At 40.3% G+C, this 57671-nt stretch carries 54 protein-coding genes, 1 tRNA gene and 2 pseudogenes (1 of these 57 running past the window's edge); 21 read left to right on the forward strand and 36 right to left on the reverse strand.

The window, feature by feature from the left end; all coding sequences use genetic code 11:
- Nucleotides 1-326 precede the first annotated feature (326 nt).
- Nucleotides 327-764 carry a YhbP family protein gene (locus ACTH6U_RS03480; protein WP_294104131.1) on the forward strand — a complete coding sequence of 146 codons (438 nt, stop codon included), beginning with the start codon at nt 327-329 and terminating at the stop codon, nt 762-764.
- A 15-nt stretch (nt 765-779) separates the two neighbouring features.
- Here the strand turns inward: ACTH6U_RS03480 and nrdG are convergent, their stop codons facing one another.
- The 5 genes from nrdG to pyrB form a co-directional block, all read right to left on the reverse strand.
- Nucleotides 780-1244 carry an anaerobic ribonucleoside-triphosphate reductase-activating protein gene (nrdG, locus tag ACTH6U_RS03485; protein ID WP_294104130.1) on the reverse strand — a complete coding sequence of 155 codons (465 nt, stop codon included), beginning with the start codon at nt 1242-1244 and terminating at the stop codon, nt 780-782.
- A gap of 16 nt (nt 1245-1260) precedes the next feature.
- Nucleotides 1261-3399, reverse strand: a complete 2139-nt coding sequence (gene nrdD / locus ACTH6U_RS03490) for an anaerobic ribonucleoside-triphosphate reductase (RefSeq protein ID WP_441831584.1) — start codon at nt 3397-3399, stop codon at nt 1261-1263.
- A gap of 405 nt (nt 3400-3804) precedes the next feature.
- Nucleotides 3805-4191 (reverse strand): 2-iminobutanoate/2-iminopropanoate deaminase, encoded by a 387-nt coding sequence (gene ridA, locus ACTH6U_RS03495; protein WP_294104128.1) that lies wholly within the window; start codon nt 4189-4191, stop codon nt 3805-3807.
- Between the two features lie 100 nt (nt 4192-4291).
- A complete protein-coding gene (gene pyrI, locus ACTH6U_RS03500; protein WP_294104124.1) occupies nt 4292-4756 on the reverse strand; it encodes an aspartate carbamoyltransferase regulatory subunit in 465 nt (154 codons plus the stop codon).
- A 13-nt stretch (nt 4757-4769) separates the two neighbouring features.
- Entirely contained in the window at nt 4770-5705 is a 936-nt protein-coding gene (gene pyrB, locus ACTH6U_RS03505; RefSeq protein WP_336429316.1) for an aspartate carbamoyltransferase, read from the reverse strand.
- 430 nt (nt 5706-6135) lie between these two features.
- Here pyrB and vapB point away from each other — a divergent pair, with 430 nt between their 5' ends.
- Together vapB and ACTH6U_RS03515 are read left to right on the forward strand one after the other, a co-directional pair.
- Nucleotides 6136-6369, forward strand: coding sequence for a type II toxin-antitoxin system VapB family antitoxin (gene vapB / locus ACTH6U_RS03510; RefSeq protein ID WP_336429314.1), 234 nt, complete (start codon nt 6136-6138; stop codon nt 6367-6369).
- On the forward strand, nt 6366-6797 hold the full coding sequence (locus tag ACTH6U_RS03515) for a type II toxin-antitoxin system VapC family toxin (RefSeq protein ID WP_441831585.1): 432 nt from the start codon (nt 6366-6368) through the stop codon (nt 6795-6797). Before vapB ends, ACTH6U_RS03515 begins: the two co-directional genes overlap by 4 nt.
- 58 nt (nt 6798-6855) lie before the next feature.
- Here ACTH6U_RS03515 and phnV read toward each other — a convergent pair whose 3' ends face one another.
- The 5 genes from phnV to phnR form a co-directional block, all read right to left on the reverse strand.
- Complete coding sequence (gene phnV / locus ACTH6U_RS03520; protein WP_441831586.1) at nt 6856-7653, reverse strand: 2-aminoethylphosphonate ABC transport system, membrane component PhnV; 798 nt, start codon at nt 7651-7653, stop codon at nt 6856-6858.
- A gap of 2 nt (nt 7654-7655) precedes the next feature.
- Nucleotides 7656-8516 carry a 2-aminoethylphosphonate ABC transporter permease subunit gene (phnU, locus tag ACTH6U_RS03525; protein ID WP_294104118.1) on the reverse strand — a complete coding sequence of 287 codons (861 nt, stop codon included), beginning with the start codon at nt 8514-8516 and terminating at the stop codon, nt 7656-7658.
- Between the two features lies 1 nt (nt 8517).
- Entirely contained in the window at nt 8518-9627 is a 1110-nt protein-coding gene (phnT, locus tag ACTH6U_RS03530) for a 2-aminoethylphosphonate ABC transport system ATP-binding subunit PhnT (protein WP_441831587.1), read from the reverse strand.
- A 6-nt stretch (nt 9628-9633) separates the two neighbouring features.
- Nucleotides 9634-10647 (reverse strand): 2-aminoethylphosphonate ABC transporter substrate-binding protein, encoded by a 1014-nt coding sequence (phnS, locus tag ACTH6U_RS03535; protein WP_441831588.1) that lies wholly within the window; start codon nt 10645-10647, stop codon nt 9634-9636.
- A 131-nt stretch (nt 10648-10778) separates the two neighbouring features.
- Nucleotides 10779-11498 (reverse strand): phosphonate utilization transcriptional regulator PhnR, encoded by a 720-nt coding sequence (phnR, locus tag ACTH6U_RS03540; RefSeq protein WP_294104114.1) that lies wholly within the window; start codon nt 11496-11498, stop codon nt 10779-10781.
- A gap of 141 nt (nt 11499-11639) precedes the next feature.
- Between phnR and phnW the strand changes: the two genes are divergently transcribed.
- Nucleotides 11640-12755: a 2-aminoethylphosphonate--pyruvate transaminase gene (gene phnW / locus ACTH6U_RS03545; protein ID WP_441831589.1), complete on the forward strand. Its 1116-nt coding sequence runs from the start codon at nt 11640-11642 to the stop codon at nt 12753-12755.
- Nucleotides 12752-13561 (forward strand): phosphonoacetaldehyde hydrolase, encoded by an 810-nt coding sequence (gene phnX, locus ACTH6U_RS03550; protein ID WP_294104112.1) that lies wholly within the window; start codon nt 12752-12754, stop codon nt 13559-13561. The genes phnW and phnX overlap by 4 nt, the downstream gene beginning before the upstream one ends.
- 117 nt (nt 13562-13678) lie before the next feature.
- Here the strand turns inward: phnX and argF are convergent, their stop codons facing one another.
- Nucleotides 13679-14704, reverse strand: a complete 1026-nt coding sequence (gene argF / locus ACTH6U_RS03555) for an ornithine carbamoyltransferase (protein ID WP_441828929.1) — start codon at nt 14702-14704, stop codon at nt 13679-13681.
- A 161-nt stretch (nt 14705-14865) separates the two neighbouring features.
- Here argF and rraB point away from each other — a divergent pair, with 161 nt between their 5' ends.
- Nucleotides 14866-15285: a ribonuclease E inhibitor RraB gene (gene rraB / locus ACTH6U_RS03560; protein WP_294104108.1), complete on the forward strand. Its 420-nt coding sequence runs from the start codon at nt 14866-14868 to the stop codon at nt 15283-15285.
- A gap of 73 nt (nt 15286-15358) precedes the next feature.
- Here rraB and ACTH6U_RS03565 read toward each other — a convergent pair whose 3' ends face one another.
- The 4 genes from ACTH6U_RS03565 to pepA form a co-directional block, all read right to left on the reverse strand.
- Nucleotides 15359-15871, reverse strand: coding sequence for a GNAT family N-acetyltransferase (locus ACTH6U_RS03565; RefSeq protein ID WP_434719726.1), 513 nt, complete (start codon nt 15869-15871; stop codon nt 15359-15361).
- Between the two features lie 168 nt (nt 15872-16039).
- Nucleotides 16040-18934 carry a valine--tRNA ligase gene (locus tag ACTH6U_RS03570; protein WP_441831650.1) on the reverse strand — a complete coding sequence of 965 codons (2895 nt, stop codon included), beginning with the start codon at nt 18932-18934 and terminating at the stop codon, nt 16040-16042.
- Between the two features lie 10 nt (nt 18935-18944).
- Nucleotides 18945-19394 carry a DNA polymerase III subunit chi gene (locus ACTH6U_RS03575; protein ID WP_336429301.1) on the reverse strand — a complete coding sequence of 150 codons (450 nt, stop codon included), beginning with the start codon at nt 19392-19394 and terminating at the stop codon, nt 18945-18947.
- A gap of 319 nt (nt 19395-19713) precedes the next feature.
- A complete protein-coding gene (gene pepA, locus ACTH6U_RS03580; protein WP_294104102.1) occupies nt 19714-21225 on the reverse strand; it encodes a leucyl aminopeptidase in 1512 nt (503 codons plus the stop codon).
- Nucleotides 21226-21503: 278 nt separating this feature from the next.
- On the opposite strand from pepA, the gene lptF reads away from it, so the two are divergent.
- Nucleotides 21504-22601 carry an LPS export ABC transporter permease LptF gene (gene lptF / locus ACTH6U_RS03585; protein WP_336429297.1) on the forward strand — a complete coding sequence of 366 codons (1098 nt, stop codon included), beginning with the start codon at nt 21504-21506 and terminating at the stop codon, nt 22599-22601.
- The gene (gene lptG / locus ACTH6U_RS03590) at nt 22601-23677 is read left to right on the forward strand and encodes an LPS export ABC transporter permease LptG (protein WP_441831590.1); all 1077 of its coding nucleotides are present in this window, start codon (nt 22601-22603) and stop codon (nt 23675-23677) included. The genes lptF and lptG overlap by 1 nt, the downstream gene beginning before the upstream one ends.
- Before the next feature lie 71 nt (nt 23678-23748).
- On the opposite strand, the gene ACTH6U_RS03595 is transcribed toward lptG, so the two are convergent.
- A complete protein-coding gene (locus ACTH6U_RS03595; RefSeq protein ID WP_441831591.1) occupies nt 23749-24132 on the reverse strand; it encodes a hypothetical protein in 384 nt (127 codons plus the stop codon).
- Nucleotides 24133-24452: 320 nt separating this feature from the next.
- Nucleotides 24453-25676, reverse strand: coding sequence for a D-alanyl-D-alanine-carboxypeptidase/endopeptidase AmpH (gene ampH / locus ACTH6U_RS03600; protein ID WP_336429296.1), 1224 nt, complete (start codon nt 25674-25676; stop codon nt 24453-24455).
- A gap of 570 nt (nt 25677-26246) precedes the next feature.
- Between ampH and ACTH6U_RS03605 the strand changes: the two genes are divergently transcribed.
- The 3 genes and pseudogenes from ACTH6U_RS03605 to ACTH6U_RS03615 all read left to right on the forward strand — a co-directional run.
- Nucleotides 26247-26331: transfer RNA gene (locus tag ACTH6U_RS03605), tRNA-Leu, on the forward strand.
- A gap of 197 nt (nt 26332-26528) precedes the next feature.
- Nucleotides 26529-27800, forward strand: coding sequence for a tyrosine-type recombinase/integrase (locus tag ACTH6U_RS03610; protein WP_441831592.1), 1272 nt, complete (start codon nt 26529-26531; stop codon nt 27798-27800).
- 20 nt (nt 27801-27820) lie between these two features.
- Nucleotides 27821-28030, forward strand: a pseudogene (locus ACTH6U_RS03615) (integrase); the annotation flags it as partial.
- Between the two features lie 272 nt (nt 28031-28302).
- Here the strand turns inward: ACTH6U_RS03615 and ACTH6U_RS03620 are convergent.
- Nucleotides 28303-30846, reverse strand: coding sequence for a DEAD/DEAH box helicase (locus tag ACTH6U_RS03620; RefSeq protein ID WP_441831593.1), 2544 nt, complete (start codon nt 30844-30846; stop codon nt 28303-28305).
- Between the two features lie 109 nt (nt 30847-30955).
- Entirely contained in the window at nt 30956-32803 is a 1848-nt protein-coding gene (locus ACTH6U_RS03625) for a site-specific DNA-methyltransferase (protein ID WP_441831594.1), read from the reverse strand.
- A gap of 811 nt (nt 32804-33614) precedes the next feature.
- Between ACTH6U_RS03625 and ACTH6U_RS03630 the strand changes: the two genes are divergently transcribed.
- On the forward strand, nt 33615-35228 hold the full coding sequence (locus tag ACTH6U_RS03630; protein ID WP_441831595.1) for a YfjI family protein: 1614 nt from the start codon (nt 33615-33617) through the stop codon (nt 35226-35228).
- Between the two features lie 240 nt (nt 35229-35468).
- On the opposite strand, the gene ACTH6U_RS03635 is transcribed toward ACTH6U_RS03630, so the two are convergent.
- Nucleotides 35469-35687: a helix-turn-helix transcriptional regulator gene (locus tag ACTH6U_RS03635; protein WP_160229911.1), complete on the reverse strand. Its 219-nt coding sequence runs from the start codon at nt 35685-35687 to the stop codon at nt 35469-35471.
- Between the two features lie 100 nt (nt 35688-35787).
- Complete coding sequence (locus tag ACTH6U_RS03640; protein ID WP_441831596.1) at nt 35788-36390, reverse strand: inovirus Gp2 family protein; 603 nt, start codon at nt 36388-36390, stop codon at nt 35788-35790.
- A 655-nt stretch (nt 36391-37045) separates the two neighbouring features.
- Between ACTH6U_RS03640 and ACTH6U_RS03645 the strand changes: the two genes are divergently transcribed.
- The 7 genes from ACTH6U_RS03645 to ACTH6U_RS03675 all read left to right on the forward strand — a co-directional run bounded on the left by ACTH6U_RS03645 (nt 37046) and on the right by ACTH6U_RS03675 (nt 41253).
- Entirely contained in the window at nt 37046-37771 is a 726-nt protein-coding gene (locus tag ACTH6U_RS03645) for a hypothetical protein (RefSeq protein WP_441831597.1), read from the forward strand.
- 44 nt (nt 37772-37815) lie between these two features.
- Nucleotides 37816-38505: a transcriptional regulator gene (locus tag ACTH6U_RS03650; protein WP_067405974.1), complete on the forward strand. Its 690-nt coding sequence runs from the start codon at nt 37816-37818 to the stop codon at nt 38503-38505.
- 9 nt (nt 38506-38514) lie between these two features.
- On the forward strand, nt 38515-39000 hold the full coding sequence (locus tag ACTH6U_RS03655; protein ID WP_441831598.1) for a hypothetical protein: 486 nt from the start codon (nt 38515-38517) through the stop codon (nt 38998-39000).
- A 39-nt stretch (nt 39001-39039) separates the two neighbouring features.
- Nucleotides 39040-39501: a hypothetical protein gene (locus tag ACTH6U_RS03660; RefSeq protein WP_441831599.1), complete on the forward strand. Its 462-nt coding sequence runs from the start codon at nt 39040-39042 to the stop codon at nt 39499-39501.
- Between the two features lie 68 nt (nt 39502-39569).
- Nucleotides 39570-39788 (forward strand): hypothetical protein, encoded by a 219-nt coding sequence (locus ACTH6U_RS03665; RefSeq protein ID WP_067405984.1) that lies wholly within the window; start codon nt 39570-39572, stop codon nt 39786-39788.
- Between the two features lie 163 nt (nt 39789-39951).
- Nucleotides 39952-40353: an antirestriction protein gene (locus ACTH6U_RS03670; RefSeq protein WP_441831651.1), complete on the forward strand. Its 402-nt coding sequence runs from the start codon at nt 39952-39954 to the stop codon at nt 40351-40353.
- Nucleotides 40354-40416: 63 nt separating this feature from the next.
- The gene (locus ACTH6U_RS03675) at nt 40417-41253 is read left to right on the forward strand and encodes a DUF932 domain-containing protein (protein WP_160229917.1); all 837 of its coding nucleotides are present in this window, start codon (nt 40417-40419) and stop codon (nt 41251-41253) included.
- Nucleotides 41254-41321: 68 nt separating this feature from the next.
- Here ACTH6U_RS03675 and ACTH6U_RS03680 read toward each other — a convergent pair whose 3' ends face one another.
- The 3 genes from ACTH6U_RS03680 to ACTH6U_RS03690 are packed head-to-tail and all read right to left on the reverse strand — an operon-like array spanning nt 41322 to nt 45664.
- Nucleotides 41322-43673 carry an AAA family ATPase gene (locus ACTH6U_RS03680; protein ID WP_441831600.1) on the reverse strand — a complete coding sequence of 784 codons (2352 nt, stop codon included), beginning with the start codon at nt 43671-43673 and terminating at the stop codon, nt 41322-41324.
- Entirely contained in the window at nt 43657-44361 is a 705-nt protein-coding gene (locus tag ACTH6U_RS03685; protein WP_160229919.1) for an ABC-three component system middle component 1, read from the reverse strand. The genes ACTH6U_RS03680 and ACTH6U_RS03685 overlap by 17 nt, the downstream gene beginning before the upstream one ends.
- On the reverse strand, nt 44345-45664 hold the full coding sequence (locus tag ACTH6U_RS03690) for an ABC-three component system protein (RefSeq protein ID WP_160229920.1): 1320 nt from the start codon (nt 45662-45664) through the stop codon (nt 44345-44347). The genes ACTH6U_RS03685 and ACTH6U_RS03690 overlap by 17 nt, the downstream gene beginning before the upstream one ends.
- Nucleotides 45665-45936: 272 nt before the next feature.
- On the opposite strand from ACTH6U_RS03690, the gene ACTH6U_RS03695 reads away from it, so the two are divergent.
- Entirely contained in the window at nt 45937-46383 is a 447-nt protein-coding gene (locus ACTH6U_RS03695) for a hypothetical protein (protein ID WP_160229921.1), read from the forward strand.
- 72 nt (nt 46384-46455) lie between these two features.
- On the opposite strand, the pseudogene ACTH6U_RS03700 reads toward ACTH6U_RS03695, so the two are convergent.
- The 9 genes and pseudogenes from ACTH6U_RS03700 to ACTH6U_RS03740 all read right to left on the reverse strand — a co-directional run.
- Nucleotides 46456-47137, reverse strand: a pseudogene (locus tag ACTH6U_RS03700) (IS5 family transposase); the annotation flags it as partial.
- A gap of 846 nt (nt 47138-47983) precedes the next feature.
- Complete coding sequence (locus tag ACTH6U_RS03705; protein ID WP_441831601.1) at nt 47984-48757, reverse strand: DeoR/GlpR family DNA-binding transcription regulator; 774 nt, start codon at nt 48755-48757, stop codon at nt 47984-47986.
- A gap of 19 nt (nt 48758-48776) precedes the next feature.
- The gene (locus ACTH6U_RS03710) at nt 48777-49406 is read right to left on the reverse strand and encodes an epimerase (protein ID WP_441831602.1); all 630 of its coding nucleotides are present in this window, start codon (nt 49404-49406) and stop codon (nt 48777-48779) included.
- 21 nt (nt 49407-49427) lie between these two features.
- Nucleotides 49428-49862: a PTS sugar transporter subunit IIA gene (locus ACTH6U_RS03715; RefSeq protein WP_441831603.1), complete on the reverse strand. Its 435-nt coding sequence runs from the start codon at nt 49860-49862 to the stop codon at nt 49428-49430.
- Between the two features lie 122 nt (nt 49863-49984).
- On the reverse strand, nt 49985-50791 hold the full coding sequence (locus ACTH6U_RS03720) for a BtpA/SgcQ family protein (protein ID WP_441831604.1): 807 nt from the start codon (nt 50789-50791) through the stop codon (nt 49985-49987).
- 11 nt (nt 50792-50802) lie between these two features.
- Nucleotides 50803-52116 (reverse strand): PTS sugar transporter subunit IIC SgcC, encoded by a 1314-nt coding sequence (gene sgcC, locus ACTH6U_RS03725; protein ID WP_294104045.1) that lies wholly within the window; start codon nt 52114-52116, stop codon nt 50803-50805.
- A 17-nt stretch (nt 52117-52133) separates the two neighbouring features.
- Nucleotides 52134-52412, reverse strand: a complete 279-nt coding sequence (gene sgcB, locus ACTH6U_RS03730) for a PTS sugar transporter subunit IIB SgcB (protein WP_336429268.1) — start codon at nt 52410-52412, stop codon at nt 52134-52136.
- On the reverse strand, nt 52409-53530 hold the full coding sequence (locus ACTH6U_RS03735) for a M42 family metallopeptidase (RefSeq protein WP_336429266.1): 1122 nt from the start codon (nt 53528-53530) through the stop codon (nt 52409-52411). Before ACTH6U_RS03735 ends, sgcB begins: the two co-directional genes overlap by 4 nt.
- Before the next feature lie 225 nt (nt 53531-53755).
- Complete coding sequence (locus ACTH6U_RS03740; RefSeq protein WP_336429264.1) at nt 53756-54574, reverse strand: LysR family transcriptional regulator; 819 nt, start codon at nt 54572-54574, stop codon at nt 53756-53758.
- Nucleotides 54575-54683: 109 nt separating this feature from the next.
- On the opposite strand from ACTH6U_RS03740, the gene ACTH6U_RS03745 reads away from it, so the two are divergent.
- Entirely contained in the window at nt 54684-55418 is a 735-nt protein-coding gene (locus ACTH6U_RS03745; RefSeq protein WP_441831605.1) for an SDR family oxidoreductase, read from the forward strand.
- 64 nt (nt 55419-55482) lie between these two features.
- Here the strand turns inward: ACTH6U_RS03745 and ACTH6U_RS03750 are convergent, their stop codons facing one another.
- From ACTH6U_RS03750 to ACTH6U_RS03760, 3 genes are all read right to left on the reverse strand, one after another.
- Nucleotides 55483-56310: a MetQ/NlpA family ABC transporter substrate-binding protein gene (locus ACTH6U_RS03750; RefSeq protein ID WP_294104038.1), complete on the reverse strand. Its 828-nt coding sequence runs from the start codon at nt 56308-56310 to the stop codon at nt 55483-55485.
- Nucleotides 56311-56383: 73 nt separating this feature from the next.
- Nucleotides 56384-57070, reverse strand: a complete 687-nt coding sequence (locus tag ACTH6U_RS03755; RefSeq protein WP_294104037.1) for a methionine ABC transporter permease — start codon at nt 57068-57070, stop codon at nt 56384-56386.
- Nucleotide 57071: 1 nt separating this feature from the next.
- On the reverse strand, nt 57072-57671 hold the 3' portion of the coding sequence (locus tag ACTH6U_RS03760) for a methionine ABC transporter ATP-binding protein (protein ID WP_294104034.1). 399 nt of this gene lie beyond the right edge of the window; the window shows 600 of its 999 coding nt (coding positions 400-999); the start codon falls outside the window, past its right edge; the stop codon is at nt 57072-57074.

The following is a 57671-nucleotide window of genomic DNA, read 5'->3' on the forward strand; positions in this document are numbered from 1 at the left end:
CTCCTAGCGTCTCGTTCACTTGCCGCCTAGCTACAACTCGAATTATTTAGAGTAAATCTGTTACTCGTCATACTTCGAGCCGTAGCGTTGTTGGCCGCGTTCATTCGCACTAGTCACATACTTGTGTATGCTCCTAGCGTCTCGTTCACTTGCCGCCTAGCTACAACTCGAATTATTTAGAGTAATACTCAAATTATTCTGAGTAAAAATTTTAAGTATTTAGAGTATAGTAATAGCGAATTTACGCCTACGTTCAGAACAGTTTAAGCAAGCTTAAGGGGAATCTCCCAAAAGCTTGTTCTGAACGGGTTAATCAGGAAAACGCTATGACGCCAGAACAATCTCTAAAACATATTCAGCGCTATTTTTCCCGCCAACACGTCTTTTCTTTATTTACTTATCATGAATATGATATCTGGCCTGCCAGTTGTTATTATGCATTTGATGCGCAAGTGATGAGCTTAATTCTAATGACTGACCCAAATTCGACCCATGGAAAATTGATGCTAGCTAACCCGCAAGTTGCAGGTACAGTTTCGGCACAAACTAAAGAGGTGAGTAAAATTCAGGGTGTTCAATTCACAGGAAGCATTGAAGTACTTGACGGTGTTGTTGAACAACAGGCTAGAGCGGCTTATTGCCAGCGCTTTCCTATCGCATTGACAGCGAAACTACCCGTTTGGCAGCTTTGCTTACAAAAGGTTAAAATGGTCGATAATAAATTAGGTTTTGGTACTAAGCTCCTCTGGGAGAGAGAAGCTTAATTATGTATCAATGAGTTAACGTAGTTTATGGATCACTTGATTGCTGCTTCCACGCCAGACCAAAGAAGGGTTATATAAATCCTGTTCAAACTTGCCATCAATGAGTGTGTTGATGAGTCGAGCCACTTTTTGTTGCTCTAACGTCAATTCATTCAATTCATAACCTGTCCACAGCCAAATGTCTTTATCGGGACAAACTGTTTTTACCCGTTTAATTAATTTCAGTATCGCCGGTAGATTAGCAGGATGCAGAGGATCGCCGCCTGAAAGGGACAGGCCTTGTCGGCGGATCCGCGTATCTTGTAAATCTTGAATTATCCTATCTTCCATTTCTTGCGTGAATGGAATGCCTGAATCTACCCGCCATGTGCTTTTATTATAACAACCTCGGCATTGGTGAACGCACCCTGAAACAAACAGGGTGCAACGTGTACCGGGGCCATTAACGACATCAACGGGATAATATTGATGGTAATTCATGTTATTAACCTAATATTTACCCAAGTTGCCCATTACCTAAGTGCTTAATTCGACGTTTTACTTCTTCTTGTTTTCCTGCATTAAATGGCCTTGCATCCGGGCTGCCTAAATAACCGCAGACGCGGCGAATTACAGAAACTCGCGTTGTATCATGATTGCCACAGGCAGGGCAGGTAAACCCTTTGCTGGTACAGGAAAATTCGCCTGAAAAACCGCATTCATAACATTCATCAATAGGTGTGTTGGTACCATAGTAAGGAACGTGCTGATAGCTGTAATCCCAAACATCTTCAAGGGCTTTAACGTTATGTTGTAAGTTTGGATATTCGCCATAGCAGATGAATCCCCCATTTGCGAGAGGTGGATAAGGCGATTCAAAATCAATTTTATCGTAAGGATTAACTTGTTTTTCAACATCCAAATGGAAGCTATTGGTGTAATAACCTTTATCTGTTACGCCCGGGATCACACCAAATTCGGCAGTATCAATGCGGCAAAAGCGATCGCATAAATTCTCACTTGGTGTGCTGTATAAACTAAAACCATAGCCAGTTTCTTCTTTCCACTTATCAGTAGCTTGGCGTAGTCGATCAACAATGGCGACGGCTTTTTCTCTGAGTTTTTCACTGTCATAGACGTGAGTTTGGTTGCCAAATAGTGCATTAATTGTTTCGTGTAAGCCAATGTAGCCCAGCGAAATAGAGGCGCGACCATTTTTAAAGATCTCTGCGATATTATCATCCGCTTTTAATCTTACGCCACAAGCACCTTCCATGTAGAGGATTGGGGCGACACGGGCTTTGACATTTTCGAGGCGCGCAATACGGGTCATTAAGGCTTTTTTCGCAATAGATAGACGCTCTTCGAGCAATATCCAAAATGCATCTTCATTGCCTTGCGCTTCAATAGCAATACGTGGCAAGTTAAGGCTGATGACGCCGATATTGTTGCGTCCATCATGGATTTGCTGGCCATCTTCTTCATAGACGCCTAAGAAGCTGCGGCAACCCATTGGGGTTTTAAATGAGCCAGTGACTTCAACAACTTTGTCATAGTTAAGAATATCGGGGTACATGCGTTTGCTAGCGCACTCAAGAGCGAGTTGTTTGATATCATAGCTCGGGTCGCCAAGCTGGTGGTTTAAGCCTTTTTTAATGGCAAACACCAGTTTTGGGAACACCGCTGTTTTACGATTTTTGCCAAGACCTGCAATCCGATTTTTCAAAATAGATTGTTGAATGAGGCGTGCTTCTTTTGAAGTCCCCAAGCCAAAACCAAAGGTGACAAATGGCGTTTGTCCATTAGCGGTATGTAAGGTATTAACTTCATATTCTAAAGATTGGAAAGCATCGTAACACTCTTTTTCAGTACGACTTTGTGCATAGCCTTCGGCATCCGCAATATTCCATTCTTTGGCGACTTTAAGATGTTTGTCATAACTTGTTTTGACATAAGGCGCTAAAATTTCGTCAATACGGTTAATCGTTGTACCGCCATAAATATGGCTAGCAACTTGAGCAATAATCTGTGCGGTTACTGCGGTTGCAGTTGAAATTGATTTAGGGTGTTCAATTTCTGCATTTCCCATTTTAAAACCATTAGTTAACATGCCTTCAAGGTCGATTAACATACAGTTGAACATTGGGAAAAATGGCGCGTAATCAAGGTCGTGATAGTGAATTTCACCGCGTTCATGGGCTTGAACGATGTCGCGTGGCAAAATATGTTGTTTGGCATAATGTTTAGCTACAATGCCAGCCAGTAGGTCGCGCTGAGTGGGGATAACTTTGCTGTCTTTATTGGCATTTTCATTGAGTAAAGAAACATTGCTTTGTTCAATGAGGCCGCGGATATCATGCGTGAGCTGGCTGCGCTTTTCGCGTTCGCTATCTCTATCGTGACGATATTCAATATAGGCGCGAGCCAAGTCCTTATAAGGGCCTGCCATGAGTTGGTTTTCTACCGCATCTTGAATTTCGCGAATATCGACTTTGTCACGGTTGCACAGTTGTTCCGTTACAACGGAGGCAACCTGAAGACAGTAATCGTCATCCTTAACATTCGCCGCAGCGGCAGCGCGCTTGACGGCTTCTTGAATTCTCGGAAGGCCAAAGCTGACCTGACAACCATCTCTTTTAATAACAACCGTTCCCACTTTAAAGCTCCTTCTTTAGTTATCCACAGATAAACAGTGTTATCTATTATTCATAGTTGTGTGAGTCAATCTGTGGATAAAATGTGAATAAACACTACATATTGTGTCTTGTGTTGTAATTAAAGCACAATATATAGGTTATTGCTTTTTTTTAGATGACGCTAGTTTGATTTAAAACAAGGAAAAAAATAATTTGTATGAATATCAAAAGCGCAGAGATAAAAATAAAAAAAGGATTATTCGCGTTTTTTTGTTTGCAATGAATGAGAATAATTGCTAATTGGCGATGAGGAGTAAAAGGCGGATAAATAAAAAGAGACTGCCTTCTAATAGCGCATTGCTATCAATAGAAGGCAGTGACTACATTCAATTCACTAGTTTGATAGTTTTATTAATTGTTAGTCATTATTTACGAACTGCAATAGCTTCGATTTCGATTTTGACATCTTTTGGAAGGCGAGCTACTTCAACACATGAACGCGCAGGGAATGGTGCATTATGTTGTTTGAAGAATTCTTCATAAGTCGCATTAACAGTAGCGAAATCATTCAAATCTTTCACAAATACCGTTGTTTTCACGATATCAGAGGCTTTTAAGCCTGCTTTTTCTAAAATTGCTTTTACGTTATCGAGTGATTGACGAGTTTGCGCAGCAATATCTTCAGGTACTTCGCCGGTTTTTGGATTAACAGGGATTTGACCTGAAGTGATAACCATACTGCCTAAATCAACACCTTGTACATAAGGACCGATAGCGGCTGGTGCGTTTTCTGTATTAATTTCGTATGACATAACTACTCCGTTTAATCGAGGAAACAACTTTACGAGCTATTGACTGTTAGTATAAGCGCTGATAGCGCCCATACAAAGCAACAGTTTACGCTTAAATTGTTTACTGATTATTGATCACTGCATCTCTATCGAATTCTTTTTCGCAGAATCGACAGGTAAGTGCGACTTCTTTATCAATTTTCTTAACGCGAAAACTGCTAGAAACGGGTTCATTATGGCTGATGCAGTTACTATTTGGGCACACCAACACATTATCAATATGCTCAGGTAATGTGAGCTCTAGTTTTTCAACAACTTGATAATCTTCGATACGATTTACGGTAGCTTCCGGTGCGTACATCGCTAATTGGTTGGCTTGTTCAGGAGTCAAAAAAGTATTCTCAATTTTAATTATATCTTTTTTGCCTAAATTACTTGAGGGTAAATTCAATCCAATAGTAATACGTTCATCAGTTTTGGTCAGCTTAAACAGTTTTAGCAGTTTGAAACCAATTTGAGCGGGAATATGGTCGATGACAGTACCGTGGCTGATGGCTTCAACTTGTAATTTATGATCGTGAGTCATGATTATTTTCTCCTCAGATGGCCAATTCTTTATTTAACACCAGTGACAACAATGCTTGTCGCGCATAAATCCCATTTCCTGCTTGTTGGAAATAGTAGGCGTAAGGAGTGCTATCAACGTCGACGGTAATTTCATCGATACGAGGTAATGGGTGTAAAACTTTTAAATTCGGTTTGGCAGAATGCAGGTCTTCGGCGCGTAAAATAAACTGTGCTTTGACATTGGCATACTCAGATGGATCTAGGCGCTCTTTTTGTACGCGAGTCATATAAAGGATATCGAGTTCAGGCATAACTTCATCGATGTTGCTATGTAGGCTATAAGTTGCGCCTTTTTCTTCAAGGATATTCAAAATATGATTTGGCATCGCCAGTACTTCAGGGGCGATAAAATAAAAGTGATTGCCTTTAAATTTGGAGAGCGCTTGAGTGAGTGAATGTACGGTTCTGCCATATTTAAGGTCACCCACCATTGCCACTTGTAGATTTTCTAAACGGCCTTGGGTTTCTTGAATGGTAAACAAGTCGAGTAAAGTTTGTGTTGGATGCTGGTTAGAGCCATCTCCGGCATTAATGACGGGGATCTGCCCTGCAAATTGACTTGCTAGACGTGCGGCACCTTCTTGAGGGTGGCGCATGACTATCGCATCAACATATTGGCTGATGACCGAGATAGTGTCTGCTAAGGTTTCCCCTTTCTTACCTAGCGATGTATTGGTGCTGTCAGAAAAACCGACCACAGATGCGCCAAGGCGATGAATTGCAGTTTCAAAAGACAAACGAGTTCTAGTCGAGGCTTCAAAGAAACAACTAGCAATAACTTTATGCTTAAGAAACTCGGGTTGTGGTTGTTTTTTTAGTGCGGCAGCAACTTTAAGCACTAGCTCTAGATCAGAGCGATCGAGATCGTTAATAGAAATTATGTCGCGAAGGTATAGAGGGTTCGGCATCGTTATTCTCCTGTGTCAGCAAGACGCGTTAGGGGATAGGCCAAAAAAAAGCCCCTCAATGAGGGGCTTTTTTTCAAATACGGAGGGGAAAAACTGGCTGTCCAGACCGCTCGAAGGCAGTGCGGTGGAGGTATTCTGAGTCAATAATAGAATAGCAGCGTTCATGGTTTCTCCCGACAAATTGTGGCGAATTATACGCATCTCTTTGTTTGACGCAAGCGTTTGCATAAAGAAAAATGAATTTTTTTTCATTTTGCAATTTGGTTGATATTTAATCTAAAAAGATAAAACCGAAAAATCATAGAGATGATTACGGTTGAAGAAGAAAATGGTAAGTTCAGTGATTAGCTGTCTATTTGACATATGTTGACATATGCTAATTGGTGCATATACTTAACATATGTTAGAGCTGATTCAAAGGAGGTACCTGATGAGGACAAAAACAGTTTCTATATTTAGAAACGGTAATAATCGAGCCATCCGTTTACCTAAAGATTTCGATTTTGAGGGTGTAAATGAGTTAGAAATTAGTCGTGAAGGGGACAGTATTATTTTACGACCTGTAAAACCTAATTGGTTGTCATTTACTGATGAAGGTAAAGCAGATAGTGACTTTTTACTTGATAGGGAAGATGTTATCGAAGATGGACGGGTGATTTTGTGAAAAGAATTTATATGCTTGATACAAATATTTGCTCATTCATTATGAGAGAGCAACCAATATATTTACTTGAAAAACTACAAGATTGTGTAATGAAACGATATTCAATTGTCGTTTCAGCAATCACATACTCAGAAATGCGTTTTGGGGCGGTTGGCAAAAAAGCATCTGCTAAGCACAATGTATTAGTGGATGCTTTTTGTGAGCGCCTCGATGCTATCTTACCTTGGGATAAGGCTGCAATTGATGCGACCACAACAATTAAAAAGATGCTATCAGATATAGGTACACCGATCGGCAACAATGATACTGCAATTGCAGGTCATGCAATTTCATCTAACTCAATTTTGGTGACAAATAATACGCGTGAATTTTCACGGGTATCTGGGCTTAAATTAGAAGATTGGACGAAATCATCATCGTCAGTTTGAAATTTGTTAAAATTACAAAGCCCATTCAGGGCTTTGCATGATAATTTGTATTCAATAATTATTTTTGCCCCAGCCGCTTAGCCACTCTTTCGAGTAACCTCATTAGAATCAATGTTATCACCACTAATACTATTGTTAATGCAGAGCCATCAGCGATATTTCCTCTGTCGGTTAGGCTAAAAATAGACACAGGTAACGTTGCCCAACCCGGAGGATATAACATCATGGTCGCCCCCAATTCGCCTAATGAAAGGGAAAGGCTGAGTGCAAGCGCTGAAATTATCCAAGGCATCAATAATGGTAGCGTGACATGGAATAATCGATACCCTGGAGAGGCGCCTAAACTGAAGGCAACATTTTCGATATCAGGTGAAATTTGGGTTAAACCAGTCGAGACATTGCTAAAGGTGAATGCTGAAATTAAGACAAAGTGGGCAGAAAAAATAATCCAAAATGTCCCATTCATTTGCAAGTAACCTTGACTGAAAGCCACGAGGGTTCCAAGACCAATGGAAACTGATGGAATAGCACTGGGTAAATAGAACATGATACTGAGATATTTTTGTAATCTACCACTATAGTGCCGTAACGCTAATGCCGCCCATAAACCGCATACCAAAGCGAACAAGCTCGCACTGAACCCAATAATTAAACTGGATAATATGGCGTCCCAAGCGGAACCACTAAATGCATTGATGAAATGAGAAATGGTAAAACCTGATGGTAAAATACCATTCCATTGCTTAGTTAAGCTGGACAGTAAGATCATACCCAGCGGCAATAAAAATAGTAATGAAAATAGAGCGATGGCGATAATGCTCGCTGTAATTCGCCCTTTTTTAGACCAAATAAGCATACTTACCCCTTTGCACTGAGGCGAGTTGTCGCCACTCGGTATAAGAAAAACAATCCTAATGAGATAAGTATATTTATCAGCGCTATCATACAGGCCACAGTGTAATCAGATTCAAGAATCGCTTTACTGTAGACCATCATAGGTAGTGTATTCACACCTTTGGCACCGATGAACAATACGATGCCAAACTCATTCGTTGTAAGTAATAAACATAAACTTCCACCAGCTAATAAGGCGGGAAGCGCGGCAGGAAAAATAATTTGTCTGATAACACGAGCAGGATGAGCACCTAAAATACTTGCTGCCTCTAGTTGGCTTTTATCTATTTGTCTTAATGCTGCCATCAAAGGGCGCATAACAAGTGGTGTGAATACAGTGATTTCAGCCAAAATAACGCCGTTGATTGAATATAAAAAATCAATGGGAGGGAGTTCAATATTAAAAACGGCCATCAATGACCCATTTAATAAACCTGCGGAGCCATAAATAAAGGTAAAAGCGAGTGTAATCAAAAAAGTGGGTAATGCGATGAAAGTATCAATAACTTGAGTGATTAAACGGCTGCCAGGAAAAGGAATAAACACTAATATTATCGCGAATAGACTACCTACCATTAAGCAGCCCAGTGTCGCGAAAAAAGCAATTTGCAGCGTATTCCATAATCCATTGATAAATCGACGTGATTCAATCACTTGCCAAAAGGTTTCCAATCCCCAATGCCCTGATTGTGTTTGTATGGCTTGTTCCGCTATCAGTAAAAGTGGATAGAAAAATAACGTGGCTAATACCAATAATGGCGGTAGCAACCAGTAAATAGGTCTTAGCTTAATAAAGGGTTGCTTGAATGCACTAATGTGAGACATATCAATCCTCAATTAAAATGGTATTGGTTGGTGAAAACCACAGCGTGAGTTTATCCCCTACCCGTGGTGCAGAGGATAAATGCGTCACGGCGACCGTCACGCTTTCACCTGAAACATCACAGACAAGATGGGTTAAATCCCCTTGCCATCGAATAGCACATAAAGTGGCATGTAATTGATTCGAAGTATCATTTCTTGGTGTGAGACTAATGTGCTGAGGTCGTAGGCACACCCATTTATGTGTTCCTGTACGCATTGTGGTGGCTTGAGCTTCAATCAATGAACCACCACAACTCACATTGATTTGGTTTGGTATTGTTGATAAACCCAAAACCGTCGCGGATAAAATATTTGCACGACCTAAGAATTCCGCAGCGAAGCGATTTGGGGGTTGATGATAAAGCGCCTCTTTCTCACCATGAGCCACTAAATATCCATCTTTCATGATGCCAATTTTATCGCCAAGTGCGAGGGCTTCAGTTTGATCATGTGTGACATAGAGAATCGTTAATTCAGGGAGTTCGCGATGCAAACGTGCAATTTCTTCAACCATATTATGGCGAATTTGCGCATCTAAAGCTGAAAGTGGCTCATCGAGCAATAACACTCGAGGTCGCACGGCAATGGCGCGAGCAATAGCGATTCGTTGTTGTTGACCTCCAGACAGTTGGTGCGGATAACGTGTTGCATAATCGCTCATGCCGACAATGTTTAAGGCTTCAACTACGCGCTCAGTGATTAATGTTTTTGGCTGTTTTTGAGCGCGCAGACCAAATGCGACATTCTCTTCCACTTTCATATGGGGAAAGAGCGCATAGTTTTGCACAACCATACCCAGCCCCCTCTGGAAAGGGGGAAGGTTAGTAATATCCTTATTGCCAATTAAAATTCGGCCACTGTCGGGTTGTGCAAAACCGGCAATAGCGCGTAATACTGTCGTTTTACCTGAACCTGAAGGGCCGATCAGCGCTAATATCTCACCCGGTTCAATCGTTAGCGATAAAGGTTTCAGTACCACATTGTGATGGTAGGAAACCCGTAACGACTCTAATGTGATCCCCGAATGTTCGGCTATTTTCAACGGGGTGCTTAATGTCCTTTTCATCAACATAGAAAATTACTCGCTCTCAGTTACTTGGTGCCAACGAGAAATATCTGCTGATAACGATAATTCAACTTGATCCCAGTTAGGATGCCATGTTGTTACCCCTTTCATTGTATTGATGGCGGTACGGTATTGTTCGTCATTAGGGGTGATATCGGAACGTACAGGTAGCCCCCATGAAAGTTCACTCACACGGCTTTGAGATTGCTTATTGAGTAGGAAATTAATTAGCTTTTTGCCATTTTCGGTTTCGGGCCCTTGGTTGACAAGGCTGACAACATAAGGGAGATCAAGCGCGCTGCGTTGGCCTTTTTCATCTGCGGGCCAGAAAATCTTGATGTTAGGATTACGTGCCATTTGTGACAAATTCATTTGTAAGTCGCCGTTTGCCACGTAAATCTCACCTTTATTCACTAACGCAGTTAATTTCCCCGTTGAAGCTGATGGACCCACATTGTTAGCTTGAAGTTTGCCGAGATAATCAAACCCCGCATCTTTGCTCGCAAAGCTGTGGAAGACTTGTAGCATGACAGCTGTACCATCACCTGCTTGTCCCGGCGTAGAGTACTGCAATTTATTTTTAAAGCGCTTGTCGAGCAAATCTGCCCAGTTTGCTGGTGGGGTTTTTAGCAGTTTGGCATTATAAATAAAGGTGAGGTAATTATTGACCAGCGGGGTGTAGTAAGGGGTTGAGTTAGGAATAACAGCGGCAGCTTCTGGCGTAAATTGTGCTAGTAATTGTGTTTTAGCGGCTCGTTGAATAAAGGGTGAAACTGAAATTAAAACATCGGCTTGTGGATTTGTTCGCTCTTTCGCTAGGCGTTCAACAATCGCCCCCGAACCACTTTCCACATACTGTACTTTAATGCCAGTTTGTTGGGTAAACGCAGCAAATTGATTTTGATACCAACTATTATTGCCATCATGTAGCCCGTCGGAAGAGTAAACAGTAACCACAGGAGCAGCCAAAGCCGAAGTAGAACAAAAAGCAGCCATCAGTAAGCAAGTTAGGTAGGAATGTTTCATCGTTGTCTCCAATTAGCGGTAAAGGTAATCTGGTATATACCAGTTGTTTTCTACGCTAATGAACTAATGTGACAAAAAGATGAAACAGAATTATTAATTTAAAAATTATCTTGCTTAAAATAGTCGATCAACTAAAGCGTATCGACCTCAATTCGTAGGCTATCATGACGCCAATATTCGACATCATAGTCTAGAATTCGCCCATGTTGATCGTAGTTCAATCGTTGTAATAACAAGGCTGGGCGACCAACGGTAACGCCTAAAGCATTCGCGGCTTGAGGGGGCATCGCTGTAGGATAAAAAGATAAATGCATACTGGTGTATATCAAACCAAAATGTGTTTCATAAACTTCGGTTAAGCTGCCGTTAAGATCATGGCGTAGTAATTCAGGTACGCGGGCGGGTAAACAATGATTTTCGCAATAACACACTGCACGGTTATCCGCAAAACGGACGCGTGTGAGTAAATAAATTTGTTCAAAGGGTTGTAATTGTAGCGGTACCATTGCATCGGTAGGGACGGTTGCAACTCGACCATCAAGTAAGGTCGTTTTCGGTAATCGACCCTGCTCAAGACACAGTTTATGAAAATTGGTATTTTGAGTTGGATTTAACCACAACCGCTCAGGTGTAACGAACCAGCCGCGTCTTTCTGAGCGATAGATTGCTCCACTAGATTCTAATTGTGCCAAACTTTCGCGAATAGTGACTCTAGTGGTATTGAAAATAGTACAGAGTTCCCGTTCTGACGGTAATTTATCACCACTTTTTAGCGCCCCGTTTTGAATTCTTGCCTGTAGCTGCGCTTTGATTAGTAAGTATTGAGGCATCTCATCTGCGGATAGTTTCATAGATTCTCACAATTATTTTTTCTTGCCCATTATACATAGTTATATGAATTTTTTGTTGCATGGCTATTTTTCCTTTGACCTTTTAGTCAGCCTACCATCATTATAAGAGCAATCTGGTATAGACCAATGGTGGGTTTTTTAATGACAGTCAGTAACTATTTGCTTTTAACACCTGGGCCGCTCACAACTTCAAACACGGTTAAGCAGGCGATGTTGTTTGATAGTTGTACATGGGACGATGATTATAACCTCGATGTGGTGCAATCCATTCGTCAGCAGCTTGTTTCCCTTGCAACAACACAAACAGGTTATTCATCCGTCTTATTACAAGGCAGCGGCAGCTATGCGGTGGAAGCCGTTTTAGGCGGAGCCATCGGTTCACAAGATAAAATATTGATTATTAGCAATGGTGCCTATGGTGCGCGGATGGTTGAAATGGCGCAGCGTATGGGACTTCAACATACAGTATATGCATGTGATGAGGTCATGTTACCGGATATCGAAAAAATTGAGCAACGGTTACAGCAGGATAGCCAAATTACCCATATTGCGATGGTGCACTGTGAAACAACAACGGGGATCCTCAATCCAATTGAGAAAGTAGCGAGGCTAGCTCTGCGTTATCACAAATGTTACATCGTGGATGCGATGAGTAGTTTTGGTGGCATTCCAATGGATATCGCCGCGCTGAATATTGATTTTTTGATTAGCTCGGCAAATAAGTGCATTCAAGGGGTGCCTGGATTTGCTTTTGTCATAGCGCGAACAGAAGAGCTCGAAAAATGTGAGGGGCGCTCTCGTTCTTTATCTTTAGATTTGCATGCACAATGGCGCTGCATGGAAGATTTTCAGGGTAAATGGCGTTTTACTTCCCCAACTCATACGGTATTGGCTTTTGCGCAAGCCTTACAGGAATTAGCGCAAGAAGGCGGGATAGCAGCACGTTACCAACGTTACCAACGCAATCAACTCAAATTGGTCGCTGGTATGAAAGCGTTGGGGTTTAACACGTTATTGGAAGATGCTCTACATTCACCAATTATTACTGCTTTCTACTCGCCAAAAACAACAGATTATCAATTTAAAACATTTTATTTACGTTTGAAATCACAAGGTTTTGTTATCTACCCCGGAAAAGTATCTCAGCGTGATTGCTTTCGTATTGGCAATATTGGGGAAGTGTACGAAAACGATATTACCGCGTTATTAATCGCAATCGAAAACGCTATTGACTGGGAAAATAAGGACGAGAAATGAACCGAATTCAGGCTGTTATTCTTGATTGGGCAGGAACCACTGTTGATTTTGGTTCATTTGCCCCGACACAAATTTTTATTGAGGCATTTCATCGCGCATTTGATATTGATATTACGCTGGAACAAGCACGTATACCAATGGGCTTAGGGAAGTGGCAACATATTGAAGCATTAGGAAAGTTACCTGAAATAGATATTTGTTGGCAAAACAAATTTGGCCGTTCGATGAACAATGACGATATTGACGCTATTTATGCTACGTTTATGCCATTGCAAATAGCTAAAGTTGTTGATTTTGCGGCACCTATTTCGGGTGTGATTCAAACTATTGCAGCACTTCGTACTCAGGAAATAAAAATAGGTTCTTGTTCAGGATATCCAAGAGCGGTGATGGAAAAATTAGTGCCTGCCGCAGCGCGACTAGGTTATAGCCCTGATTATTGGGTAGCGAGTGATGATATACCGGCTGGTGGTAGGCCGGGGCCTTGGATGGCGCTACAGAATGTGATTGAGCTTAGTATTGATTCAGTCGCTTCATGTATTAAAGTAGATGATGCTGTGCCGGGGATTGCTGAAGGGCTCAATGCAGGAATGTGGAGTGTTGGAGTTGCGCTATCAGGCAATGAATTTGGTAAAACGTGGGATGAATACCAAACAATGCCCCATGATGCCATTTTAGAACTTCGCCAAAAAGCCACTGCTAAGTTATTTGCCGCAGGTGCTCATTACGTTATTGATACATTAGCTGATTTGCCACAACTTATTGGTGTGATAAATGATCGGTTAGCCAAAGGCGAACGACCATAGATAATGGGCGGCCTAAGTAGGTGTTTTATTAAGGTAAACGCCTACTTGGCCTGAATATTATTACTTTGAATATCATTGTGCTAAATATGCTTGAGCTAAGCATAATTCAACGAAATATTAAAAACTGCCAACAGGTAACTCAGGTGCTAATGTTGCGACCATGACGGCTTTGATAGTATGAAGACGGTTTTCGGCTTGATCAAACACAATACTATAAGGCGATTCAAATACTTCTTCAGTCACTTCTAATCCACCGAACATATTGAATTCTTTTGCTAACTGCGCACCAAGGGTTGTGTCCTCATTGTGAAATGCAGGTAAGCAATGCAAAAATTTCACGTTAGGATTACCGGTGAGTTTGATGACATCCATGTTGACTTGATAAGGCTTTAATAAATTAATACGCTGTGCCCAAACTTCCTTAGGTTCACCCATTGAAACCCATACATCAGTATAAATAAAGTCAGCATCTTTAACGCCTTGCGCGACGTCTTCCGTTAGCGTGATTTTTGCGCCGGTTGTTTTGGCTATTTTTTGACAATCTTCAACCAGTTGCTCTTCTGGCCAACAGCTTTTGGGGGCGACTAAACGTAAGTCCAAGCCTGTGAGGGCTGCGGCTTCTAGCAATGAATTGCCCATGTTATTGCGCGCATCGCCGAGGTAAGCGAATTTAATTTCTGATAATGGTTTATTGGGTTGATGTTCCTGAATGGTAAGCAAGTCGGCTAATAACTGTGTGGGATGGAATTCGTTGGTTAGTCCATTCCATACAGGCACTCCCGAGTGCGTGGCTAAGGTTTCAACATTGTTTTGGCTGAATCCCCGATACTGAATACCGTCATACATCCGTCCAAGTACTCTCGCGGTGTCTTTCATGGTTTCTTTGTGGCCGATTTGGCTACCAGAAGGGCCGAGGTAAGTGACTTTAGCACCTTGGTCGAAAGCACCGACCTCGAAAGCACAGCGAGTACGAGTCGAATCTTTTTCAAAAATGAGGGCGAAATTTTTACCCGTAAGGAGGGGTTGTTCAGTACCGGCTTTTTTTTGTGATTTTAACCAAGCGGATAGTTTTAAAAGTGAATTAATTTCGGTAGATGTAAAATCAAGTAACCTTAAAAAATGCCTACTATATAAGGGATTCATAAATACATGCCTTTTATTATTGAATTAATATTCAATTTATATCCATAAAAATTCAAAATCAACCCCTTATCAAAAAGAAATTATTGTCATGGGTATGGTTTCACTGTCAACCCTATGGGAGAATGGCATAAGACAAGCGATTACGGAATAAGGGGTGTGACATGGTAGATAAAGCTGAACTAGAGGCACAGAACGAAGAAACGCGTTTAATTATTGAAGAGCTGCTCGAAGATGGTAGCGATCCTGATGCGCTGTATGCAATTGAGCATCACTTCTCAGCAGACGATTTTGCTTTACTTGAAAAAGCCGCCGTTGAAGCATTTAAACTCGGTTATGAAGTGACTGATGCAGAAGAGTTAGAAGTTGAAAACGGTATCACATTAATGTGTTGTGATGTTGTTAGTGAATCGCCATTAAAGGCAGAATTGATCGACGCGCAAGTTGACCAACTCATTAAGCTCGCTGAAAAAATGGGCGTTAATTATGATGGTTGGGGCACCTATTTTGAAGATCCAAACGGTGAAGATGATGAAGACGGTGATGATGAAGGTGATGAAGAGCCTGAAGATCGTATTCACTAAGTTTAATTTTCAGTGTTGTTGAATTAAAAAGGATAGCGAAATGCTATCCTTTTTTGTGTTGAAAATGTGTGTTTTACAACGTTTTTAGCATTCTGATTTCACAGTCACCATGGCCAGTGTGACCTAGCGGCTCATCAATAAACTCAAAACCTAATTTCTCGTATAATTTAATTGCAGCTTGTAAATCTGCCGTTGTTTCTAAATAACAACGTGTATAGCCTTGTGCTTTGGCGAATTCCAACGACATTAGGACGATTTTCTTTGCCAGCCCTTTACCGCGCAGTGCCGAAGACAAATACATTTTCTGTAGTTCTACCGTTTTGCTATCACCACCTGCAAGTTGAGATATTCCACCGCCACCGACAATTTCACCCTGCATTTCAACAACCCAATATGCGCTACGAGGCTGGCTATAAACATCATAAAGTGTATCTAAAATCGGGTCAGCGATCGCATAGCCTTTATCAGCAGTAAGTCCATGCTCCGCAGAAACTTTACGAATAATAGCGGCAATTCCAGCGTTGTCACGTTGTTCAAGAAGGCGAATTTGGTAATTTTGAGTTGTGTCTGGTGTATTTATTGTCATATGAAACTCTTCATTATTATTGTGTATAACTCAGTGCAAAGAGAACCAGAAGGGAACTTCAATCTGAGAGTTGTGAAGGTAGTAAGTCGATAATGCTTGAATTAAGATGCAATAAAAAGCCCTGAGTAGCAAGCTAATCAGGGCGTTAATACTTATATGGAAAATTGATTACAAAGAGGCAATCGTCACTTTCTGTGCTTCAATTTTAGCTTTCGCTTCAATATTAACACCTAAACGCTCACGTTCTTTTTCAACAACGGCAGCAGGGGCGCGACTTACAAAACCTTCATTTGCCAGCTTGCTTTCGATTGATTCAATTTCTTTGGTGACTTTTTCCAGCTCTTTATCTAGGCGAGCGAGTTCAGCGTCTTTATCAACTAGACCTGCCATTGGAATTAATAGCTCAGCGCCATTAATCAATTTAGTGACAGAAACTGGCGCTTCTTCCCCTTCAGATAATATGCGGATACTGGCTAACCGAGCCATAGATTGAATAAAGTTTTGGTTTTCAGCGATACGACGTTTAGCATCTTCAGATGCACCACGTAGTATTAATTCAAGTGGTTTACCCGGCGAAATATTCATTTCAGCACGAATATTACGTACCGCAATAATGGCTTCTTTAATCCACTCTAAATCACTTAATGCCAGTTCATCAACTTTTGCTGCATCAAATTCAGGGAAAGGCTGCAACATAATGGTATCGGCATCAATCCCTTTAACCACTTTAACACGCTGCCAAATGGTTTCGGTGATAAATGGAATGATAGGGTGAGCAAGACGCAATAGACCTTCAAGCACTTCAATCAGGGTAAAGCGTGCTGCGCGAACTTGAGCATCATTACCTTTATGAACCGCAGGTTTTGATAGCTCTAAATACCAGTCACAGAACTCATTCCATGTGAAATCATACAGAATATTTGCTGCGATATCATAACGATAGGTATCAAGCGCTTCACGATAAGATTTTATGGTTTGATTAAACTGCGCCATGATCCAACGATCGGCCAATGAGAAACTCATTTCGCCGCCATTTTGGCCGCAATCTTGATTTTCTGTATTCATCAACACAAAACGGCTCGCATTCCATAATTTATTACAGAAATTGCGGTAGCCTGATAGACGTTTCATATCCCAATTGATATCACGTCCGGTTGATGCAAGGGCAGCTAAAGTGAAGCGTAGGGCATCAGTACCATGAGCCTCAATACCTTCTGGGTACTCTTTTTGAGTACGTTTAGCAATTTTTTCAGCCAATTGTGGCTGCATCATATTGCCTGTACGCTTTTCGAGTAACGCTTCTAGCGAAATACCGTCAATCATATCCAGCGGGTCAATAACGTTCCCTTTGGATTTAGACATTTTTTGGCCTTCTTCATCACGAATCAGACCCGTCATATAGACAGTTTTGAATGGAACTTGTGGCTCACCGTTTTCATCTTTGACGAAATGCATGGTCATCATGATCATGCGGGCAATCCAGAAGAAAATAATATCAAAGCCGCTGACTAATACATCAGTTGGATGGAAAGTTTTTAGTGCTTCGGTATTTTCTGGCCAGCCTTGAGTTGAGAACGTCCAAAGACCAGAGGAGAACCAAGTATCCAATACATCGTCATCTTGACGCAGGGCAATATCATCGCTGAGATTGTTTTCACGACGCACTTCAGCTTCATCGCGACCAACGTAGACGTTGCCTTTCTCATCATACCAAGCAGGGATACGGTGACCCCACCACAATTGGCGAGAAATACACCAATCTTGGATATCACGCATCCATGAAAAATACATATTTTCATATTGGCGAGGGACAAACTGAATGCGGCCATCTTCAACCGCTTTGATTGCATCTTTAGCCAAAGGTGCAGTGCGAACATACCATTGGTCAGTTAGCATCGGCTCAATAACCACGCCACCACGGTCACCATAAGGCACAGTTAAATCGTGTGGTTTAACTTCAACCAGTAGACCAGATTGCTCAAACGCAGCGACAATCGCTTTACGGGCAGCAAAACGCTCTACACCACGGTAAGCTTCTGGGATTTCACAACTGAAGGCCGTTGATGGGTTACCATTGGTATCGAACACTTCCGCTTCACTGCGAATGTTGCCATCGAGATCCATGATGTTAATCATGGTTAACTGGTGGCGTTTACCGACTTCATAGTCATTAAAGTCGTGAGCAGGTGTGATTTTCACACAACCTGTTCCTTTTTCCATATCAGCGTGTTCATCACCAATAATTGGGATACGACGATTAACGATTGGCAGAATAATATCTTTGCCAATTAAATCTTTGTAGCGAGGATCTTCTGGGTTTACGGCAACAGCAGTATCACCGAGCATGGTTTCTGGGCGCGTGGTCGCGACGACTAAGTAGTCATTGCCTTCAGCTGTTTTTTCACCATCTGCTAGTGGGTAGCGTAAATGCCAGATTGAACCTTTGATATCGCGGTTCTCAACTTCGAGATCTGAAATTGCAGTGTGCAGTTTTGGATCCCAGTTAACGAGGCGCTTACCACGATAAATTAAATTTTCTTTGTACATACGAACGAAAGCTTCTTTAACTGCTTTAGATAAGCCCTCATCCATCGTAAAACGTTCGCGATCCCAGTCAACTGAATCGCCTAGGCGACGCATTTGTTGAGAAATAGTACCGCCTGATTCGGCTTTCCATTGCCAAATTTTATCAATGAACTGATCGCGGCCGTAGTCATAACGCGTTTTGCCTTCTTCAGCTGCAATTTTACGCTCAACTACCATTTGAGTCGCGATACCCGCATGGTCTGTTCCTGTTTGCCATAAGGTATTTTTACCTTGCATACGTTGGTAACGGATCATGGTATCCATGATAGTTTGCTGGAAGGCATGGCCCATGTGCAGGCTACCGGTGACGTTCGGTGGCGGAATAACGACACAGAAGCTCTCTTGGCTAGTATCACCATGAGGTTTAAAATAGCCATTTTTCTCCCACTGAGCGTAAAGTGATTGCTCAATCTCGGTAGGATTATAGGTTTTATCGAGGGAAGGCTCGTTTATTGTGTTTTCTGGTTTATTTTCCATCATTTCGTATTCAGTAAGTTGGCGGTGCGGCCATAGTCAAATTGAAGCCGACGCTACGGTAGATTTTATACCGCTCACGCGCCAACTGTTTTAAAGTTTCTTCGATAGGGACGAAGTCTATCACTTCATGGAATGCGGTGGCAAAATCTGCAAACTGATTTTGTAAATTAATCAGTATATCTCGAGGTGTATTGCCCCTTTTAGCGGGCCAACAAATCTCAACGGGGGCGCCATAGCGGGGCCCTTCTCCTGCAAGATTATGAGGCACAAATTGATTCGGCTCTCTTTGCCAGAGTGCTTCATCTATTTTTTCGGCCTGTTGCGCGGTTTCACACGCAATTAAAACACGTTTCCCATTGCGCCACATTTGCGCCGCAAGTTGACAAGTCAGCCATTCATGGGCTTCTAACTCGGCCTGTGGAGACGGTTGTTCTAGTAAATAAAAAGTGCCGTTCTTCATCATATACCCGTCATACTTCGTGCCGCAGAATTGTTGACTACGTTCATTTGCACTAGTCACATACTGATGAGCGTCTCATTTTTAAACACGACAAGTTTAATTGGTGATTTGCTGTGCATCAATTTGCAAGAGCGGCTATTACCGTAAGATTGGTGAATTATAACTTGTTTTGCAGCAGCCGCAAAATCGGTTGATGGTTGCTCAAATTATATTGAACTTGATTTGATATTGCTAAAAAATAATATCCCGAATCACAGAAATTGGTGATTCGGGATTGATTTAGTTTCTACCTAATTTAAAGGAAGAAAATTAGCTCAGACTAATCATCACCATTTAGGCCTGCGCGGTTCAGTAGAAACTGTGCCAGCATAGATACAGGACGGCCTGTCGCGCCTTTTGCTTTGCCTGAACGCCAAGCAGTACCGGCGATATCCAAGTGAGCCCAATTATACTTCGTTGCAAAGCGAGAAAGGAAACAGCCTGCGGTAATTGCACCCGCTGGACGGCCACCGGTGTTCGCTAAATCAGCAAAGTTAGGCGTTATCTGATCAAAATACTCATCCGCTAATGGTAAACGCCAAGCACGGTCACCCGCTTGCTCTGATGCATTAAGCAATTCATGTGCGAGTGGATTATGGTTCGACATTAATCCCGTATAGTGGCTACCTAACGCGATAACACAAGCACCTGTTAAGGTCGCGATATCAATAACTAGCTCAGGTTCGAAACGTTCAACGTAAGTGAGGGCATCACATAACACTAAACGACCTTCGGCATCGGTATTTAGTACTTCAACCGTTTGACCTGACATCGTCGTTAAAATATCACCCGGACGATATGCTTTACCGCCAGGCATGTTTTCACAACCTGCTAAGATACCAACGACATTGATAGGTAACTGTAATTCGGTGATAAAACGCATCACGCCATAAACCGATGCCGCGCCACACATGTCATATTTCATTTCATCCATGCCATCGGCAGGTTTGATTGAAATACCACCTGAGTCAAAGGTCAAACCTTTGCCCAATAACACAATAGGCTTAGTATCTGGGTCTGGATTGCCTTTATATTCCATAATCGACATCAGTGATTCGTTTTGTGAACCCTGACCGACGGCAAGATAGGCATTCATACCTAAATCTTTCATTTGCTCTTCACCGATAACACGGGTGGTGAGCTTGTTATCTGAAATATCAGCTAATTGGCGAGCTTGTGATGCTAAATAACCAGCGTTACAGATATTTGGCGGCATATTACTCAAGTCTTTTGCTGCTTTAACGCCAGAGGCGATAGCGAGGCCATGAGAAATTGCACGTTCACCGCTAGTCAATTCACGACGCGTTGGTACATTGAAGACCAATTTACGCAGTGGACGGCGATGTTCTGTTTTATTACTTTTCAGTTGATCAAAGACGTAGAGCGACTCTTTTGCCGTTTCTACCGCTTGGCGAACTTTCCAGTAATTGTTGCGACCTTTAACATGCAGCTCAGTTAAGAAACAAACTGCTTCCATTGAGCCGGTTTCATTCAGAGTACTAATTGTTTTCTGAATAATTTGTTTAAATTGACGCTCATCTAATTCACGCTCTTTACCACAACCGATAAGGAGAATGCGTTCAGATAGAACATTAGGTACATGATGGAGTAGCAGGGATTGCCCTACTTTACCTTCAAGTTCCCCGCGGCGCAGCAGGGCGCTGATATATCCGTCACTAATTTTGTCCAGCTGTTCAGCTATAGGGGACAGACGGCGTGGTTCAAAGACTCCGACAACAATACATGCGCTGCGTTGTTTTTCCGGGCTACCACTTTTTACACTAAACTCCATGCGTTCTCCTGAATCTTAAAGACAAAGGCCAATGCGCTCGTTAGAATTAACGTTTCGCATGATCTACCTCATAGAGAGTGAACTCTTTATGTTAAACTGCGTGAACATCTGGTTTTTTACTAAAATTAAGCATGTTCTGATTTGTCTATCAGTATAGAGAATGCTTTTATATCATTCTAGCCTTACAATAAACCAGAGTATATGTTAGTAAATGGCAGACATGAAACGAACTTAGCCATTTTCTACCCAAAAGACAAGTTTTCACAGGCGTAATAAGCGTGATAATTATTAGATATTTGGTACGAGAAACCCTGAAAAGTCAATTAGCGATACTTTTTGTGCTGATGTTGATCTTTTTTAGTCAAAAGTCCATCGATATTCTCGGTGCGGCGGTACAGGGTAATATTCCATCAAACTTAGTACTTCCTTTGCTAGGGTTAGGTGTGCCTGAAATGGCGCAATTGATCCTGCCCTTGAGCCTATTTCTTGGGCTATTAATGACATACAGTCGACTTTACACTGAAAGCGAAATCACGGTGATGCATGCCTGTGGTCTTGGTAAAGATGTATTGGTGAAAGCAGCACTAGTACTCGCAACCCTCACGGCACTCGTTGCTATCGGTAATATTACCTGGATGTTGCCTTGGTCATCTCAATATCAAGAACAGGTATTAGCGGATGCAAAAGCTAACCCAGGCCTCGCGGCGATGGTGGAAGGGCAATTTAAAACCACCAAAGATGGCAATTTTGTGTTGTATATTGGGGATGTTAAAGGAAATAATTTTCAACATGTTTTCTTAGCCCAATTACGTGCTGCCAATGAACAGCGACCATCTGTCGTTGTGGCAGATAGCGGCTATATGAAAGAAGACCAAGAAGGTCGTCAAGTCGTCGTTCTCAATGAAGGCACTCGTTACGAGGGCACTGCATTATTACGCGATTTTCGAATTACTGATTTTGTGAACTATCAGGCGGTTGTTGACCATAAATCCACTGAAGCCCGTCAGGATAGAGTTGAACAAAAAAATATGTTGCAGCTGTGGAAAGAGAACACGCCTGACGTCAATGCTGAGTTCCACTGGCGCTTAACCATTGTTTTCTCCGTAGTGGTAATGGCCTTGATGGTGGTGCCGTTAAGTGAAGTGAATCCTCGCCAAGGCCGTGTATTGAGCATGCTACCGGCAATGCTTTTGTACCTAATATTCTTCTTGCTGCAAAGTACGCTCCGCAATAGCGCAAGTAAAGATGACATTGACCCTAAATATGCTATGTGGATAGTCAATTTTGGCTATTTAGCCTTAGCGATAGTCTTAAATATGTGGAATACATTGCCAATGCGCCGTATACGCGTCAAATTTAGTAAAGGGGTAGCCTGATGTTTGGTGTTTTAGATAGATATATCGGTCGAACCATCCTAAATTCTATTCTGATGACGCTATTTTTATTGGTTTCCCTTGCGGGGATCATCAAGTTTGTCGAACAATTACGTAAAGTCGGTGATGGTGATTATACCGCGCTTAGCGCAGGGGTTTTTACCTTACTAACGGTACCGAAAGATATCGATATCTTTTTTCCTATGGCGGCGCTGCTTGGTGCATTAATGGGGCTTGGTGCTCTCGCTTCGCGTAGTGAACTGGTGGTGATGCAAGCTTCTGGCTTTACCCGTTTACAGATAGCGCTTTCCGTGATGAAAACCGCTGTTCCATTGGTTATTATTGCAATGTTTATTGGGGAATGGATAGCGCCAGCAGGGGAGCAATGGGCCAGAAATTATCGCGCTGAAAAGATTGTGGGTAATTCATTAGTGGTGACGGACGAAGGTATGTGGGCGAAGGATGGTCGTGATTTCATTCACATTCAGCGCATCAATAATTCCACTTCAATACAAGATGTTTCTATTTATCGCTTTAATGAGCAACAAAAACTGCAATCTGTGATGTTTGCCTCGAGCGGGGCTTACGATACCGAAAATCAATTTTGGGTTTTATCGCAAGTCGATGAATCAATATTAAGCAGTGAAAAGAAAATTAACGGTTCCCAACGTTTAACCGTTGATTGGAAAACCAATTTAACGCCTGAGAAATTAGGAATAGTTTCTCTTAATGCGGATTCGCTTTCTATTCGCGGCCTGTATCAATACGTCTCTTATTTAAAAGAGAGTGGTCAGGTAGCTGCGGTATATCAGCTCAGTATGTGGAAAAAAATATTAGCGCCACTGTCTGCGGCGGTCATGATGCTGATGGCGGTTTCGTTCATCTTTGGGCCATTACGTACAGTGCCAATGGGTGTCCGCGTCATTTCAGGTATTGTGGGGGGCTTCTTGTTTTATGTGCTCAATGAAGGGTTTGGTAACTGGAGTTTAGTCTATTCCGTGCCTCCGATTATTGCTGCGGCATTGCCGAGCCTATTATTCCTAGCGGTGAGTATTGTGTTATTGGTTAAACGAAAATAAAACAGTATTAATCTCGATAAAAAGGGCGGTGGAGTCGAATGAACTCACTGCCTTTTTTATCTACATGTATATTATTTGCCGAAGATAAAATTACCCATACTACAGAGTACGGCTTTAATTTTTCCTTGTGGCTGAAAAAATACTTGTTGGGTTGTGTTTTCCTCTTTGTCTTTGCCGCTTCTTTCACCTTTAATTCCTATCACACAGCTTTTAGTTTTATTCGCCATCCTTTGTGCGTAAGAAAACAATTTCCCATTTGCGCTGTATGAGTTATTAAGATAATAGGCGTTCTTTCTTATTTTTTCGGCAAACTGTTTGTTCGCTTCTTGTCGAGTGATAGCAACCAATTCTTTATATTCATCGGTCTCTTTATAGTTCGGGTTCTTGTAGGTTTCATTAGTTAGTCTTGAAAGATCAATGCTGACATATTCAGATTTTTCAGGATATGGGTACATTTTATGGTGACCGCGTACCGCTGTTAATTGCTGACTAAATGCAGAGATAACTCCACTTTTAGCTGGATATAAGCGCAATATGTGAAAAGAAAATAAATAATGGTGGTAATTTCATCTTAGTCCCTGCTTATGATTACAAACGGTTGGGTCTAAGAATAGCGGTTGATATGATTAAATAATTGCAAAAAAGCAGTTTCTGCTTGAGAAACTGCCTGAATTTATCAGGCAGTTGTTGCGATCAGTGTGAGAACACGAACAAAGCCGCGTTTTAAGATTGGGGTATAACTCGCCAGTGCGTTAACTGCGTCGGCGGTACCCTTTCAATGTTTTCCATACGCATGGTTCGATGATAACGAAGCAACTAGTTCGTTAACACCAATCGTTAGCTTACTAAATTTGCTGCTTTCTTTGCGGGTCATCACGACAAAAATACCAATATTCTGTTGTGGGATCATCGCCATATAAGAGTTAAAACCACCGCCACCACCGGTTTTTTGATATATCCCCGGGATACCGTTTCTAGGCTTCATATAAACCCAGCCGAGCCCTAATCCATCGGCTTGGCCAGCAACATCCATCCCTTTTATGTCTATTAATTTATTTCGAGGGAAATAAATACCTTGTTCACGCGCGGCCGTTGATTTTCTTAAGCTGCTATCTGTGGATAAAAATTGTTGCATCCACTTTTGCATATCCGCAGGTGTTGAATACACACCACCACTGCCTGCCGCTGCGAGGGTATTGTGACAAGGGCTTGGCTTAGTGCCTTCCATTAATCGGGCACATTGCGCATTACTTGGCGTATAAGTGGTTTCCGTCATTTTGGCAGGTGAAGTGACATAGCGACTAAATAATTGTGGATAGGATTGTCCAGATGCTTTGATCATCGCATCTGCAAGTAGGTCATAGGCTAGGTTTGAATAAGACGCTTCAGTACCCGGCGTCGCATCGAGTTTTCCCGTTCTTAGCCATGTCCAACGATTATCTTGGGTCGGCCAAATAAACACAGGGCGCCCCCATTTCCCCCCAGGCTGCTCCCGAGGAAGCCCACTGGTGTGGCTCGCTAAATGGTAAAGACGAATAGGTTGTCCACTATTGTTGTCCGGTACAGTAACGCCGTTGTAGCTATATTGCTGAAGAGGGTCAGTAATTAACAGTTTTTTATCTTGTTCTAGTTTAATTAATATTTCGCTTGTCATTAATTTAGAAACAGAAGCAATGCGAATCAATGAATTCGGTCCTGGTTTTTTGCCATTACCGGGCGCTGTTTCGCCATAATAACGAGTCAGGACTTGGTTATTATCAATAACCACAATAGCCATGCCGCGCGCATCGCTTTCATTAAAAATACGATTTGCGTAAAGGTCGACAATCTTAGCGACACGCTCATACGTCCGTCTATCTCCCTCAAAAACTTGCCAGTCAGGGGATGTAACATCATTACCTTGCAGAAACTTTGGTTGTTTTTCTGTCGGGGTAGAACAGGCCATCAAGGCGAGAGACAGTGCTGATACTGACAATATTTTTAAAAACGATTTCTTCATGTTAGAAGCCAGCCGATATGATTGTTTGCAAATGACTTTTCAGCCAATATTATTTTTTCTTAGCGAAAATTTTCATTATGACGCCAATTAAGATGCCAATAACGATACCTATTGCTATCCACCCAACAAAACCCATGATGATGCCTTAAATATTTATGCAAGATTGCGGATAAACTAACAAAATTTACGCTTTGCTGCCAGCCATCAGTGTCCTGCGGTGATTAAAATAGTTAGTACAAAACTCACAATAATTATCTATTCATAAATAAACAAAAAAGTCATACCCGATATGTTTCATGTGGCATGAGTGTTTTTGATGTTTAGTGTTGAAAATTATTTAGTTACTGTAGTTTCAGAAAATATAGGACTAGGACATATTTTTTTGGGTATAGTTTCACTGAAAATCGATAAGTCGCTTGAATTATTTTAGGGATATTGCACTCTTTTCATCTTTATTTATGGAATATGCTTTTTTTTTAATCGAACAATCTGAATCTTCAAGATAAATGTTGCCAGAGCGCGTGAGGCAAGTATAATGACGGCGTTTCCCAAGAAACACATCACTTCAGTGCCGGAGTGGCGGAATTGGTAGACGCAGTTGATTCAAAATCAACCGCCTTCGGGTGTGCCGGTTCGATTCCGGCCTTCGGCACCATAAGAACATCAAGAGACGTCAACGGACGTCTTTTTTTGTATCTAAAATCCAGTGTTTGCAAGGTTCCTCTCGCATTTTAACTCTACCAACGTATACTCAACTCAACCGACATCAAGTTAATGATGTGGGTACATTTGCGGGTATATGCCGATTCGATAAAGTTTTGTACCCGCAATTCGGCTGCGAGGATAGTTAAAATGGCACTTTCCGATACTAAAGTTCGTTCTGCAAAATCTGAAGATAAAGCGTACAAGCTGACAGATGGTAACGGACTATTTCTTCTGGTTCATCCAAATGGTTCTAAATATTGGCGCTTCCGTTATCGCTTCGGCGGTAAAGAAAATATGCTAGCATTTGGTGTATATCCTGATGTTTCTCTTGCGAATGCGCGTGAAAAACGAGATGAAGCAAGAAAACTTGTCGCCAGTGGGGTAGACCCTAGTGAGAAACGCAAAGAAGTTAAAGAAGAACAGCAAAAAGAATTTAACACCTTTGAGAAGGTAGCTCGTGATTGGCACGCAACAAATAAGAAGTGGTCAGAGGGGCATAGCCATCGAGTTCTCAAAAGCCTTGAGGACAATATCTTTGTTGCTATTGGTAAGCGTAATATTGCCGAACTGAAAACTCGCGATCTCCTCGAACCGATTAAAGCCGTAGAGATGTCTGGACGTCTTGAGGTGGCGGCACGTTTACAACAACGTGTGACGGCGATAATGCGTTATGCCGTACAAAGCGGTTTAATCGACTATAACCCAGCACAAGATATGGCTGGCGCAGTTGCGACAGGCAAACGAGTTCATAGAGCAGCATTAGAGCTTAAACGCCTACCTGAGTTCTTACAACGCATTGATGATTATAAGGGAAGACCTTTAACTAAACTTGCAGTCAAACTTACCTTGCTAGTTTTCATTCGTTCCAGTGAGCTTCGTTTCGCGCGCTGGGATGAAATCGATTTTGAAAATGCCATGTGGACGATCCCCGCTGAGCGAGAAGCGATAGAAGGGGTTAAGCACTCACATCGCGGATCAAAAATGCGTACCCCTCATTTAGTCCCTTTAAGCCGACAAGCGATTGAGATATTAAAGCAGATCTATCAATTCAGCGGCAACCATGAGCTGATCTTTATCGGCGATCATAATCCTAGAAAACCAATGAGTGAAAACACGGTTAACAATGCATTACGTGTGATGGGGTATGATACTAAAACGGAGGTGTGTGGGCATGGTTTTAGAACGATGGCGTGTAGTTCGCTGATTGAGTCAGGGCTATGGTCGAAGGATGCAGTAGAAAGGCAAATGAGCCACCAAGAACGTAACTCAGTAAGAGCAGCTTATATTCATAAAGCAGAGCATATTGAGGAACGGCGACTGATGGTGCAGTGGTGGGCTGATTATTTGGATGCGAATAGGGGGAAGGAAATTTCGCCTTTTAGTTTTGCAAAATCAAGTAATTCAATAAAGCCAATTTAAATTGTGCTATTGAGTTGTTGGGGTATAAAAGAAGGTTTACTGACATGGTTTCAGTGACACTATGAGCACGATATTGCATGAGAAAGGCTATAACTCTGCCTGGATTGAAACCCAGCTTGTACACATATATAAGAATGCGATCCATAGTACGTATAATCATGCTCAGCATATGGATGAAGAGAAATATGCAGTGGTATGCGGATTACATGGAAAAATTGGAGGGGAGTTAGGGAATGTGGATTTTAAGTTATAAGTAGACGTCTAGATGTCTACTGTGTGATTTACATAATAAGTGATAAAGAAACGGAAGGTATTCTCTATCGACCACAACAGTACGGGAAGTTATTTACCAAATGATTATGGATGTCACCAAAAAATGGAGTATACCATCCGAAACCTGCTATTGGTCATAGTACGGTTTATTATCGAGCTCGGTGGCCGCCGGAGCGGTCACCTTTAACGAAGTGGCAATACACAGAATTCCTTATAAGGTTTATATGAGCTAATTTAATTCGGACACGATTTCTTGCGACCAACTGTTTTCCATTAACATTCGGAATGACATACCACCAGATGCTGCTTCCAAAGTGAGTTCTCCCGCATCCACCGCCGTTTTAACGTGTTCGGTCAACAGTTCAAACAACTGACGTTTGTATTCAGTGTCATCATTCCCTTTCAAATGCTCGCCCTTGGTCTCCAACACTGAGAAACGGTAACTGCCCGAATCAGGCTCTTCGATACACACCAACAAGTCAGGATAAACTTTCTGCTTTTGCCATCCCTGAAGACTATATTCACGTTGATTTACCGCTATACGGTGCCACCAATACACTGATTCTTGTTTATCCAAATACCAAGCAGTTTCTCGCTCTAGGTTATTAAGCCCATTTTGATAGACTTTTTCAAATAAGCTTTTTTCTAGCTCGGAGCCGTCCTTGCGGCGAAGCACTTGCTCATGCTCCATGACATTTACTTCTAACGTTTGCGCCAGTTCCCAATTCAGTTTGTCATTGTTTGATGTGAGTAATCGAAGAGAAATATCTCCCTTATCCAGCTTGGCTCTGAAGATTTGTTCCGATAATTGAATAACCTGTTGTTTAATATCTCGTTTCATTTCCTTGAGTAGTTCAAGGCGATTGGTGAATAACGACTCTTCACTGACACCATTCTCACGCAATATGTTTAAAGTGTGCGTTAACACCCGCATTGCTTGCCATGGATTGGGGATAACATCAGTAAGCTGGCGGACCATATAGGAAATATCCAATCCCATACTAGTATTAAACTCTATATTTTCTTGCACGGGGTCAGCTAAGTCCAATTCACCTTGGTTATTTTTTGACATTATGTAGTCGATACGGGCAATGGTACGCTGTAACTTGTCATTAATTAACTGAAAATTATCTGCATTCAGATATAACAAGGACTCCCAATCTAAGTCACCCAGAATATCTCGCTCGTAATCGAATAATCGGTAGCCGTCCTCGAAACGGTTATCTCGATGCAAAACCCTTGGCAAAAATACTTGGGGTAAGGAGCGAAAACGCTCTCTAAGAAATAAAATTTCTTTGGTTACAGCTGTGGAGGGTTTATTAGCTTCAGAAGCTTTGACCTGATTTGCCACATCTCCCATACCTTCTTCTTCTAAACCTTCCTTAACACCGGCAACGGCATTCATTACGTCTTGATCAAAGGTGTAGACATAACATTCATCTAAGCTTGGTTTTTGTGTTAGACGCGCATGTGGCTGGCGTAGTACCCGACCAATCATTTGGGTAATTGCAGTTCTTGCTGTCATCTTAGATAATACTGTCAACACATAAGCGAAGGGGCAATCCCAGCCTTCACGCAATGCATCTTTGGTAATGATGTACTTCACAGGGCATATATCACTGAGCAAATCATCATCACCCAGTTCGTCCTTGTCCGACGTTTTCAGGCGGATTTCATTTTCATTCACGCCCAATTTATTCATCAGATACTCACGCGCATCTTCAGCGTGAACAAAAGCCGAATCACGCTGATCTTTACCTGTACGCTCTACACGGATCAGCATGATAGGGCGAATATAACGACCTGTTTCGTTCTGAAACTGCTGAGCATCGAGATCAAGCTCACTCAGTTTAGAGTGTGCTAGCGACAAAGTGTTCTTCCAGTCACTTTTATCTTCGTTAATTAAGTTGATTGGCAACTTAATCATTTGTTCATCTTTCAGGGCTTGTCCCGATACGTTGACCAATACATTTGAATGGTGTTTGCCGTTTGCGTTAGGAGTGGCTGATAGTTCAAGAATAAACTTTGGGTTGAAGCCACAAAGTGTATCTCTAGCCGTGTCGCTGTATGCCTTATGACCTTCGTCAATGATAATCACTGGACGGACTAACCGTAATACATTACCTAAACTCTGCTTCACCGATACAGAGCCTGGCGCGATGCCTTCCTGCCAACCATAATCAGAAAGGTCGTTACAGTCTAAATTGCGAATTTGAGTCACTAATGATTCATTAGCCGTCGTATCATCCTCTATAGGGAAAAATGTGGTGAATCGACCGCTATCTCGAAACATACGTAGTGCTTCTTTGGATTGGCGTGCACTGGATTGTAGCATCAACAACATTACACAAAGATTTTCGTCAATATCTCGCTTTGTAAACGCATCATTCTTTTCGAGCATTTTGACTCGTCCACCAGAGGCACGTTCTAGTATTTGCCGATACGAATGCTCACGATTAGCTAATTGCTTCCATGTTTGCTTATATATGGCGTCCGACGGTACCACCCAAAGTACCATGCCTGTTTGTTGTGTAAATAAGTCAGTTTGCAGTCGTTCAATCGCTGCTACACCCAATAAAGTTTTACCACCACCAGTCGGTACTTTAAGGCACACATTAGGGATAGGTTGTTCTAAACCATCGAACCTTGATACATATGGTGCAGGCACAAAATGACCACTTTTATCTTTAAGTAAATCAATTCGGCGTTCCTGTACCAGCTGTTCCCAAGCGTCTTTGGTATAGTCATTTATGCGTACGTCTTTACCCTTCATTTTTTGAAAGGTAACAAAATCTTCCGCTTCTTCTTTACTATCTGCCAGAGTTTTCAGGTAGTAATCAAGATTATCCAGAACACCATTTTGATAGTCTTTTAACTCCATGTTACGCCCCCATAATCCGATGAATGGCGTATGGTAACTGGCAAAATTCAATACGTTTTTCAGTTAAGTCTTTTTGGCTCATAAACTTAGCAACAGCAAAAACGATAGTTCTTTTTTTCGTTGTGTTAGTTTTTGTAATGATCTCAACCTTGTCAGCGTTAAGTGCCGCTTCATTAGAGCGTAGCCAATCACTATCAGGGCGATAGAATAAGTGGATACGGAAGAGATCTGTTTCACCGATAAAACCATCCGCAGAGGTCTTCGCTACGGTTTCTAAAGACTTCCCTGTTGCGGTATAAAATACATAACGTGCCAATGCGTCAAATGATGGCATTTTTTCGCCAGTCAATAAGCTGTCAATTTGGATAGGCTCACCTAAGGTACAATATGTGAAGCTACCACCAATACCTGGTGCTAATTCATCAACTTTTCGCTCACCAGTCACGGTGAGTACGCCATCTTTAAGCTCTTTTTTTATCTTATCGAATTTACTGCTATTCTTCGTTTCAATTTGAGTGATTTTTTTTAACAACTCGGCATGTTTTTTCTCAAATATAGACCAGCTAAGCTTTTCGGAAAATAATTCCAGTTTTTGATTTCCCTTAAATGGATAGCCTTTAATCACACGACGAATACGTTCAGCTGTAAGTTTATCTGCATAGTCCTCACATTCAATCAAGATAAATTTACGTTTTCCATTATCTTTTTTATTGGCTTCCAGTACTGCATGTGCAGTAGTACCTGAGCCAGCAAAGGAATCTAGTACTATGGAATTTGTTTGTGTTGACAGTCGCAAAATTCCTTCGATTAATTTTGAAGGTTTTGGTGTATTGAAAGGTTTCACTCCACCAAAAATGCGTTTTATTTCTTCAGCTGCGCCATGGTTATGACCATATTCCTCTGAAGTTAACAGAGTGCTGACTGGTTTTTCAATTTCACCTTCAAAATATTGCTTAACCAAAACCTCCCATTCGCCATTTTTAGATTTTTGAATCAATAATTGTGAATCTTCTTTACCCAATTCTGCTAATACTTTTTTCTTATCCCAGCGCCAAGTTCCCTCGCTTCCGTCTGGTTTAATAGGAAATATATCTGACCCATCACTTGCAGGTATTGCATAAAATGTATTCGGGCGGTCAATTCGTCTTGAATTCGAACCTTCTTTTCGTAAAGATCTTAATCTGGCTTTTTTTCCGTTAAGAGGGTCGATATAAGTAAATTGTTTCTCTCCTTGATTAACTGTAATTGTATTAAAGTTAATCTCATCTTTATCTTTTGCGAAAACAAGAATTGAATCAAAATCTTTACTAAAGCCTGATGAATCCATCCTGGAGCTATATACCTTCTCCCAAATCATATGGGATACAAAATTATCTTCACCAAATATCTCATCACATAATAATTTCATTCGATGGCTTTCATTTTCATCGAGAGTTATCCAGATGCTTCCACTTTCTGCTAACAATTCTTTAAGAAGAATTAACCTAGGCCACATCATGCATAACCACTTATCATGGCGCTCTAGATCTTCTTTATCCACAGGGTTAGCTGACTTTTTAAGCCACTCTTGCATGAGTGGTGAGCGCACATTGTCGTTATAGCACCAGCCTTCATTACCTGTGTTGTAAGGCGGATCTATAAAGATACAGTCCACCTTACCTGCATGGGTTGGCAGCAAAGCTTTGAGAGCTTCAAGGTTGTCACCATAGATTATCAGGTTGTCATTAAGTGAGGGCGCGTTGCCTTCTAGTGGCAAAGATTTTTCGGTTTCAACTTTTAATTCGCGAAACGGCACACTCAGGTGATGTGAATAAACAAATTGCTTACCTTTGAAGTCCAAAGTTGGCATACTTATTCCTTAAATTATTAATTGGTTCTAATAGTTAAATTTTGCTGGTTTTGCCCCCAGATATCTAGCTGTTTTATCTCTCTCATGATTGTAATCATTTTTGTCGTATAATCAGCGAGATAAAGAACCATCTAATAATTCAAGGGGGTATTTTATCTAACAATAGAATAACACATAATCATCTATTATTCTCTCCAGCACCCAGTTCTCCACTTGTTTGCCAATTATCCATTCATCCATCTGTTCTTCAGTTTTCATCTTCAGGGCATTCGGCCAATCATCTAACGGAAAACCCAACATCAAATCATGCCAATACAGCCATATCAATTTGGGGCGTAGCCCAGGGTTATTGAACTGGTTAAATAAGCTAATCAATTTGTTGGCAAATGAATTTTATCCAAGTCGAATGCATTCGCAGAGAAGAATGCCCTCCAACATTGGGTGGTAACGCAGTAGGTAGCTATCAATATCTAGGCTCATACTCATATCAGATAGTACAGATAACGGCTTAGGGAGCGTTCTACCGTGAATTAAACTGTATAAGACAGCGCGTGTGTGCTGTCGTCATCAGGAAAGCGTATATCAGCCACCGTCAGCTGGTGGCTATTCTTGATGAAGGGATGACACATACCCAGACAAACAGCTAACTTAGCAAAGCCTTTTTGGACAACTTTGAAATGAATATTGTTAGGAAAGAGTATAGTGGCTTATTTTTAATGACAAATCCATTAAGGATATGTTGGCTTTCACCGTTATTCCTTTTATATTTCTATCAACAAGCTCACAATGCACAACAAAATAGGATATGGTGATGAACTCATCTAACCAACAGACCCCCAGTCCAGCGGAATACCTTGCTTCACTGGTAGAATCAACAAGAAAGGCTCAAGAACTACAGAATATAAATACGTCATTTCCTCTAGATGCCTTACCTCCAATTTTAAAAAATGCTGTGATTTCACTACATCTAGACACCAAAATACCAGTTGAATTAATTAGCCAAGTCATTTTAGCTGCTGCATCTCTTGCTTGCCAATCAATAGTGAATGTCAAACCTCATTACAGCCAAACACCAGAGCCATGTGCACTTTATTTTTTAACGCTTGCCGATCCTGGTGAAGGAAAAACGACTATCAATAAGTTAGTTATGAAGCCTTTTTATGATTTCTCTGTAAAAATGAAGAAGAAATATGATAATGATTTAGTCAACTATGAACAGTCATATAACATTTGGAAAATCAAAAAAAAAGTATTAGACAATAATTATAAGAAAGCCATTGAAAGAAAGTACCCAGGAGAATTGGAATCCGATGAAATAAAAAAACATTTATCTATAGAGCCTCAGAAACCAAAGCGTTTTCAGTTAATTTATGATGATGTAACAAAGAATGGGCTTATTGAAGGGTTACAACAACACCCTAATGCGGGTGTCATTTCGGATGAAGCCATTACCTTTTTTACGGGGTATTTAAAAAAACACATAGGCTTATTAAATAAGGCATGGGATGGTGAAACATATTCATTTAGTCGAGCAAACAATGAATATCATGAAATAAAATCTTGTTTGACATTTTCTTTACTAAGTCAGCCAAGTATATTTACTGAGTATTTAAAAAAACAAGGTGATATTGCAAGAGGGAGTGGTTTCCTTTCACGCTTTCTTTTTTCATCCGTGATTAGCAATCAAGGAACCAGATATTATTCAATGAAAGGCCGTCCATCAGAGGAAAATATTTCAGCTATTAATGCTTTTTATGAGGAAATTAACAACCTACTAAATCTTCAAAATGAAACTCACCGTGATAAAATAACAATAAAAGCAAGTCAAGATGCTATTATAGCATGGGCTCAAATAAAAAATAATTTTGAACAATGGAGTAGCAAGGGAGGTGCATGGTTTCACATTAGAGATATAGTATCAAAATCAAGTGCAAATATTTACCGATTGGCTTCAATATTAAAACAATTTGAATCCGAAAAAAACGAAATTAATTTAAATCGACATGATATTAAAAATGCGAGTCATATAATCTATTGGAATTTAGAACAAGCTAGTAAGTTGTTTTATCCATTTTCAGAAAAATACAAAATAACTCTAGATGTCCGTGAGTTGTATTCATGGTTGAAGTCAAACTTTGAAAGTAATAACTTTATGGTATTTTTGAAAAATGACATATTAAAATATGGCCCTAGAAAATTCAGAAAGATTAACATACTTGATCCCATTCTAAGTATTATTGTCAGTCAAACAAATTTTCGTGTTATTCGAAGCCAGTTTAGTGGTGCATTATATATTTCAATTCAATTAGAAAATGGATGCATTGCATGCCCATTGCCAACCACAACGTATCCTATTCAATATTCGATTGTACCAATAATAAATACAAACAATGACGCTCCTAATATTGATTTCAGTGATTTATAAAATAAAATAATTAGAATTATTGATTTATTGTCATGGGTAGTAAGTTATTCCCCCCTTTTATCTATAAGGGTAAAAAATAATCAAAATTATTTATTTTTGACTGATAAACATGGCTATTGCGGCTACTATAGCCGCAATAGCCATGTTTTAATGCTTGTTACTATATTTTTTGTTTTATTTTTGAACGATACATGTATTGATAAAAAATGAGTAAAATAAGATATTTAGCACATTTGTTAATCATTTCTCATGGTCTCTTGAGGATGTTATTTTATCATTTAACCAATTTTCAACTTCACTTTTCAACCATCGAGAGCTACGCCCTAATTTAATCGGCTTAGGGAACTCACCTTCTTGAATGAGTTTATAAAACCATTTATCCGTTAACCCCGTAAATGTACAAATAAATTTCATATCTACAAATTGGTCATTGAGTAATGAATACGATTGTGATGTCATAATAATTAGCTCCTGTCTTGAATTAAAAGGCAGAAGCAATATCGATATTAAAATAGGGATATTACTTCTCAAAGTATATCCCGACTTTGTTAATAAAAACTTATTGGCTACAGCCAATTGAACGAAAGCCACTGTGATAGGCTTTTGTATAGTCTTTCGCTAAATAGTGGAAAGCCTGCCGTAGCTTATTTAATTCAAATTGAAGATTGGTATTATTACAATTATTACAATTATTACTTTGATATTGAACAAGGTGATATTTACCTGAAAAATGGACTAATCCTGATACTATTTCGAATTTAATATTTAATGCACTCTTCCATGCTTGATTAATCAATGCAGCTAAATTACCGTCATTCTTCTTGTAATCGCCAAGAGAGTAATAATTATCTTTGTTTAAAAAGAGTATCACATGATAATGTGGGTGATGACTTTCACTCCCTACCTCCCTAACCCAAATATAATCCAACTTTTCAGTTAATGCTTTCTCCCATAACTTACTCTTGTTTTTTACATCCCATTTTATTTTTTCTTTCAATGACTCAATAAATCGTGTGATGACTTTGGTATCATTGTGATAATCACTATTTCCGCTAGGGAAACGTAAGTCTATTCTAAAAGCAGAGACTCGTTTCTTTTCGCTTAATACACGCGATAGTACCTGATTCATTCTTTTTAGATAATCCTGATTAACTGTATACATAATCCACTCCTGTTATTTGTTGTTATATTAAAAGTGATTAATGTAATGTTTTACACTTTAAGGTTAACTGTGATTATTCATAAATAAATTGCTTTTTAATGTTTATTAGTGATAGGTTTTTAACGTAATTCATTGACATTAATAAATATCATTTATAGAAGAGATATACATATTAACTATTCTAATTATGATATTCATCATGCCTAAACTATCTATGTTTAATTCCTTGTGTATATCTCTGCTTTTTATTTATTTAGTTATGGTTATTTTAATACTGGTTTATATTCCGTTTCTTATTTATATATACTACTATACCAACGCATGTTAAAAGCACTTACTCTTGTAGAGTAAAGAATATAACTGGTATATTTTATTGAATTCACTCTGAAGTTATTTATTAATAAATAATAGAGGCCATGTTTTTATATTAAAATGAAATGCGTTGTAATAGAAAATATTCTCAAATAATTTGAGTCCTACATTACATTCATGAATACACCTAACTTAAACACTTAAAGAGAAGAGACAGCCACAAGTTTTACAATGACATTCCTTGGTACGATTATTTAACTATTTCGATGAAAATAATTTTTGATGTGACATACCCTGTCTAGTGACTTTGTTATGCTCTATGCCTTTATAAGGAGCCAACGTTATGCATAAGCACAAGATTGATCCCGATTTAGCATTTATCATCCATTTACATGATGACGATTTAGTCTTATTGGCTTCTTTTTTGTTTAAAGAAAATAAGCAAAATCGAGTAATGGAAGAGTTTAAAACCTCCTCTATTCCGTTTTCACTTGCGACACGTTCACTCTATTTAGATTATATTTTTTCAGCATTTCACATAGTGAGTGATGAATGTTTATTAGTATCTACTTTTAACTTTTCTCGTAGTTCATATCGTCACCGATTACAAGATTTGTGTGCCCGATTAAATATCAAAGATGGGATTAAAAATGATATTGAAATTCTAGAACTCAATTTACTCATGAAACTGATTGAGAAAAGTATGAATGGGCTTAACCAAAACGACTTGTTAATTATTTCCCGAGATTTACAGCTTAATCTCTCAGAACCCACTCCTATACAAATTAAGGTTGCACTCACTGCCGCAGTGAAAACATCAAATAGCGTTGCACTTGAAATCGCCACAATGATACTCAGAAGTTATCTTGAAATGTGTGGAAATATTTCAGTCCATCAAACTGTTGAATTAACACACCATTCACTCATGTCATTGAAAAAGGCCGTCAATACCACACTACAGTCTACTTGGCTGATGGAGGCGATATCCTCTCCCAGTCAACGTCAATTTCCACTACCCATTTATTTTATTGTGGCTTATCTACGCCAAAAATCCTTTATTCTTGCTTAGCGTTTAGCAAGGCTTTATCTGTGTTGTCACTGGTAGGAATCCTTATGGCACAACCTTCAGCCCGTCATGAACGATTGGTACATCGTCTGGCGTATATTTTAACGCAATTATTCAAAGGGGAAACGTTATACCTCAATAGGCTAGCCTCGGAGTTTAATGTCTCGTACCGTACATTATTACGCGATTTTAATGAACGATTAGTCCACCTCGATTTGGAACATTTTCAAGGCGGTTATCGATTAGCGGGGGGATCTGCTGTATTACGTACAGATAGCGATATTCTCCAATTTGCCAATATCACCCATGTCGCTCAGCTTTTTCCTGTCTTGGACAGAAAGTTGCTGTCATTACTTCTTAATCGCCAATCTCATGAGTCTCCTTATAGGGTGTATCACTCGCCGCCTAAGGCTTTACCTTCACCTTTTGGTGGTTTTGCTATTGTGACTCAAGCGATTTTAGAACATCACTTTATTCATTACCGACACGAAGAAAAAATGTATCGCTGGGTATCACCCTATAAGTTGACTTATTTTGACGGTGTTTGGTACGTCTGTGGGGTCTATAAGGGATCTATTCATGCCATGCCATTACTGCTGTTGCAGGATATTGAACAAACCTCTCGTTGTTTTCATCCAGATAACGCAATTACCCAACAAATAGAGGAGCCCACATTTATCCAAGCATTACCCTACTTTCAATATATCAAAGGGATATTACATCCCACACACGCTTAGGAGCATTTTATGACATTTTATTTACCAGATTTAAAACCGCAATTACGCACGGTTATCGGTGGAATATTGATCCTCTTTTCAATCTCAGCACACAGCACGATTGCAGATGAGCAATGGGGGGATTGGTATGGCAGTACAGGAATGGCGTGGGATTTGAGTAGCAACAATGCCCAAGGGGAAACACTAATGTTTGCTTGTCATGGCGGCGCATTCCATATTCGTATGACGACGCCTGAGTATCGTAATGACCTTATGGCAGACGATACAATTTCACCTGTCACTATCCTCATTAATCAGTCCTCATATGAGACTGAACGTTCTAATGTCTCGCATGGTGATAATTATCAATTATTATTTGAACAGCTCAAAAAGACAACCCAAAACGATACATTGCAATGGGTGTCCTCACCGCTGACGTCGGCATTATTTTCAGCAAATGGGCTTGCTGAAGCAATGGCCGATACAGATTACCAAGACTGTATTGAGCATCCTTAGTGATGATTTTCTATAATGACTAAAACAGGAATATTAATTATGTCTTCACGTTTCGTATTTTCAATAATGACTTTATTAATGACATTGATATCAACCTCATCAGCACAAGCCATTACGTTGCGTGGTGAAATTCAACCGGACCGTTATACCTATTATTTAACGGATCAATATGCACAAAAATTATGGGCAATGAATCGAGATAGAAATAGAACGATCCGATTTAATCTTCCACCAGGTGAGCTTGTCGCGCAAACCGATGTCAGCTTTGCTTATCAACATCCAGCCCCCACCGCAATAACGTGCATTAGCAGCATCTATTATAATCAAGGGGCTCGGGCAAATTGGCTAAAAGTAGCTTGTATTGATAATAATGGACTGGAATATAGCACCCATCAGAAATGGCCTGACACATCGATTGCTAAGCGTGTTTGTAAAGTTGGTGAAGCCAGATGTGATGCTTTTTTAACCATGAGTAGCGATAATTGGTCGGGTCCGCAATAAACTGGATCTGCATTTTTATTCATATTTCCTAGCCAGCTTTTGCTGGCTTTTTCTTTTAGGGTAATCCAATGTCAGTATTAAAACTTATCGCCACAACAACAAGTGTTGTGGCCTTGTCCTATGTGACCCACTACGCACAAAAGAAAGTAGCGGAAAAAATGCTCATTGAAGGGCAATTTTCAGAAGCTGAAATCCAAGCAGCACGATTAGGGGCCGTATTTACGTGTACTACTCTGATTGGCGGTCCTCTTGACCAATTACTGAATACACTATTTTCAAAACATTAAACCACCATTTTTCCCATACATATTTAAATAACCTTATTACGGTAGGCCTTTGGGTCTACCGTTTTTATGTCGATTAAAAACAACATAGAGGATTTGTTCAATGCAGCAAAAGCGACATGCCGTAAACTCAATGAAGGGCAGTGAGGATTTTAATGCCAATTTGATGACGGGTAATCGAGTTTCTGACCACCAGCGTACGAAGTTCTGGCAAACCTACTTCGGCACAGTAAAAGGCTTCGCCACGTTTGAAGTGGTGATATTTACTATCATGGGTCAGTTCTGTGATGAATACACTGACGGTTATTGGGAATACTGCACCTTACCCAACGATGGCGCATTTATTTATCCAGATTTAGATCATGAAACGTTAACACTGTTCAATATGCACAATGGCAATGAAGCGATACTCAGCCCTGAAGCGGCAGGTGTCGCTGTCTGCTTAATGCTGTATAGCCAGTGGTCGTTTAGAACGGAAAGTGAAGTCTTAGTTGACCGTTTCTACCAGCTTCGTGACTATGCAATTCAACATCCTGAAAGTTCAGCTATTTTCCATCTAATCGATTAATTCCCTCTAAATTCATTCTTCTATTTTAACTTATCTTATTTAATTAATTTTAAAGGAATTCCTATGACTCGTTTAGCTTCCCGATTTGGTGCGGCGAATAGCATTCGTCGTGACCGCCCGTTAACCATCGAGGAATTATTCCGTACTGTACCGAGTGTCTTCTCTGAAGAAAAACACGAATCCAGAAGTGAACGATACACTTATATTCCAACCATTACCTTACTCGATAGCCTTCAAAAAGAAGGTTTCTACCCGTTCTTTGCCTGTCAGACGCGTGTACGTGATGCTAGTCGTCGAGAACATACCAAGCACATGTTACGACTAAGACGGCACGATCAAATCACAGGTATTCAAGTACCTGAAATTATTCTCTTAAATAGTCACGATGGATCAAGCAGTTATCAGATGTTGCCGGGTCTATTTAGAGCTGTATGTTCGAACGGTTTGGTTTGCGGAGATACGTTTGGTGAAGTGCGTGTGCCACATAAAGGTGATGTTGTAGGCAAGGTGATTGAAGGGGCGTATGAGGTGCTCGATACGTTTGAGCAAGTGGCTGAAAAACGCGAAGGTATGCAGTCGTTATTGTTACCGCCACCAGCACAGCAAGCCTTGGCACAAGCAGCTTTGACTTATCGCTTTGGTGAGGAATATCAACCAATTACAGAGGAGCAAGTATTACAGCCTCGTCGCTGGGAAGATAAGAAAGATGATCTTTGGACGGTATATCAACGCTTGCAGGAGAATTTAATCAAAGGAGGATTATCGGGCCGGAACGCTAAAGGTAAACGAGCCCGCACTCGTTCAGTGAATGGTATTGATGGGGATATTAAATTGAATAAAGCACTGTGGGTGATGACGGAAAAAATGCATGAATGTTTTTCTTGCAGAGAAAGAATATAGATAATAGTAGCACATTGTTTTTGCATAAAATAATGTGCTTGCTATTTACTTTATAACGATTTTATTTATTAAGTATCAAAGGACAAACGAGACTGTTCCATAAAGTTGATCCGGCTTGCATACATGCCGAATTTTTTGTATTTATAACGGAAATAAGCTGACATACGATCTTCATGTGTTGACATGATGATCTGGCGATCTTGGAATTCAGTACGCAGTAACTCTATAAATCCTGCTACATTGATTTCATCTAGCGTTTGGACAGGATCGTCTACAAGTAATAGAGTGTGTTTTGCGTATCGCTTGTTCAGCGCGAGCGTAAATGATAACACTAGTGCTGAAAGCTGGCCCGAACTCATGGAAAAGACAGCATCATGCCCATGCCCTGGCACTTCATTGAAAGCAATTGAATTTCCGTCATTTTCTATAAAAATACCTAACCCCTGCTGATAACTTTGCATAAGTCTGCCAGAATAGATATGAAAAAGGATCTCAATCTCTTTAACTATGGATTCAAGATACAATCTTTTTTCATTTTCATAGATTCTTTTTAGTTTGTGTAGATGCTCTTTAAAACTAGTGGCTTTTTTGAACAGAAGATCTGATTTTTTATATTCTAGCTCACACTCTAAGATAAATTTAGAAGATGCAATGGCATGTTGTTGTCCCAGATAGACTTTCTTAAATTCAAGCTGTTGGGGGGTAACTCGTTCAACAGCTTGTGGATCATTTTTAAAGATTTCACGATAAATCCTCTCGTAATCATCAAAAATGCGGCTATCGTCTACGGGTTTAAATCTTTTACGGATCTGATGTTCTAGTTCATCTATTGTTTGTTGTGTTACAAGCTTGAAATCATCAGACAGAAGATTATGAATATCAATTCCTGCATCGTGAAGTTGTTGATAATAATTTTCCAGCCATTGGATTTGCTCCTCTGACAGGTTTGCGAGCTGGCGCTTACGTTCAATGATCTCTCTCTTTTGCCCCAGGCATGGCTGCAGAGCAAGTTCGATAGGTTCTTGCCAATTGAGTCTGAAGCTTAATAGTGATTGTGAGAATTGATTATTTTGTTGATCAGCTAAAGTTTCAAGTGATTTGCTCTGACTTTCTATTCCTTCGAGAAGCGTTTTTACCGTCGGCCAAGGATGCCCACATGTCGGACAAATATTTGTTGAATCGCAATGTGATTGATGTTCCCTGAATGCATTTACTAGTTGCTCACGCGTTTGTATTAGTTTTGCGTAGCATTCCTGAACTTTGTTTGCGGTGGTTAACTGTTTTTTTAGTTCCGCAACCTGTAACAGAAATTCTTCTGGTGTAAGATGAGGCGGAAGGAGTGGCACCAATGGAGCCGTGATTGATAGAAGATCCTCGCTAATGGCCTTTATTATATCTTTGAAGGTATCACTTATCTCTAGCGCAGCATCGAAGCAAGCGACCTCTGCCACCCATTTTTCTTTGTGTTCAAGGGGGCGATAAAACATTAACAGACGTTGTTGTAGTTCTTTTCTAGGGAGGAGCTTATGCACCAATTTATTATTATGTAATTGGTTTTTATAATTCTCGAAATTATCTGTAAAGCGCCTTAGGCGAAATAATTCTCCATCTGCTGATAGCCACTGTTCAAATTGCTGTACATCAAACTCTACTACATCGCGATCCCATGGTTGATCTGTAACAGTAATCATTCTTTCGTATGTGACAGAACTGCCCGTCGGTAACAACTGCTGCTTAGCAGTTTCCCATTTATCCTTAAGTTGTTTCCGTTCCTTATTTTTCTGCGGATTACACAAATTTCCTATTTTAGCCGACGCTTGTGTAATGTTATTAATTTTATCTTGAATTTCGCCAATATCGAAAAGATGTGCAATCTGACCCTGCCTGTCTTTTTCTTTTTGTTTTAATAACCGCGTATTTTCTTCTTGCTCGACATAATGGAATAATTCAAAATCGCGCTGATACTGCTCACCGAGTAAGGTAGAAAGATAAGTTTCTTCCTGTGAAATGGCTTCAACCCGTTCGGCATTGAAGCTTGCTAGTTCATAAAGGTGTAAGCTCAGATCAGCTATACCTTTATGTTCATCTAGTGCAGCTTTACTGGCTGCTCTCTCAAGAAAATGACTCTGGCCATCTACTACAATCTCTGCACGAATTGAAAGCCAGTCATTGTCCTTGGCTTGTTTAAATAACCAAGGGCAGCCTGTTTTCAGACTACGTCGATCCACGGTCAGTTCTTCAAGCTCGATATAGCGACGGATTTTTCCTGTCAGCAGGAGCTCCATAGCATCAAAAAAGGATGACTTACCGAAACCGTTAGGGCCATCAAGAACGATGAGGTGATCACTCTCAAGTGTTAACTCAATCCTTTCAAAAACTTTAAAATTACGCACTTCGAGGCGTTTAATGATCACTTTCATAGCCAACCTCTGATAATTTCTCATCCATTAAGGTTAATAAATTTTCCGGCAGCATATTCGGCGATGATATCTGATTTGCTAGGGAATCAATAGCCGAATCTGTTGCAACCAGTATATTAGGATTAGTTGTACGCTGGATCCTTTCCCTAATATTTCGCTCGAGGCTGGTTAGATCTGAACTACCCGAACTATTAACGGAGATAAAGGGAAGCTTTATTGCAATTCTGTATAATAGACTTTGCCAGCCTCCTTCTAGGTAGTGTGATTTATACTCAGTAAAGGTATTAGGGGCAGTAATTGATTCTTGGAAAACGGTTGCAAAGCCCTTAATATCAATCTGTTGACGTAGTGCTTCGAATTCTTCGGTAGTGTAAGGAAGTACATGCTTTTTAAAGAAGTAGCTATCTTCTTCTATATGGTGAGCTTGCTTACTGGCGAGCACTTTGCTGCTGTCAGTATTCCATACAATCAATAAGTTAATATTTTTTTCAAGAGCAGGATCGACTGTAGAATTTTTACATTTACGTAGCCATTCAGCTTGGATTTCAGGAGTGATTATTGGTTCGCCATGGATTACCAACCAATAATTTGTTTTTCTAGTACTATTATATTCGTATAATGCTAAGTCTGCGGAGAGATTACGTGTCAGGCCTTCTGACTCCAGTAACTGTTCAATCAAGTTCTGCATCTTTCAAACTCTCAGGTATATTGTTTAAAGAAACCATAGCTACCTTCTTATAATTTCCTATGCGGTTTTCCCTTAGTAATTCGTGTTCAGTGGTATCCATATCCTCAGCCGAGTCAATACCTACGATCACATCTGAGATTGAATCTCTATCTATGGCGCTAGTAATAAGTGCACCAGATTCAAATAAGCACTCTACATCTTCGTTAATAGCCTGTTGCATGATGTCGTGACATATACTTGCCTGATGTTCTGCAGCATGGTAGATACCTGTGGGATAGTAGAAAATTCCTTCATTTAACCACGAAAATGTAACCGCAGAATCTTCATTACGTGCAGCCTGAACTAGTTTCCAAAAAATCTTAAACATACCAAGTCGCATTGCATCACTATCAATTGATTGGTCCTTAAATTCACTAAGCGTTTTAAAACGTCCCTTTTTATGTGGCATAGTTGCCCTTAGAAAGGCCTTCATTTCTTCAATATTTAGCATAGTAATAGTAGCCAAATAATCATCTAACTTTTGGCATGCTGCTTGGGATAGGCCGTCTTGGCGTTCACAAAACTCTTGGAAGTATGTACCAATATCAATTTGCAGACGGCTAAGGAAGAATGCCTCATTCTCAAATTGAACATAATCTTCTGCTTCAATTACATTATACAACTCAGAAAACTCAATAAACTCATTGGCTGCTATCGTAGCCTGATGACTATTGGTAGCCTCATGTATTAGACTATGAGTTATTATGACTTTTGAATTAACTATGCTTTCAAGTGTATTTTGAATTTTATCAACAAGATTAGCTTTCCAATTAGGTAGTGATACAACGTCAGAAATTAGGTTGGTAAGTGTATCCTTAATCAAATTATCCACTTCATTTAGTGGGCAAAACGATTGTTCGATACGTCCGTTTGTATCAGGAGGGATTGGGTAAGTATAAAATCTCACAGGTTCATAGTCAGCTTCAAACCTTTCTGGGATATTCCTTATCGGGCGTGCAACATGAAAATAAGCGAGTGCTATTCTCCGTTGCTTCGCATTATCCCGTTGAGTCGAAATGCCATGGCTGTAGGCAGAAAAGAGCGTATCCTTATACGCTTTGACTTGATGCATTGATAGGCATTGATGTTGACGAAAAATAGCGAAATCATCCTGACTTTCTAACTGCAATTTCAAATCCCGGTTCGTTTCATAGTCTGCGGACATCATCTTCAGACAATGATATAGCGCCAGTTTGCCCTGATAAACAAACCCGCTCCAGGTTGAAATCGCGGTATGCGGAAGAACTTGAGGAGCTACTGCCATGAGATCCCTTATAAACATAATTAAACATTAACTAAGATTCTATCTACATAGAGATTTATTTGGATTAAGTATATAACCTATTTATAAATATGGCACTACAAAGTGTCGGGTTTAGGTTAGAACGCAAAGACTAGAAGATTAGATATAAAATTTATTTATGTTTTAATCATTGTCAATTTAGTCACATAAATGCTTAAAGAAGTAAGATAGCATTCGAAAAAGTAGTACATGTAACATGTGCTATCGAAGGTTTTAGCTAACTATGGGGATTTATGATTAAAAGAGAAAGAAGCCATCGACAGAATTCAGCATTATCCGCTCGAAGAAATTTAGGATTAGAGAGTGTAGTTAAAGCAGACCCTGGTTTTTCATGCCAAGGAAAGGTTGGTGAATTTATTGACTTTTATCTTCGTTGTGAGGTTTTTGCTGCAAAATTGCAATCTTTTTATCAAAAAGATAAAAATTTAAATAATAAAAGTACATTAAATATAGGTACTTTAAGAAATACTTTGGAACATTTTAATTTATATTTTAAATATGAGTCTTTAGATTTAATTTATAGGGGGGGGACAGGAAAGAGAGGGAGCAAGAGTGCCAGACAACTTAGGAATGGTTATCTACATCAGTTGTCAGAAGCTGATAAAAATGAGATCGAGCAGCGATATTCGGAATATGTAGAATTAATGAAGCTTTTTTTGCAACTTAGATTAACGTTCTAGCAGATAATAAAAAGTATATTCAATCCTTATTCTTTATTCAAAAAATCTAGGGGCGTTAATGGAATGACTACTATTCATCCAACTGTGCGTTCTTTCGACGACCCAGCGATGGGCTTTGAAGCCCATCCATGTTTTTACTGGCGTCAGACTCTTCTTTACGGGACTGGATATGCGGCTCGTAGCAGCGGTTCTGTCGATAGGTTTTCAGCCAGCCTGCATCGTAACCTTTGTCCAGGCAGAGCCTCAGTTTTTGTCCCGGAGGTCCCTTCTGAAGGGCATCGAGTGTATCTGTAACCAGTTTGATGTCGTGCGTGTTTGCTGCTGCAATAACCAGTGACAGGGGAAGTCCGTTGGCGTCCGTAAGCAGGTTGCGTTTTACGCCTTGCTTCCCTCTGTCCGTAGGATTTAGGCCTGTTTTTTGTTCCCGACAGCGATGATTTAGTCATGCAACCGTCCATTGACAACCATGACCAGTCAATATCGTCCAGATGTTCACAGGTAAGCAGACCGTTCTGCCAAAAGCGTTCAAAGACACCGGCATCACGCCATTCCTGGAAGCGCCGGTGTGCTGTGAGCTCGATGAACATATCCCGGTGGCGTTTAGGGTGTTCCACTGGCAACCAGTTCTGAGCACAAAGAATATGACATCCATGGCAGCACGGTTATCAACTCACTTACGGTGAGTGCCGAGCGGATGATTGGTTTTGTGCTCAGGGATAAGCAGTGCTATTTTTTCCCAGAGTTCATCGCTGATCTGCTATTTGCCGCCTGTCACATTTTCACCTTCAGAAATTACCCGTTACGATGTTCTGACAATACCTTCTGGGATAGGTTCTTAGTGTTAAAACTATTATTTAGCAAATATATTCCTTGGTATCACCTATTTTATACTATTGATGAGTACTAGTTTGAATATTGAAAGTAATTAAATAATTTTAGGGTATAATCTGGTATGCTAAAAGCATCGAGGAAAGCTTACAGCGCATAATCGGAAAGCAATCTATTACAAGTTTTGTATTTTATTTATCACAGTTATTAAGTAGTTCTCGAAATTTTAATGTTTCTTTTCTGATCTCATTTATTATTTTCATGGTTTTGGCTTATTGGCATGTATTAGGCTGACAAAGTATAGACCAAGTGTTGCCCTAATTTTTATATCTATCAATGCAATGTTTTTAATGTGGGTACATTTACGGGTACAAAAAAAATCACTAAAAATATGTTACTTAAATTTCATGTTGTTAGTCTTTATGTGCGAGTCCGGCCTTCGCACCGAAATCTCAGAAATCAGCATATTTTCTAAACCTTAAAATTTGATATATAAGGTTTATCTAGAATTTAACCGTCAAACTCATTTTGTTGTTATTTATTCGTTTTAATGGATTAGATTTTTCCTGCTGAGATGGAATTCATTTTGATAGTATAATTGGATAACTTCCTGATAAATGGGGAGTCATCAAAGAGGCTAAGTGTGTTTATTATAAAGTGAAAATGCACACTGCTCATGTATTTTGTATTAATCCCTAGCCAGTTGAAATATAAAATAGATTTTTTAGTTAAATAATAATCACTTATTAATTTTTATTATCTGATGGTGACATTAATAACCGCGCTTTAATTCGCATCCGGCTTGTTGGTAACGTTGTTGAATTTCATTGGGTAATGCACTGTTGCTAATAATCGTTTTAATGCAGGATAAGGTTGCGACGGCATGGGGCTCAAAGGTATCAAACTTGGAGTGATCGGCGAGCAGAATAACTTCTCGTGAGCGTGCGATGAGCTGACGTTTTACACCGACTTCAAACATGGTGGCATTGGTAATGCCCATTTCGATTGATAGGGCATCGCAGGACATAAATACACGGTCAACTGCAAATGCATTTAACATTTCTAATGCTAAACTTTCTCCCACAGTGAAATAACCGGGTCTGATTAATCCGCCAATAATATAGCTTTCTATATTGGCAAATGCGCCCAATTGATTGGCGATTTTTATATCATTGCAAATCACTTTTACCTTAATATCATTAAGGCTTTTGGCTAATTCGAGACAGGTTGAGCCTGAATCAAGGAAAAAACAATCTCCTTCATGAATTAACTCTCGGGCAATTAAGGCAATTTCTCGTTTAGCTTTACAGTTTAATGAGCGCCTAACATCGAATTGAGATTCTTTATCTGCCGTACTGTCATCGAAATCAAGACGACCATGAGTTCGCGTCATTCCTGGGTAATGTTCCGCAATATATTGAAAATCTCGACGAACAGTGGCTTCTGCGCAATCAAATAGCTCAACAGCTTGTTGAGTAGAAAGTTCGCGACATTTCCAAAGGTAATGCAGCATTTGTTGGATCCGATCCGATTTATACAGGCTCATAGACTGTTTCCTTTCGAATTTAATGTCTTAATTGGTCTAATGTTAGTGTTAAGTTCTCGGATGAAAACAGCGTTCTTCCTACCACTAAGTGTTTTGCACCCGCGGCTTTTAATAATGAAATGTTATCAAAACTGACTCCACCATCAGCCCAGCATTCCAGTTGTGGTAATAACTGTGCAACTTGTTGAATTTTATCCACCATAGCTGGAATAAATTGTTGGTTTTGACCATCAGGCTCACTTGTCATGATCATCACTGCATCAAGTGTTTTATATAGATATTGATAAGGTGCAATTGGTGTGGCTGGATTGAGAGATAATCCTACTTTCGCGCCCATATTTTTTATTTCAGTAATAATTTCTGATGGATTTTGAACGCTTTCGGGGTGAAAAAAAATCCACTTGGGATGAAATGGAATGAGTTCTCTTATCCAAACTAGTGGCTGAGATACCATTAAATGAACGGATGTCGCTTGTTTTGTGGCGAGAGAGATAGCCTTTATTGTTTTGATTCCAAAGGTGATATTGCTGATAAAATTGCCATCTTCAATATCTAAGTGTAGTGAGCCGATATTTTCATTGGCAAGTTTATCAACAGTGGCTCCTAGCCAAAGGGGATCAGCTGAAGTTAAAGAAGGATGTAGGATCATAATTATTTCCTTATGTATAAATCAATGTGCATTTAAGAGCATGAAAACCTCATTGGGCGTTTTAGCGAGACGAATTTCATCTAGCAAGATTGGGCTATCAATAATTTGAGTAATATGTTGTATTAATCGAATATGATCATCACTGTGTGTGGCACAAACACTGATTAATAACCATACAGGGTCGCAATCTTCATGACCAAAAACCACCGGATGACGAAGGGTGGTCAGCGTAACTTGATTATAAATAGCACCTTGTTCTGGCCTTGCATGTGGCATTGCAATACCGGGAGCAATCAGATAATAGGGCCCCCAGCTTTTGGTATTATCAATGATGCCTTGTAAATATCGTGGCTCAGCAGCGCCATAGGTGATTAAAGATTCACAGGCTATGGTGAGCGCCTCTTGCCAATTATCAGCAAGTTGGTTGGTTTGGATCCATTTGGCATCGTCAATCATTGGTTATTGACTCCTTTAAGGTTCGGTATATGCTAATTCACGAGGAGCCGCCTACCTTTTGGCGAAGATTGCGGCCCCTAGTATTATTGTTCTAGGAGATAAGTTTTTTACTTATCTCCTTTTTATTGCCTGATTGCATGGACTTTTTCCATAAATCTCTCCACTCTTGATTGATCAACAAAGTTGGCAAAAATGCCGTCTTTTTTGAAGGTTGTTGCGGTAACACATCCGTCAGCGATACTGAGCTGTTCTTCGACATTTTCAAGACAAACCCCGGTGTTGGCGAAAACGACGGTATTGGGTACCGTATCTTTAACTTGCTTTAGAATGGCACTATCGGTTTTTGCGCCTGCTGTTAATCCTGAAACACATAAAGCATCAGGTTTATTGTTGAAAACGGTAGATTTTGCAATGGAGCAAATGTCTCGACCACCAAGATAAACGGCGGCTTCAGGGACAATATTGAACAGCGTTTTTACACCACTGGCACCAATACGATGTTGATGACGAATAGTTTCTCCTACGTTGGTATTCCATACGCCAAAATCACTTGCATAAGCGCCGGTAAAAATCTCACGAATAAATTTGGCGCCTGTTGCCATGGCTAAATCAAAGGAAGCCAGGGGATCCCAAAGTACGTTAACACCAAAAGGTACGCGTATTTCCCCCATTAGCTGACCGATAATTCGTGCCATTGCCGCAGTTGTTTCGGGTTTTACTTTAGTGAGATACGGCAAGCTGAATTCATTCGAAAACATAATGGCGTCTACTCCTCCATTTTGTAACGCCATTAGGTCGTCATAAGCTCTGTCTAGTACCCATTGCATATTATGTTGGGCATTAAAATCTGGGTCACCGGGGAGCGCGCGTAAGTGACACATCGCGATCACGGCTTTTTCAGTGCCAATAACTTCCTTTAACCAACTCATTTTGATGCTCCTTATTCAGGTAATTCACGATTACGTAAGAAAATGACGACGCAGGCGACAATTCCCACTGTCACGACGACGCCAATAAGACCAAATGACATTAATTCATAGATAGACCAACCGAACATGTTTCCGACGGATAATGCGCTAATCTGAGAGCCATTCTCAGCAAAATTGAAGCCCCCGTTACGTGCCATTTCAGTGAAGAAAGGGGCAAATTGGCTTGCGATCAGTAAAACGGTACTCATGACTATCACACCACTGATTAAGGTACGTAATAAGTCACCACGATGTATTACGGTTGCCATACAGATAAAGAACGGAGCAACAGGTAAATCAGCAAGAGGGAGGACATTATTCAGCGGTAAAATGCTGGCTAATATCAACATAATAGGAATAAGAATAAGGCCAACCGCAATGGTCGTCGGGTGTCCAAGTGTGACGGCGGTGTCTAAACCAATATAAACTTCACGGTCATGAAAGTGCTTTTGAAAAAATTTACGAGCGCCTTCTGAGATAGGGATTAATCCTTCAACAATTAAGCGGATCATTCGAGGAAAGAGAACCATAATCGCGGCCACTGTAATTACGAGAGTCGCACAACCTTTAAAGTCTTCTCCGGCAGCAAGTCCAAATAGTAAGCCTAGTACCACCCCAATAATGACGGGGTCGCCTACCATGCCGTAGCGTTTTTGGATTGATTGCGCGTCGACGTTCCTACCTTTTAAGAAAGGAATTTTTTCATAGATTGAATCAAGTAGAACAAAGAGTGGGACAGAGCTAGAGCCATACCCTTGCGGAATCGAAATACCTTCTAAACCGACGATGGCTTGGACACGTTTTGCTGTCCAGTCTGCCATTTTTAAGGACAGCATCGCGTGACACATTGCTGCGATGATACCGTAGCTCAAGCTTCCTGTTGCAAGTTGTACTACTGTACCGGTGATTGCGTAATGCCAGTAGTTGTAGATATCGACGTTCATTGTTTTCGTTAGACGAGTGAACAATAAGCCGATATTCAGTAGAAAGATGATTGGAATAATCATCGCGCCAATTGCTGTTGCATATCCCACCCCTGATGCGGGGCCTGCACCAACATCTAAGACGTGTAATGTTAAACCGAAACGTTCAATCATGATTTTGATAGGGGGGCTTAGGCTATCGATTGCCATGACAATCACCAGCCCCATACCGACAAAACCAATCCCCACTGTAACGCCTGCTTTAATAGCTTGTAGCAATGGGATGCGAAATATTAATCCAATCACTATCATGACGATTGGGACAAATACAGTACCGCCTAGAGAAAGTATATAATCAAACATAACGCCACCTTTTAGGTTTATTGTGATAACAGCGTTTTAATTTTTTGTTTTAATACCTCATCGTTAATCCCTGTTAGTAACGGCGCTCCATTTAGTGCAGGTATGCCATAGTCGGTATCCGTTTTCATTGCGGTGATGATCAGATCAACACCATGACAATTTAATGGAATTTCATTTAGGCAGCACTGCGAGGTAGAAACAAAAATTCCTTCATCTGTTAAGTAGTTTTGTAGTTTTTGAGCAATAATTGTGGATGTCGACATACCGGTTCCACAAGCAACGAGGATTTTTTTCATTTTGATATAACCTCTTGATAAGTTTCTGAGTCAGACTCAATCGGGAACTGGTTAGCGGGGAGTGTTGCTAACGCAGTCAGTAAGCGGATGCAGTCACTGAGATCACGTAGGCTGGCAACTTCAGCCGGTGAATGTGTATAACGACAAGGGATAGATAAGCTGGCACAAGGAATGCCATCTTGTTCAACTTGGATATAACCTGTTTCGGTAATGACGCCTGGTGCGACTTCTCTTTGCACAGGAATATGATTTTTTGCTGCTGTTTTTTCTAACATGTTAATTAAGCGGACGGGGGTGACTAGCCCTGCAAGCGTGCCTCTGCCATGGTAGTTTAGGCAGGTGATCCCAACGCCTGCGTTGATCACTAAATCTGAATAATCTTTTAAGTCAGGTGTATCACAAGATGGTGTTATATCGATCCCGATGGCAAGATCGGGCTTAACACGGCGTAATACAGGCAGTATCCCTCGAATATTAAATTCTTCTTGGACCGAGGCGACAATAAATAAAGCGATATCGAGTTTTTTATCTTTGACGGCATCGGCCAAACCTAATAAAGCCGTACAGCCAAGTCGGTCATCGAGGGCTTTACTGCAAACCATATCATTACCGAGTTCTTGTGGTGGATTATATAGCGTGATTGGTGTACCAACTTTAATACCCATTTTTTCCGCGTCAGCTTTGTCTTTTGCACCAATATCAATCCAGAGTTGATCAACAGAAGGGGACTGTGTGCGTTCATCGCCTTTTGCAAAATGGTAAGATTTAATGCCAATGCATCCGGGGACTGAGCCGTGCTCTCCAGCAAGTCGTACTACTGAACCTGACATTGTTACTTGTGCAGGCCCGCCAACACGCTCGAAACGAATAAAACCTGACGCTTCTATTTTTCGAACCATGAAACCCACTTCGTCCATATGAGCAAATACCATTAAACGCAATGCATCAGGTTCATCGCTACCATAACGAGCAACAACATTGCCTAATCTGTCTTGCCAGACTTCTTTTGCTGTGTGTTTAAAGTGTTTTTGCATAATATTTGCGATAGGCAACTCATGACCTGAAATAGCGTCTAAAGTTAATAAAGAGAAAAGAGTGTCTCGAACAGAAAATATCATCAGGATGCTCTCCTTTTGATGAAAACAACATAAAGGTGAGCGATTTATAAGCTAAAAAAGAGGGGTTAATTGTGATTTTACTCACATCGCGTGAGGTTTATTAACACTACGTAATAATAATGTGACGAAAGCATAACAAATTCGCTCAGCATAATTGTTTTATTTGTGATTAGTCATCATGATCCTAGGCTAAGTGCCTTTAATTACATTATTGCGTAGCTAAACTCATTGACTTAAGTGCTGTATTAATTGGCTCACAGCAGGCTGGGTGAGTGATTGAATGGCATAGCAAACTCCAGTTCGTCTAGATAATGTGTGTCCTGGGAGTGAGCGAGTGATAATTTGTGGATGCTCGCTGGCAAGAGATTCAGGCACGATAGCGACGCCTAATCCTTGTGTGACGAGGCAAAGAGCGAGAGAAAATGTGCCAGCATTTGCCGCAGGAGAATTGGCTGTAGCACCATAAATGGGTAGCAGACGTTGATGAGATGAAAGTTTAGGGCACATGATCCAACACAAGCCGTGTAAATCGGAAAGGGTGAGAGTGGCTTTTTCTGCAAGCGGATGATGACTGGGCATGGCGAGAATAAACGGCTCAGTATTTAGGGGCAAAAATAATTCATCTTCACAGCGAAGCTCTTCACAGCCAAATCGAATATCGCCTTCACAGCCAGACTCAAGGTTAACTAATAGATTGAATTCAGGATCATGAATATGGTGTAGAAAATCGGTTATCTGGCTATTTGCAATATCATTTTCGATACCGATTTCCAATGGCTGCCGGTTCCTTTCACGCTTAAAACTTTGCGTTAATGCTTCCATTTCGGCCACCATTCTACGTGCGTGGGGATAGAGTATCCGGGCATCTTCAGTGACTTCGACACCGCGAGGTTGCCGTATAAATAGCGGGGTACCAAGGCTGTCTTCTAGCATTTTGATGGTTGTTGATAATGCAGGCTGCGTGAGGAAAAGCCGTTTGGCTGCGGCAGTAATGTTTCTTTCTTCAAAAACAGCAATAAAAGCGTGAAGTTGACGATTATCCATAGATTTTTTTTATGCCTGTGAGAGAAATAAACCATTTTAATGCAGTGTCGGGATGAAATATAGTCCACCCATCGATTTTGATATCAATTTTAATTATGTGGAGAGCAAAATGCCAAATTCAAATAAACCGCTAGTTGTTATCACGGGGGCGAGCTCAGGTATCGGTCTCGCAACAGCCAAACTTCTTTCAAGTGAAGGCTATTCATTATTATTGTTAGCGCGTCGCACTGAACCTATGATTGCGTTAAATTTACCAAATACACTGTGTAAATCGGTCGATGTGACTGATCGTACTGCTTTTATTTCGGCGGTTAAAGAAGCGGAAGAGCGTTTTGGCTCCGTTGATGCATTAATTAATAATGCGGGTGTTATGCTGTTGGGCAATATTGAAACCCAGAGTCCAGAAGAATGGGACCAAATGTTGAACGTGAATATCAAAGGTGTTTTAAATGGTGTTCATGCGGTGACTGAGGGTATGATCTCGCGTAAGCAGGGTACTATTATTAATATTAGTTCTGTGGCGGGTCGTAAGACATTCCCGAACCATGTGGTGTATGTCGGCACCAAATTTGCGGTGCATGGTATTTCTGAGAATTTACGTGAAGAGCTGTCACCACATGGTGTTCGTGTTATCACTATTGCACCAGGCGCCGTGGAAACCGAATTGTTGAGTCACACAACGGATGAAAATATAAAAACAGGATATCAAGCGTGGAAACAGGATATGGGCGGTACTGTACTTTCGGCTGAAGATATTGCTAATACTATTCGTTTTGCTTATTTGCAACCACAGAATGTTTGTATTCGTGAAATCGTATTGGCGGCAACAAGGCAGCAGGCTTAACGATTTATTTTTAGATTAAAAACAAGGAAGGCTGCGATCGCCTCCCTTGTTTGTATTTCTTTAATTAAGGTACGGGAACCGCTTCGCCTTTAAAATTATCTAAAATATACTTTTTGGTTTCTGCTGTTTTTAATGCAGCCATTAATTTAGCAATACGAGGATCATCTTTATTGTCTTCACGAACCACCACAACGTTAGCAAATTTGCTGTTTGCTGCTGGCTCGGTGTAAATAACATCTTTGCTTAGATCAAGACCTGCATTGAGAGCAAAGTGTCCATCAATAGAGGCAACGTCAGCTTCGCCATTTTTATAAATCTGAGGCATCAATGGGGCATCGTAGGTAAATAAGAACTGCAAATTACGCGGGTTTTCGACAATATCGTCAATAGTCGCATCATCAGGATCTATACCACTACGAATTTTTATTAAACCTTCATCTTGATACAGCTTTAATATATGGCCATGCTGAGCAATATTATTACTGCTCATGACTTTTGCACCCTTAGGTAAATCTTGTAGGCTTTTATATTTTTGTGAGAAGAAACGATAGGGATGCATATGTACTGCGCCCGCAGAAACTAATTTCCAGTCTGGATGGTCTGCCAAAGTTTTATTTAAATAAGGAACATGTTGAAAAAAATTAGCATCTAATTCTTTTTCAGCTAAGGCTTGGTTTGGAATGATGTAATCATTAAAAACACGCACGTCTAATATTATTCCCTCTTTTTCTAATTGAGGTTTAATGAATTCTAATATTTCAGCATGAGGCGTTGAAGATGCGCCAATAATAAGTTTATTACTTTTTTCTTTTTGATCGGGCTGGCATGCTGTTAGCGCTAAACTGATAAAAAGCAGTGCCCCTAGGCGCTTAAATATCGCTAAATTTTTCATTTTATTATTTCCTATATTGCCATTTTATTCGAATTAAAAATTAATTATTGATTTTACTTACCACTTAATCTGATTAACGTTTATCAATGCACCGGACTAAGGTGTCTCCTATCACTTGAATACAAAGGACAATAGCTAGGATAACTAAAGTTGCCGCCCAAACCACATCCATATGACTACGCTGAAAGCCTTCTAAATAAGCTAAGTTGCCTAAACCACCTGCACCTATTGCCCCTGCAATCGCAGTCCCCCCGACTAATGAAATTAAGGTTACAGTTAAGCCGGATATTAATGCGGGTGATGATTCAGGTATCAGGACATTAAAGATTAAAGTGTGTAGTTTTGAGCCCATCGATTGGCTGGCTTCTATCACGCCTTTATCAACTTCTCGTAATGCGATTTCAACTAACCTGGCATAGAATGCGCTTGCTGAGATCACCAATGCGGGTAAAGCAGCATTGACACCGAGAATGGTGCCAATTAACCACTTAGTAAATGGAAATAATAAAATAATTAAAATAATAAAGGGAACGGCCCGAAAGATATTTACCACAAATGATAAAATGCGATAAACGGGAATATTTTCTTTTTCACCGTCTTTGGCTGTTAAAAATAGAAAAATACCAATAAGAATACCCAAAATACATGATAGCGCTCCTGACATTATGGTCATATATAATGTATTGACTGTTTCTACGCCAAGTACATTGATTTTTAAATTAGGTAAATAGGTGCTAATCCAATGCTGTATTTCGTCCATTTTAAATTACCTCAACCACTACATTTTTTTCATCTTGAAGATACTTAACGGCATCAAATAATATTTCTGTATCCAGTTTGAATTGTAAGTATAAAAATCCACTGCCTTTGTTAAAGACACCTTTAATTAATTTAATAGGTTCATTAAATTTTGAAATTAAGTCATAAAGCAAATAATCACTGTTTTTATCGTCATCTAATACGATTCTGATAATAGCGCCTTGCTTTAAATTAATTTGCAAATCATCCTGAGTATCTGTCGCTATTTCACTTTGTGAAAGAAATTGGCGTGTAATCGTATGTTGTGGATTATGAAATACAGAAGTGACTAATCCTTCCTCCACAATTTTGCCTTTATCTATTACGGCAACTTTATTGCAAATGCTTCGAACGACTTGCATTTCATGTGTAATCAGAACAATCGTTATATTGAGTTCACGATTAATACGTGCCAATAACGCAAGAATGTTTTGTGTTGTTTTTGGATCTAATGCGGATGTTGCTTCATCGCACAGTAATACACTTGGATTATTTGCCAATGCTCTCGCAATACCGACGCGTTGTTTTTGGCCGCCGCTGAGTCTGGATGGATATTCATCGGC

The sequence above is a fragment of the Providencia sp. genome, from assembly GCF_052096715.1.
Lineage (GTDB): Bacteria > Pseudomonadota > Gammaproteobacteria > Enterobacterales > Enterobacteriaceae > Providencia.

Bases quoted from the DNA above. Each gene is read 5' to 3' on its own strand.
- ACTH6U_RS03480 (WP_294104131.1), top strand. From the start codon at position 327: ATGACGCCAGAACAATCTCTAAAACATATTCAGCGCTATTTTTCCCGC.
- nrdG (WP_294104130.1), bottom strand. From the start codon at position 1,244: ATGAATTACCATCAATATTATCCCGTTGATGTCGTTAATGGCCCCGGT.
- ridA (WP_294104128.1), bottom strand. From the start codon at position 4,191: ATGTCATACGAAATTAATACAGAAAACGCACCAGCCGCTATCGGTCCT.
- pyrI (WP_294104124.1), bottom strand. From the start codon at position 4,756: ATGACTCACGATCATAAATTACAAGTTGAAGCCATCAGCCACGGTACT.
- pyrB (WP_336429316.1), bottom strand. From the start codon at position 5,705: ATGCCGAACCCTCTATACCTTCGCGACATAATTTCTATTAACGATCTC.
- vapB (WP_336429314.1), top strand. From the start codon at position 6,136: ATGAGGACAAAAACAGTTTCTATATTTAGAAACGGTAATAATCGAGCC.
- phnV (WP_441831586.1), bottom strand. From the start codon at position 7,653: ATGCTTATTTGGTCTAAAAAAGGGCGAATTACAGCGAGCATTATCGCC.
- phnU (WP_294104118.1), bottom strand. From the start codon at position 8,516: ATGTCTCACATTAGTGCATTCAAGCAACCCTTTATTAAGCTAAGACCT.
- phnT (WP_441831587.1), bottom strand. From the start codon at position 9,627: ATGTTGATGAAAAGGACATTAAGCACCCCGTTGAAAATAGCCGAACAT.
- phnS (WP_441831588.1), bottom strand. From the start codon at position 10,647: ATGAAACATTCCTACCTAACTTGCTTACTGATGGCTGCTTTTTGTTCT.
- phnR (WP_294104114.1), bottom strand. From the start codon at position 11,498: ATGAAACTATCCGCAGATGAGATGCCTCAATACTTACTAATCAAAGCG.
- phnW (WP_441831589.1), top strand. From the start codon at position 11,640: ATGACAGTCAGTAACTATTTGCTTTTAACACCTGGGCCGCTCACAACT.
- phnX (WP_294104112.1), top strand. From the start codon at position 12,752: ATGAACCGAATTCAGGCTGTTATTCTTGATTGGGCAGGAACCACTGTT.
- argF (WP_441828929.1), bottom strand. From the start codon at position 14,704: ATGAATCCCTTATATAGTAGGCATTTTTTAAGGTTACTTGATTTTACA.
- rraB (WP_294104108.1), top strand. From the start codon at position 14,866: ATGGTAGATAAAGCTGAACTAGAGGCACAGAACGAAGAAACGCGTTTA.
- ACTH6U_RS03565 (WP_434719726.1), bottom strand. From the start codon at position 15,871: ATGACAATAAATACACCAGACACAACTCAAAATTACCAAATTCGCCTT.
- ACTH6U_RS03570 (WP_441831650.1), bottom strand. From the start codon at position 18,934: ATGGAAAATAAACCAGAAAACACAATAAACGAGCCTTCCCTCGATAAA.
- ACTH6U_RS03575 (WP_336429301.1), bottom strand. From the start codon at position 19,394: ATGAAGAACGGCACTTTTTATTTACTAGAACAACCGTCTCCACAGGCC.
- pepA (WP_294104102.1), bottom strand. From the start codon at position 21,225: ATGGAGTTTAGTGTAAAAAGTGGTAGCCCGGAAAAACAACGCAGCGCA.
- lptG (WP_441831590.1), top strand. From the start codon at position 22,601: ATGTTTGGTGTTTTAGATAGATATATCGGTCGAACCATCCTAAATTCT.
- ACTH6U_RS03595 (WP_441831591.1), bottom strand. From the start codon at position 24,132: ATGTACCCATATCCTGAAAAATCTGAATATGTCAGCATTGATCTTTCA.
- ampH (WP_336429296.1), bottom strand. From the start codon at position 25,676: ATGAAGAAATCGTTTTTAAAAATATTGTCAGTATCAGCACTGTCTCTC.
- ACTH6U_RS03610 (WP_441831592.1), top strand. From the start codon at position 26,529: ATGGCACTTTCCGATACTAAAGTTCGTTCTGCAAAATCTGAAGATAAA.
- ACTH6U_RS03620 (WP_441831593.1), bottom strand. From the start codon at position 30,846: ATGAAGGGTAAAGACGTACGCATAAATGACTATACCAAAGACGCTTGG.
- ACTH6U_RS03625 (WP_441831594.1), bottom strand. From the start codon at position 32,803: ATGCCAACTTTGGACTTCAAAGGTAAGCAATTTGTTTATTCACATCAC.
- ACTH6U_RS03630 (WP_441831595.1), top strand. From the start codon at position 33,615: ATGAACTCATCTAACCAACAGACCCCCAGTCCAGCGGAATACCTTGCT.
- ACTH6U_RS03635 (WP_160229911.1), bottom strand. From the start codon at position 35,687: ATGACATCACAATCGTATTCATTACTCAATGACCAATTTGTAGATATG.
- ACTH6U_RS03640 (WP_441831596.1), bottom strand. From the start codon at position 36,390: ATGTATACAGTTAATCAGGATTATCTAAAAAGAATGAATCAGGTACTA.
- ACTH6U_RS03645 (WP_441831597.1), top strand. From the start codon at position 37,046: ATGCATAAGCACAAGATTGATCCCGATTTAGCATTTATCATCCATTTA.
- ACTH6U_RS03650 (WP_067405974.1), top strand. From the start codon at position 37,816: ATGGCACAACCTTCAGCCCGTCATGAACGATTGGTACATCGTCTGGCG.
- ACTH6U_RS03655 (WP_441831598.1), top strand. From the start codon at position 38,515: ATGACATTTTATTTACCAGATTTAAAACCGCAATTACGCACGGTTATC.
- ACTH6U_RS03660 (WP_441831599.1), top strand. From the start codon at position 39,040: ATGTCTTCACGTTTCGTATTTTCAATAATGACTTTATTAATGACATTG.
- ACTH6U_RS03665 (WP_067405984.1), top strand. From the start codon at position 39,570: ATGTCAGTATTAAAACTTATCGCCACAACAACAAGTGTTGTGGCCTTG.
- ACTH6U_RS03670 (WP_441831651.1), top strand. From the start codon at position 39,952: ATGACGGGTAATCGAGTTTCTGACCACCAGCGTACGAAGTTCTGGCAA.
- ACTH6U_RS03675 (WP_160229917.1), top strand. From the start codon at position 40,417: ATGACTCGTTTAGCTTCCCGATTTGGTGCGGCGAATAGCATTCGTCGT.
- ACTH6U_RS03680 (WP_441831600.1), bottom strand. From the start codon at position 43,673: ATGAAAGTGATCATTAAACGCCTCGAAGTGCGTAATTTTAAAGTTTTT.
- ACTH6U_RS03685 (WP_160229919.1), bottom strand. From the start codon at position 44,361: ATGCAGAACTTGATTGAACAGTTACTGGAGTCAGAAGGCCTGACACGT.
- ACTH6U_RS03690 (WP_160229920.1), bottom strand. From the start codon at position 45,664: ATGGCAGTAGCTCCTCAAGTTCTTCCGCATACCGCGATTTCAACCTGG.
- ACTH6U_RS03695 (WP_160229921.1), top strand. From the start codon at position 45,937: ATGATTAAAAGAGAAAGAAGCCATCGACAGAATTCAGCATTATCCGCT.
- ACTH6U_RS03705 (WP_441831601.1), bottom strand. From the start codon at position 48,757: ATGAGCCTGTATAAATCGGATCGGATCCAACAAATGCTGCATTACCTT.
- ACTH6U_RS03710 (WP_441831602.1), bottom strand. From the start codon at position 49,406: ATGATCCTACATCCTTCTTTAACTTCAGCTGATCCCCTTTGGCTAGGA.
- ACTH6U_RS03715 (WP_441831603.1), bottom strand. From the start codon at position 49,862: ATGATTGACGATGCCAAATGGATCCAAACCAACCAACTTGCTGATAAT.
- ACTH6U_RS03720 (WP_441831604.1), bottom strand. From the start codon at position 50,791: ATGAGTTGGTTAAAGGAAGTTATTGGCACTGAAAAAGCCGTGATCGCG.
- sgcC (WP_294104045.1), bottom strand. From the start codon at position 52,116: ATGTTTGATTATATACTTTCTCTAGGCGGTACTGTATTTGTCCCAATC.
- sgcB (WP_336429268.1), bottom strand. From the start codon at position 52,412: ATGAAAAAAATCCTCGTTGCTTGTGGAACCGGTATGTCGACATCCACA.
- ACTH6U_RS03735 (WP_336429266.1), bottom strand. From the start codon at position 53,530: ATGATATTTTCTGTTCGAGACACTCTTTTCTCTTTATTAACTTTAGAC.
- ACTH6U_RS03740 (WP_336429264.1), bottom strand. From the start codon at position 54,574: ATGGATAATCGTCAACTTCACGCTTTTATTGCTGTTTTTGAAGAAAGA.
- ACTH6U_RS03745 (WP_441831605.1), top strand. From the start codon at position 54,684: ATGCCAAATTCAAATAAACCGCTAGTTGTTATCACGGGGGCGAGCTCA.
- ACTH6U_RS03750 (WP_294104038.1), bottom strand. From the start codon at position 56,310: ATGAAAAATTTAGCGATATTTAAGCGCCTAGGGGCACTGCTTTTTATC.
- ACTH6U_RS03755 (WP_294104037.1), bottom strand. From the start codon at position 57,070: ATGGACGAAATACAGCATTGGATTAGCACCTATTTACCTAATTTAAAA.